Below are 51,387 nucleotides of genomic sequence, written 5' to 3'. Positions count from 1 at the left end.
CCGCCGGGGCCGCGTCCGCAGCCTGATCCTTTGTTTCACGGGCCATCCGTCGCCTCCGCCGCAATCGCCCGACAAGGGCCTTTCTTCAGGCCCAGAGTGATAGCTTCTTGGCGGAACCCTTGTCCAGCGCGGGCAGCCGATCGGTCAGGCCATCCGCAGCGCGGCGCGGTCCGAACCCTGCCCCTCGGCCACGGGATCGCGCAGGACATAGCCGCGCCCCCAGACCGTCTCGATATGGTTTGCGCCATTCATCGCCGCCGCCAGCTTCTTGCGCAGCTTGCAGACGAAAACGTCGATAATCTTCAATTCCGGCTCATCCAGCCCGCCGTAAAGGTGATTCAGGAACATCTCCTTGGTCAGGGTCGTACCCTTGCGCAGGCTGAGCAATTCGAGGATCTGGTATTCCTTGCCGGTCAGGTTGACCGGACGCCCGCCCACCTCGACCGAGCGCGCGTCCAGGTTCACGACCATCTCTCCGGTGCGGATCACCGACTGGCTATGCCCCTTGGAGCGGCGGATGATGGCCTGGATGCGGGCGACCAGCTCATCGCGGATAAAAGGCTTCGTCATGTAATCATCCGCCCCGAAGCCAAAGCCGCGCAGCTTGATCTCGGTATCGTCCGATCCGGTCAGGATCAGGATCGGCGTGTCGATGCGGGACATGCGGATCTGGCGCAGGACCTCCATCCCGTTCATGTCCGGCAGATCAAGGTCCAGAAGGATCAGATCGTAGTCATACAACCGCGCCAGGTCGATGCCCTCTTCGCCCATATCGGTGCGATAGACGTTGTAATTCGCCTGCGTCAGCATCAGTTCGATACTGCGGGCGATGGTCTGATCATCTTCCACCAGAAGAATTCGCATGTCGTTGCCTTTCGTCGATCCGAGGTGATCGCCTGCATTTCACGAAAGCGTTAATATCACGTTAGCGGTGAATATAGCAAAACCAATGCAACCTATAGTTGCTTAAATTTTTGCAGCCGCGTGATCTTCAATGCCTCGCTGCCGTGGCGGTCGACGGCAAGGCACCAGGCGTCGAACTCTTCTCCGGTCAGGTCATAGCGTTTCAACGCCGCGTCGCGGGTCAGCAATCCGTATTTGACCGCAGCCACGACGACGGCCTTGCGGCTGGCGACCCAACGGATATTCGCGGGGGGAAGATCGGCAAGGGTCAGGATACTGCCATCGGGCAGCACGGCAGTCCGTCGGCCATGTGCTTTCTTCACGAACATCTACAAAATCCCGTCCAGATCACCAAGCTTCTGGCAGAAATTCCTTAAGTGACGGTGAAGCGCAGTGACCTTCTGGCCGGACCCGGCCTTGAGAATTCCGGGGATTTTCCCTAAATATGCCCAAACCGGCGCCCATGCTTCCCCGAAGCGCCGCCAAAGGACGATCCATGACAAGCCGCAGCCAAGCCCTTCGCGCCGACGCGCCAGATACTCCATTGAACTCGCTGGGTTTCGCGAAGCCTCCGGCGGAAACGCGCGTGGTCGTGGCCATGTCGGGCGGCGTCGACAGTTCAGTCGTGGCCGCCATGCTTGCCGCCGAGGGTTATGACGTCATCGGCGTGACGCTGCAGCTTTACGACCACGGCGCGGCGCTGGCCAAGAAAGGCGCCTGCTGCGCCGGACAGGACATCCATGATGCCCGCCGCGTGGCCGAGCGTATCGGGTTCCCGCATTACGTCCTGGACTACGAAAACAAGTTCCGCGAATCCGTGATCGAGGAATTCGCCGACGCCTATCTGGCTGGCGCGACCCCGGTGCCCTGCATCCGCTGCAACGAGCGGGTGAAGTTCCGCGACCTGCTGCAAACGGCACGGGAACTGGATGCCGATTGCATGGCGACCGGGCATTATATCCGCCGCTTTGACGGGGCCAACGGGGCCGAGTTGCACATGGCGGCGGATCCCGCGCGCGACCAAAGCTATTTCCTGTTCTCGACCACTGGTGAACAGCTTGATTTCCTGCGCTTTCCCCTGGGCAGCCTGAAAAGCAAGGCCGAAACCAGGGCGCTGGCCGCGGAATACGGGCTTTCTGTTGCCGACAAGCCGGACAGCCAGGACATCTGCTTCGTGCCGAACGGTAACTATGCCAGCGTGATTGAAAAGCTGCGCCCCGGATCGGCCGATCCTGGCGAGATCGTCGACATGGACGGCAACGTCCTGGGCGAGCATCGCGGCGTCATCCACTATACCATCGGCCAGCGCCGCGGCCTTGGCATCGGCGGGCTGGGCGATCCGCTTTATGTCGTGCGGCTTGAACCAGCTACGCGGCGCGTCGTCGTCGGCCCGAAGCAGGCACTGGCGACGAAAATCGTTCCGGTGACAGAAGTGAACTGGCTGGGCGACGAGCCTTTCGAGGGCGAGATCGCGATCACTGCGCGCATCCGTTCGACCCGCCCACCCCGGCCCGCCATTCTGCGCCCGACCGGCAAGAACCGCGCCGAGATCGAACTGCTGGACCCTGAAGAAGGCGTAAGCCCCGGACAGGCCTGTGTCTTTTATGCGAATGAGGGCACTCGCGTCCTGGGCGGCGGCTGGATCTCGCACCGCCGCGGCGGCTGATCTCAGGCGGTCGCGGCCAGCAGACGGATGCGTTCGACCATCGCGCGCAATCCGTTCGAGCGTTGGGCCGAAAGATGCTCCTGCAGTCCCAGCCGACCCAGTTCGGCGGGCGCATCCACTGCGCCGACCTCGGCCAGGGGCACGCCCGAATACAGCGCATGCAGGATCGCGACCAGCCCCCGCACGATCAGCGCATCACTGTCGCCCTGGAAATCGAAGCGCCCGCCTTCGATCAGTGGCATGATCCAGACCTGACTGGCGCAGCCGTCTACCTTCGTCGCCGGGACCTGCAGCGCCGGGTCCATGGCGGGCATCGCCTTGCCCAGTTCGATGACATGCCGATAACGCTCTTCCCAATCCTCGAGAAAGTCGAAGGTCTCGGCGATTTCTTCAAAGGCAGGCGTGGCCATCAGGCGTCCTTTCGCAGTCGGGCAGGTTCGGGGGCGGCTCTGGCATAGCGCGACCCGCTCCCAAGGTCAAAGAGGCTTTCGCGCACCGGCACTTTGCCCTATCACTTCGCGGAAACCGGGACAGGACGAGGGGCGATCGGACATGCGGATCAGGACATTGGGCCATATCGGCTGTGCGATGCTGGTGCTGGCGGGATGTGGGCGTTTCGGCGACAGCGGCGGCAGCGGCTGGAACCCTTTCGGCTGGTTCGGCGGCGGCTCCTCGAATCAACCGACCTCGCTTGAGCCCGAAGGTGGCTATCCGACCGGCGTCTCTGACGGACGGGTGGGGATCGCGCAGATCACCGGCGCGCGTTGGGAGCCGCTTTACGAAGGCCGCCTGTTGGTCGTCACCGCCGTTCCCGCGACAAAAGGCTGGTGGAACGTCGAGCTTGTGACCGAAGTGCCGATGCCGCGCGGCCGCACCCGCGCCGATGACACCGGCACCCTCCGCCTGCGCCTTGTCGGGAACCCGCCCGCCCCGGACAGCGTCGCCGGTCGCAGCACCCCTAACCCGGCAAGCGACACTGTGACGGCGGCACTAACCATTTCGAACGAAGCGCTGGTCGGCCTGCAAGAGGTCGTGATTACCGGCGCGAACAATACCGTGACCCTGCGGAAGTAAGCGGGCATGGAAAAGGGCGCCACCGGGCGCCCTTTCGTTTTCTGACCGAGAATGGTCTCAGGTCATCTTGCGCAGATAGGTCCAGGTGGGCACACGGGCGTCCCGCGCGACGGACCAGCTTTCAGCATCACCCAGATATTCAAAGCCGCAATTCGTCAGGACACGGGCCGAACCGGGATTGTCCTGAAACGCCTCGGCGAACAGAGTGCGCGAGCCATGCGGATTGGCGGCGACAAGAGCCGCGACCGCCTCGGTCGCAAAACCGGTATTCCAGAAACCCGCGCCGATCCAGAAGCCCAGTTCGGACTGGTCCGGTTCGATGCGCGTCAGCGAGACCACGCCCAGAAGCTCGGCCAGCTTGTTGGCAGAGCCGTCGATGGCCCAGACATCCTCATCCCGCTCGGCCGAGATGGCACGCGTGACATAGGCCTCGGTCGCACCCGGCGGAAGCGGATGGGGGATTGAGCGCGTGCCTTCGGCTACCCGACGGTCCTGGGTGTAATGCGCGATCAGCCCCGCATCGGAACGCCGCAGCGGCCGCAGGACAAATCGTTCGGTCGCGATCTCGGGCTGCCTGTGCAGGTCCGGCGCGAACTGGTCGTTCATCAAAGTCTCCTCCCTCGTCCTCACGGAATATATGGGCGCGATCTCTGGAAAACCGAAGGGGACCGGCTTGCGCCGATCCCCCTTTTTAAGCACCTAGGTGTTAAAATCGGCTTATTCGGCAGCCTCGAGATTGGCCGGCAGCACGGAAATGTAGGTGCGGCCCTTGAGACCCTTGCGGAAGGTCACCTTGCCGTCGGTCAGCGCGAACAGGGTGTGGTCGCGGCCCATGCCGACGTTCGCACCGGCCCACCAGGTGGTGCCGCGCTGACGCACGATGATGTTGCCTGCGACGGCGGCCTGACCACCGAACAGTTTCACGCCAAGACGGCGACCAGCCGAATCGCGACCGTTGCGGGACGAACCGCCTGCTTTTTTATGTGCCATGGGTCAGTCTCCTCAGTTGGCGGTTTCGGCGTCGTGGCGGCGTGCAAGACGCGCACCGACAGCAGCTTTGACGTCGGACTTGTCCGCGCCTTTTTCCAGCAGCTCGGTGACGCGAACCAGGGTCAGTTGCTGACGGTGGCCACGGGTGCGCTGCGACGAGTGCTTCCGGCGGCGCTTGACATAGGTGATGACCTTGTCAGCTTTGATGTTGTCGATGACTTCCGCCTGAACGGCGGCACCGGCAACCAGCGGCGCACCGACGGTCGAGCCGATCATCAGCACTTCGTTGAACTGTATCTTGTCGCCAGCTTCGGCGTTCAGTTTTTCAACGCGCAGCACATCACCGGCCTGAACCCGGTACTGCTTGCCGCCCGTCTTGAGAACTGCGAACATTCCGTCTTTCCTTGCTTCCATCGCGTCCTTCGGCCCCTGCGTGGCAGGTGTTCGTCGGGTCCCGGACCCGCCTTCGGACAGCGCACCCGCATATCGGGTGAGATTAAAATAACGCACCGGCAACGGGCAGACACCCGGCCGGTCGCGGGTATATGGCGGATTCGAGGGTGAAAGTCAACATGAATGCAGGCATTCACGCCCCGAAAGCCCAGCTTCAGGCGATCAGTTCTCCGCCCAGAGAATTCGCTGCGCTGTGGGTGATTCGCACCCGCACAAGATCGCCGACGCTGGCGCCCGGCGCCTCGACGAAGACCGCGTGCAGATAATCCGACTTGCCGACCATCTGGCCCGCAAGGCGTCCCGGCTTTTCGAACAGCACGCTAAGCTCGCGTCCGACCATGCCCTCCTGCGCAGCCTTCTGCTGACTGGACAGCAGGGACTGAAGCTCCTGCAGGCGGGCGTCGGCGATGGCGCTGTCGACCTCGGGGCGGTCATAGGCGGGCGTGCCCGGACGTGGCGAATACTTGAAGCTGAAGGCGGTGCCGAAATTCACGCGGCGGACCAGGTCCAGCGTGTCGGCATGGTCCTGGTCGGTTTCGCCGGGGAAGCCCACGATGAAATCGCTGGTCAGCATGATGTCGGGCCGCGCGTCGCGGATACGGTCAATCAGACGAAGATACTGATCGACCGTATGCTTGCGGTTCATCGCCTTCAGGATGCGGTTCGAGCCGGATTGCACCGGCAGGTGCAGATAGGGCATCAGCTTCGCCTCGGCCCCATGCGCCTCGATCAGGTCGTCGGCCATGTCGTTCGGATGGCTGGTGGTATAGCGGATGCGGTCCAGCCCGTCGATTTCGGCGACGGCGCGGATCAGGCGGCCAAAGCCCCATTCCCCGCCTTCGGGGCCAGCGCCGTGCCAGCCGTTGACGTTCTGGCCAAGCAGGGTGATTTCACGCACGCCGCGCGATACCAGGTCACGCGCCTCGCGCAGGATGCGGTCCACGGGGCGGCTGACCTCGGCCCCGCGGGTATAGGGCACGACACAGAAGGCACAGAACTTGTCGCAGCCCTCCTGCACGGTCAGGAAGGCGGCGGGGGCGCGGCGGGTGGCGGCGGGCTTCGGCAGATGCTCGAACTTGTCCTCGGCCGGGAACTCGGTATCGACGCCCCTGCCCGCGCGGGCCATGGCGGGCAGGCGGTGATAGGCCTGCGGACCGACCACCAGATCGACGATCGGCATCCGACGCTGGATCTCTTCGCCCTCGGCCTGCGCGACACAGCCGGCGACGCCGATCTTCAGGTCGGGACGCTCGGCCTTCAGCGGCTTCAGGCGACCCAGATCGGAATACAGCTTCTCGGCCGCCTTCTCGCGGATATGGCAGGTGTTCAGCAGCACCATGTCGGCTTCAGACTGGTCCTCGGTCAGGACATAGCCTTCGGCGCCCATGGCCTCAGCCATGCGCTGGCTGTCATAGACGTTCATCTGGCAGCCATAGGTCTTGATGAAGAGCTTCTTGGCCGCCGATTTCTCAATCTGGCCGGTTGTGCTGGCTTGGTCGGTCATGCCGTGCTGTCCTTGGAGTTCGCGCGCTGATACAGGAAAGCACGCGCCTTGGAAAGTCTGGGGAAGAATGTCCGACCTGACCGACATCCCGAATATCGGCCCCGCCACCGCCCGCGCCCTGATCGCAGCGGGCGTTCCAGACGCCGCCACGCTGCGCGGGATGGGCGCTCATGAAGCTTATCGCGCACTGCTGGCCGGGGGCGAGCGCCCGCATTTCATCGGATATTACGTCCTGCATATGGGCTTGCAGGGTCGCCCGTGGAACGATTGTCGGGGCGAGGAAAAGGACGTGCTGCGGCGCGAATTCGACAAGCTGGTCGCGCAGGTGCGTGGCGCGGAATCCACCGGGATCGAGGCCGCGTTGCGCGAAATCGGCCTGATCGCACCTCAACCCGCCTCTCGCAGCTGACGTGCCAGAAAACGACCCGCCCGCCGCCACGCCTCATCATTGTCGCCGCGGAAATTCAGTTCCCGGTGCGTGACAAGGCGCCCCTGCCCGACATCGACCTCGTTCGCAAAGATCTGCAGGATCAACGTGCTGGATTTCTGCACCACGATGAAAACACCGCGCTCCGCCCCCCGCGACTTCAGAAGATCGATCAGGCAATCCGTCGTCTCGCGCACGCAGGCGGCCTGAACCTCCTCCCTGCCAAGGACGGTGCCCGGCAATTCCTCGGCCAAGACCGAGGCCATCAGGTCCAGTCGCCTCTGGTGGTCCTGCACCTGATCCTTGGCCTCGTTCGAGGTGTCGAGCAACTTGATCGGAAGGATCACAAGCGGCTCTGCCCGCGCGACCACCGGCAGAAGCATCAAAAGAAGCATGAACAGCTTGCGCATGGCACCACAGCCCGCGTTGCAATCGCCGAAAGTGTGCCTGCCCCGCCATGCCCGGGCAAGCCGGAAAAACGTCGCAACATCCGTGCGTGACCCTGCGTGGCGTCCACTTGCCTGCCCATTGAATGCGCTTGAATGCCCGGATAGCCTGACCCCAACCATGAGGACGGAGGCTGACGCCATGAACCAACCGCAAAGCTGGGAAGCCCGCGCCAAGGAGTATTCGCTTTACGGCTTTACCGACATGCCCTCGGTCCACCAGCGCGGCACGGTGGTCGTGACGCATGGCGAGGGCCCCTATATCATCGACACCAACGGGCGGCGTTACCTTGACGCGAATTCCGGGCTTTGGAACATGGTTGCGGGCTTTGATCACAGGGGCCTTATTGAGGCCGCGAAGGCCCAATATGACCGCTTTCCCGGCTATCATTCCTTCTTCGGCCGCATGTCCGACCAGACCGTGATGCTGTCCGAAAAGCTGATCGAGGTATCGCCCTTTGACACCGGGCGGGTCTTCTATACCAATTCCGGGTCCGAAGCGAATGACACCATGGTCAAGATCCTGTGGTTCCTGCATGCCGCCGAAGGCAAGCCCCAGCGCCGCAAGATCCTGACGCGCTGGAACGGCTATCACGGGGTGACGGCGGTTTCCGCCAGCATGACCGGCAAGCCCTACAACTCGGTCTTCGGCTTGCCGCTGCCGGGCTTCATCCACCTGACCTGTCCGCATTACTGGCGATTTGGCGAGACGGGCGAGACCGAGGAACAGTTCGTCCAGCGGCTTGCGAAGGAACTGGACGAAACGATCCAGCGCGAGGGCGCCGACACCATCGCCGGCTTTTTCGCCGAGCCGGTGATGGGCGCCGGGGGCGTCATCCCTCCGGCAAAGGGGTATTTCCAGGCAATCATGCCGATCCTGAAAAAGCACGACATCCCGATGATCTCGGACGAGGTGATCTGCGGTTTCGGTCGGACCGGGAACACCTGGGGTTGCGAGACCTATGACTATGTCCCCGACGCGATCATCTCGTCGAAGAACCTGACCGCGGGCTTTTTCCCGATGGGTGCGGTGATCCTGTCCGGCCCCCTGTCCGAGCGCGTGCAGAACGCCATCGAGGCGATCGAGGAATTTCCCCACGGCTTCACCGCCTCGGGGCATCCGGTCGGATGCGCCATCGCGCTGAAAGCGATCGACGTGGTCATGAACGAGGGGCTGGCCGACAATGTGCGCCGCCTTGCCCCCCGGTTCGAGGCAGGGTTGCAGCGCCTGGCGCAGAAACCGAACATCGGCGAGTATCGCGGCATCGGCTTCATGTGGGCGCTTGAGGCGGTCAAGGACAAGCCGACCAAGACCCCCTTCGACAGCTCGCTTTCGGTCAGCGAACGGATTGCGAATACCTGCACCGATCTTGGCCTGATCTGCCGTCCCTTGGGTCAGTCGGTGGTGCTTTGCCCGCCCTTCATCCTGACCGAGGGCCAGATGGACGAAATGTTCGAAAAACTGGAAAAGGCGCTCGACACGGTTTTCGCCGAAGTCGCCTGACGCGTGCGGGCGGTCCCTACCAGGAGTGCGAATTTTGCATCAAATCAAGGCGGTGTGGCTGTATCAATCGGCCACACCCATCACCGCAAATCAATAGGTTAGCGGTGAAAGTGTATCACCTGATTTGCCCCGGCAAGCGCTCCAGCGGCTCCCGCGTCTTCAACACCCGCGCGCCATGCTGGAAGCTCAACTCGTCCCAGCGATAGTCACCCTGGATCACCTCCCACGCGGCCTGCATTGCTTTGAACCCGCCAGCCGCAACGGGATATTGCTTCGCGTCAGGGGGCACCGCCCAGATGATGAACAGGGCGAAGTCGTCGGGAAAATGTGGCTCGTGGATTCGCATGGCTCAGCAAGAACACAACGTGAACATGTTCGCAAGACCGCGATCCGGTAACATGACCAGCCAGACGTGTTAAACCGGACCGCCAAACCTCGTGGAGATGAACCGGCGCAGTTCAGCGTTCGCCTCGTCGCCAAGCTGGATGTTTTCGCAGAGCGAGATCAGCGAGGCTATCGCCTCGGCGCGGGACCACCCTGTTCCTTCGGCCTTGTCCAGCAGCGCCATGAGATGGGCTTCCATCGCTTCCTCGCAATCAAGGAGGCGGTCAGGATAGGGCGTTGGATGGCGCGGCGGCTTCATGTGCGGTCAACTCGCACCGGGCATGGCGGTTCCGGCTAGACTGGCTCCCCCGGCACGACGACCGTAGCGCCCTGCCCCGCGTCCACAACGCACGACAGCCCGTCAGGCCGGGTCAGCAGCGCGGTCCACGAGCCTTCCGGGCCGGTCCATATCTCCAGGATCGCGCCGGACTGCGACAGACCCACCAGCGCGCGGTCTCTGTGGAGCTTTTCGGATAGCTGCTCATAGGCGTCCGGCGTGGCGACACAGGTCGCGGCTGCGAGGATGATGGGGAGCATTACTTGGCCCCCGCCTGCTTAAGAGCCTCGGCCAGCGCATCGCCAGCCGGGACTTTCGTCGCCTGCTCCAGCTTCGCCTTGGCAAGGTTGGTCAGCACGTCAGCAGCGGGTTTGAGGTTCTTCAGCGCGTCGGGGACGGATCGCCGGGCGTGCTCGATAGCATCGGCCACCGCTGCATCGCCAGTGAAGCCGCGACCAAGCGCCGCTTCGATCCCGGACATCAGCGCGGAATGAAGGGCGTTCCGGTGCTTTTCCTGAATCTCGATGCCCCATTTGCGCATGGCATACCCCGAGGCAGCGGTGATCGCCACGGTCGCCACGGTTGCCGTCACCTCAAGGATGACCGGCGTCAGTGCTTGCAGGAGAATGCTCATGTTCCGTTTCCTTTTGCCGTTGGTTGATGATTGCCCGCGCCCGCGCCAGATCCGCCTCAGACGGCGTGAATGGGCGTAGGGCGGGGCTTAGACGCCGAGGGCGGTCCACACCTGCGCCCCGGCCTTGCCGTCGATGGTCAGGCCTTCGATGGCTTGGAAATACCGAACCGTCGCGTCGGTGCGCTGGCCGAAGTCGCCGTCCACGGTCCAGCGATACAGCCCGCGCGCCGCCAGCAGCATTTGCAGGTCGCGCACGTCGTCGCCCTTGTCGCCGATCTTGAGCAGGGGGCGGGATGGGGAAAGCGCCGCCTCATACTCGCGCGCGATGGCCGCGATCTCGCTGGCCTTGTCCGTGCCGTTCACGATCCGGCGGGCGTTCACGTAGTCGGTCTTGCTGGCGTTGATGTAGTCGGTCAGCTTCTTGCCGGTGAAGCGGCCGGTCTTCATGCCGTCCACAATGATGTTGGCGGAGGTGTCAGGATCCAGCGCGGCCTCTGGCGAGCCTTCGATGCCATAGGTCCGGTAGTTATCCCGGCCCGTGATCTGCACGAACCCCCTGCCCCGATACCGCCACCCATCACCGGACGCCTCGTTGCCGTTGCCCATGCGATTGGCATAGGCGCGGTTGGCGATGGCCTCGGGCTTGCGGGCATATCGATCCGCCTCCGCCACTGTGAAGTATTTCGGGAAGGTGGCGCGCAGGCCGCTGGCCGAGTAGTTCAGGTTCTCGGTCACAGGGCGCATCGTGTGCGCAGTCTCGTGATAAGCCGTGGCCAGCACATATGCTGTCTGCTGCGTGGTCAGGCCCGCCTTTTGCGCAGCCGCGATTATTCGCTGGGTGTGGCCCAGCGTCAGGTTGACGGTCATGCTGTCCTCGGGGGTTAGAGGTATCTCAGCGTCAGCCAGTGAAGGTGGACGCGGAGGCAATGGTGCGGCTCGTCAAAGAGCCAATCGGTGGCGCGCAGATAGAGCGTGCGCCATGCGCTGTTGGGTTGGACGAACACGCGCGAGCATAGCGGCCGGGTCGGGTCGCCAAGCAGTAGCCGGTTCGCCAGACAGGAGGCCTGCCAATGGGTCATTGGTGGTTCCGTCCGATCAGCAGCTTGATGTCCCGCTGCACCTCTCGCAGTATATCGTTCGTCTCGGCACGCGATGCCCTCGCATCCGCCCGGTCGCTGTCGATCTGCTTTTCCAGCCGGTCGATATCCTCGATTGTCTGATTGACGCGGGCTTCAAGACGCGCGAACCAAAAGATCGCACCCACGCCGGTTGCAATGAGCGCCCAGACGAGCGCCCCGTATTCCTTAATGGCTTCCATGCTAAATCCTGATCCGGGGACGTTTATCTATCGCGGGTCAGCCAGCCAGCCAGCATCACGGCCATGGATGCGCACCAGCATGCAAAGGCGACGTAATACATGCCGTGCCGCATGCAGGCGGCGGCGTGACAGCCAAGAGCTATGGCGGAAGTGTCGGCCAGCGCGTCCCAGATCAGGACGAGCCGAATCCGGCGCACGAGGAATAGCTGCAAGCCCTCCCACAGCGTCAGGTAAAGCACCGGTGTGACCCATGCCGCGGTCCACACATCCCAGCCGATGGCAAGCGCCCCGAAAGGCCCGCAGGCCAGCCAACAATGGGCCGAGTAGACCGCGCACCACGCATATGGGTCTTTCTGCGCTTCGGGGGTGAGAAGGCGGCGGATCATGACGGGGTGTAGACCACGGTGCCGGCGCCATCGCGCCACGTTGAGTTCGTGGCAGACCCAGAGGCGTAGAGGACGCGGTTGTTGGTCGTGTCGAGGCATGGCAGGCCTTGGAACTTGCCGACCGTGTTGATCTGGCTGGCGATGGCCTGCATCTGCGCGGCGGTGGCGCTGGCCATGGCCACGTTGCCGCGGATGGTCCGCGAGATGCCAACCTCGGCTACCTCAATGGTGCCGCTGAACGACGCCCAGCCAGTCCAAGGCACGCTCGCCGTGTAGGGCACGCGGATACGGGCATTGTTCAGCGTCGTGACGCCGATGCCTCCGAAGATCCCCGATGATGGCGTCCCGGTGTAGCCGTGAACCGTCAGGTCGAAGTTGTCGATCCGCAGCGTCCCGCCGGTGCTGGTCCGGACGAAGGACGAAACGGCCTCCTGGTTCGCGGACGGCAGGTTGATCCGGCACCCCTGAATGATCGCCGCGGTCGCGCCGATATTGAACTGGATGGCCGTCTCGGGATGGGCTTCCTGCTGGAAGTCAAACGACAGGTCGCTGCTGGTCCCACGAGAGCAGTCCACCAGCACCGATGGCGCGCCGTAGGTCAGCATATAGCCGGCGCTCATCCGAAGGCTGCGAAGGTTGCCGAAGATCGCCGCCGGGCCGGTGCTGCACCACATGCGCCCGCCGCTGCCATAAGCGGTATATCCGGTGGAGTTGACGTTTCCGCCGCCCGTTTCACCCAAGGTCACGGACCCGGCGCCATTGTTCACCGCGAGCGCGATCAGGCGGCGATACTTGATCTCGGGCATGCCGGTGTGGTCGTGGAAGAACACGGCGTCACCGGGAGAAATCCCCGCGGCGGTCAGGTCTGCGGGGTTGAACGTCGCAACTGCCGGGTTGGCCCGACTGATCCCCAACAGCGGAATGGCGAAGTCCGCGGCGCGCTTGCAGATCAACTGCCCGTAGTCGTGCAGGATGTTCGACATCGCGCCATCCGCCGCGGTCGGCAGGGTGACATATTCCGAGGTCAGGCCGCCCAGAAGCTCGTCCATCGTGCCCATGTGCCCGATGTGAGCCAGGCAAACGGCGGTCAGGGAGCGCGCGCGGTTGGTCAGGTGCAGCCGCATCCGGCTCACCTCCGAGGCGATATTCACGAAAGCCGCCTTCGAGAAATAGCCGTCGATCCGCACGTTCCCGGCCCAATCCGGGGCAATCGGGGTCGGAGATCCGCCGAACGCTGCCCGACCGATGCACATGCCGACGCGCGGCGCGCGGGACCGGTCCGGGGCCTCAATGGACAATTCGCCAGTGATCCTGACGTGGTTCGATCCGGCGGCGTCCAGAACCGTCCGACCGGTGCCGAAGCTGACCAGGTTCCCGCTGCCGATGGTGATTGCCGGCTGCCGAATGTTGGTCATGTTCCAGCTATCGACGCGCCACGTCGCCCCGCACGGGTCGATGTGATATCGGAAGCACCCGGCCCCTGTGTCGTATTGCGTCCGCAGCCAGTCCGACATGGCGTTGAAGGCAGCGGATTGGTCGTTGTCCATGTCGTTGGGCACTGCCCCGAAATGGAACGGCGTCAGCACGCCAGCCGGGGTCCACGTCGCACCGTCGGTCGTGGTCAGTGCGGTTCCGCTCGGGTCTTTGCGGAAGAACTGCCCCGCCACGTTGATATAGGCCATGTCGCCCGGCACCTCTGCGGCCTCGGCCAGCGAGCGTGCAGCGAAGGGCTGATAGGGCGGGATGCGGACGCCCTCGGTGACTGACGCGGCGTCCTCTGCGGCCTGAACTGCCTCGTCTCGGGCCTGCTCGATGGTCCCGATGGATTCCATCGCCTCGTCAAATTCATCGAGCATCGCCACAACCTGCTGGGTCAGGTAGCGGCTGTCGGCTTCAACGACGATCATTCGATTGATGTAGGTCATTGCGCTACCTCGGTGACGACGACAGGGCCGGACCAGATCAGCGAAAGCTCTGGCACGGGCGCGGTGATGGTGATCTGGAAGCTGGCATCGATCCGGCGGCAGGTTTTCAGCACCTTGCTGTCCGCGGCCGGGATGGTGACGCTGATGTAGCCGTCGGCGTCCAGCGTCAGGGCATAGCGGTATTTTGTCTGGCCGCAGACCAGCAGCAGGATCTCACCGGCATAGCCCACGCCATTCAGCGTCTGGGTGAAATCGACCGGTGTCTGGGCCTCCAGATAGCGCCACGATTGCTGGGTGTCGTCGTGGGTCCAGAGATTGAGCGGGGGGAGCGTATCGACCGGACGCATCAGCGCAGCTCCGCCCAGAAAATGATCGTTCCTGCGGTCAGCCGGTAATAGTGGTTGTGGGGGATGATGACCTGCGTCGTGCTGTCGCTGCGGGAAATGGTCAGCCAGGTAGAGGCGTTGGTGGAAATCTGGAACTGGTTTTCATCCCCACCGCCCCACTGCGCGGAAACCATGATCGGGCGCCCGGTGGTGTTGCGGTAGGTGTTGCCCGGCACGCGCGGCGATGGCACCTGCCACGTCTGCCCGACGCCGATAGCCTTTGCGTCGACCGCCGCCATCACCCCGGCTGGGGTTGCTGCCGCTGGCGTCGTGGATGAGCCGGTTTCCCAGACCGAATTGGCGACCGTATCTGCGCTGCTGACGAGCCACGACCACGGCTGCCACGTTGTCGCCAGTCGCCGGACATAGACCCGGCTGGAGTTGGATTGCTGCAAGAACATCAGCGCACTGGTCGATGTTCTTCGATACAGCATGACGATCCCGCCATTCGCTGCCGTGACCCCAGCGGGGAATGCGCCAAGCGTGGTGCCGTCGAAGCGGTAGAAGCCGGAGGCTGTTCCAGTGGCATCCAGGTTGCCAAGCAGCGTGGCGTTCCCCGTCACCCCAAGGCCGAACTCGGCCAGCGGCTCGACAAGGTTTGCCTGCACCCGCTCGATGGCGTCCTGCACGTTCGTTTCGGGGATTTCCTCAGTGGGGTTGAACGCGATCCCCGAGGCCCCTGCCGCCGTGGTGCTTACCACCGCGATTGGGTCCATCGGATAGCCCGCCAGCATGACGCCGGCAGGGGTGGTGACGGCCACTTTCACATCGCCGCCGCCCACGTCATAGACCGGGGGGAACACCCCTGCTCCGTCAGCCTCAAGCGGGCTGGGATGCGGGATGGTGCAATCGGGGTCCGCATAGACCGTGCGCACCGCCGTTGTCCCGGAATTGTAGAACGTGACAAGCGCGCCCGGCACGGCGAACGAATTGATGTCCACCGCTCGCACGGCGTCGAATTGCAGGATGGTTGCCATGTGGCCCCTCATGAAAAAACCCGCTCGAAAGCGGGCTGGTCGTGATATGGCGGAAGGTGTTGATTCCGGGGGAGGAACCAGGATGAAGGCGATTGCTTTAGGAGCGCTGTTGATCTTGGCTGGCTGCGCATCCAGCATTATGCAGTCCTATGTCGGCAAGGATGTCACCGAGGCGGCTATGGATTATGGGCCGCCAGCCGGTGTGATGGACCTCCCAGACGGAAAGCGGGCGTTCATGTGGAACATGAGCCAGAGCGTGACGACGCCTCAGACGACGAATTACAGCGCCAACGCCTATGGCAATTGGGTGACGGGAACCGCCACAACTTATGGCGGCGGGACGCAATCTTGGCAGTGCACCTACACGCTGATTGGTCAACGCAACTCGAAGGGCAGCTATACGGTCGTGGATTTCCGCAAGCCAAGCCTCGCTTGCGAGTGACCCACTTCCAGACGCGGTGATCTGCGCTATATTGCAGGGATGTTTGCAGCAGCTTTCGCGGCCGTTCTGTGCGGCAATATGCTCACCGCAGCTTTTATCTATGCGTTGTGGCGGTTGAGGAAAAAAGAGAACGACGGCCTCGGGATTGGCATCGTTCTCTTTTGCGCTTTCTTCACTATTGCAGCCGGTTTCGCACTTCGGGAACAGTTGCAGGAAGCGACCGTAGCCCAAGAACATTCAGCACGTTAGATATGCCCTGCCCAGCGGCCGGAAGGATTGGGTTCGCGGAACGGGCCGCTTCCAGCGCGTTCAACGTCGCCAGCGCATTTGGACGAGTCAGCACATCGGCCAGTTCATTGCGAATGCTGGCCCCGGCGCGCTGGACCGCTTGTGGCGTCGATCCTGTGATGTTTTGCAGAATCCCGCGAGGGGTTGCTAACGGCCCAAGGATTTCGCCCGACGCAATGCGTCCCGGCTGGATGCTGTCATCGATCATCTGCCCGAACTGTTGACGCCCGAATGTGCGGCTATTCGTCGCCACGCGAGCGCGCAGCCCGAGTGCCTGCGCTGCATCGTCCAGCGCTGACTTGACCGGCCCCCAATCCTCGCCAAGCAGCATTTTCATCTTGTCTTGAGCCGCTTCCGACGACAGATCACCCAACGCCTTAGCCGCCTGCCGGGCGTCTATGTTCGGATCGGACGCGACGGCACGCACGTTCGCCAAGGTGTCATCGATCTGTTGACGCAGCCCGCGCTTGACCGCGGCCAGTTCGCCCCCCGACATACCATCAAGCGATGCCTCGAACTCAGCGCGCGTGACTTGCGGGCGCAGAGCATCAGCACCCGTCTTGATCGCTTGCACCTCGTCAATGGCACTCGCTGCAACCCGCGTGGCGTCATCATAGGCCGGGGACGCTTCGCCCAGAGCCTGTCGAATGGTGCGAGACAAACCCTTGTAGGCATTGCCCAGCGGGGTCTGGCCGCCCAGTGCACCCTGCCCTTCTCCGGTGGATGCAGACTGATCCAGCGCGCGTTTGATGTAATCCCACTGCCGAACATCTGGCATCCGATCAAGTGTGACCGACCCATCATCCGCGATACGAGCGATGATCTGCTGTGACGGATTGTCGTCCAGTTTCATCAGCAGGTTTGCGTCATTGATGGCTTTTGCGGGAACGCGCTTAAGCAACCCCTCCAGCCGCATCCCGGCTTCGCTGGCATAGTCAATCGGCTGGTCATACGCAGCATCGTATACCGACTTGCGGGCGCCAGCCGTGGCCTTCCGCACATCGCCTTGCAGGCGCGCAGTGTCGCTGAACTGCCGGCCCCCTTGCGCTCCGACATTGCTGCCAGTCATGGCATTATCGAGCGTGCCGCGCAGCCTGCCACCAGCAGCTTCCGCCCGGTCATCGATCCGACGCAGCGCGGTGCGCGCGCCCTCGCCCGGCGACTGGATGACGGTATCAAGCGCCCCTTGCGCCGACGGCCCTGCATCGGCCAGCATCGCATCTGTGTTTTGCAGCGCCGAACGCATCCGTGCCGCGTCATCCATGCCCAGCGTGTCGGTCAGAAGACGCGAGCCGCGGCGGCTGATGCCAAGATCACTCGACACTGAACCGATGAACCGTCGATCCGCCAGCGCGTTGCGCACTCCGCGATAGGCCGCGCCCGCGCCAGATGCGAGAGCCGGAACAGCCGCGCCCACCCCAGCACCGGCAAGAGTGCCCCATCCCGCGCTTGCTAGACGATTGGAAAGGCCCCCCTCACCTTCCAAGAAACCTTGTGCCGCCCCCAGGCCAGCGCCCGTTGCTCCACCTACCGCTATCTTGCCGGGTAGGGTCGCGGCGGCTGGTGCAGCGCCGGCGACGGCCTGCGCAACAGGAGATGTCACGGCCCCGGCCAGCCCTGCGGCGGTGGTCATGATGGGATACTGCTGCGTCTGCTGGTCAGAGCGTGCCCGCGAAGCCGCGCGAGCCTCGCTGAACGACTGGTCCGTCATCGCCGCATCAGCCGCGCCCTCGATCTCGTCCAGCGAGCCGAGGGTATAGATATTGCTGAAAGCGCGGTTGACGGCGTTGATCGGGTTGCGCACGGCGCGCATCGCGCGGCCAAGTCCGGTGTTCGGCTCGGGGAGGCCATCTTCCCCGATTTCTGGCTGTTTCGCTTGCCGCGCTGCCATCTCTCGCTTGGCGCGCTCAAGCAACGCCGCTTTAAGAAGATCATCCGCCATTTTTGGCAATCCAGTCTGCAAGATCTTCATCACTCATGGCCGAGAAGTCAGGGACCGCGCCCTGCGCTGGCGAGGCAGCAGGCGCTGCCTCAGGCACAGTCAGGCCCGGCTCCGTTGGCTTGCCTTGGGCCGCTCCAATTGACCGGGCATACATGTCCCGCATCTGCTGCTTGAAGGCTACCGTTTGCGGAGTGTCGCCGGGAACAGCGAAATAGGTTCTGACAACCCTCTGAATTTCAGGGTCGGTTGCCGCCGCTCCGGTCTGGATGCGAAGCGCACCTTCCGCCCAAGCTTCCGCGGCGGTTTTGTAAAGCTGCCCCTCTTGGGATGTCCAATAGTTGCCAGCGATGGGCACGCGAGCCGCCGCGGCATCGCTCATGTTCGCAGGGTTCCATTGCGTTTCGAGGTTGTTGATGACCGGCGAAGTCTCGTCTTGCATATTCTGGAATAGCGCCAGCTTCGACTGCGCCTCCGTGAGCGGTTTTGCCCCCGGCTGATTGCCATACGCTACCGTCGTTCCATCTGGGGTCGTAACGCTGAACCCCTGCCCCTTCTTGGCCTGCGAATACTCGATCCTGCCCAGCGGTTGACGGCCCGCAGCCTGCTCCTCTTGCACATACCTCTGGTATTCGTCGGCAGGCTCTTGGGGCTGCATCCCCTTCAACTGCTCCGCAATGCTCATATACCCGCGCGCGATGCTCTCGCGCTGGTCGAACTTGCCGACAAGATCCGGCTGGCCGTTCTGCGTCATGAATGCGTCCCACGTCGCCGCATCGGGAATGGAAAGCCCCTGCTGGACGGCCTGCTCGATAGCAGCTGCCTCTGCCTCGCGCTCTGCCTGCGATTTGGTCGCGGCGTATTGCTCAAGCTCCATCCGCCACCGTTCGTCCGCACGGTCGTCTGCGCGGCTCTGGCGGGCGTCCATGCGGGCATCGCGACCCCGCTGGTAGTTGCGCTCGTCCAGACGGTCAGCACGCATCTCAGCGCGATCTGCGGCCCGCTGCTGGTCATCCTGGATCTGCCGCTGCATTCCGAACGCCGCCTGCGGATCATACTGCGCCAGACCGGCCAGCGCATTCTGGTCGCCAGCCAAGAGGCCCTGCGCATTGTCGCGGTAGTAGCCTGCCAGCGCGTTCTGTTGCCGAACGTCGTTCACCTGTGCGGCTGCCTGATTGGCCCGCGCGAGGGTGTTCACGAAATCGGGGATGACGATCTCAACCATTCAGCCAGTCTCCGTAGAAGCCCGCGACCGGGGCAAGGGCATTGGTCGGCCCGCTGACGTTCTGCAACTGCGTGCTGTATTGCGGGCGCATCTGCTCAAGGAGGGCCATGCGTGCGAGCGGGTTTTGCTGAAATGCGTTGCTGCGTTGGCCCTGATAGTCCATGCCCTCGGACGCCGGGGCGTAGCTTCGCCCCGGCTGGTAGTTGGGGTCGAATGTGGCATCGCCGAGATATTCCGCCTCGCGCCGCGACCGGTGACTTTCAGCAGGACGCAAGAAGCTGTTGACGATGGCCGCCCCGGCCTCGCCAGCCGAGCCAGCCTTCTGGATCTGCGACCATGCCCGCGATTCCGGCCCGTTCAATTCCGTCAGCAGAAAGTCGAGTTGCAGGCCGGGGTCAGAAACCGGAACCCCCTTCTGCGCGGCATAGGCTTCCAGCGAGCGGCGGCGCGGGCCAGTCCACTGGAATAGCCCATAGCCACCACGAGAACCGGCGACGGTCGGGTTCTGCTCATTGATGCCGGGGTTGAGGCCGCTTTCGTCCAGAGCGTTCATCACAAAGCCCTGCGCGATTTCGGGTGACAGCCCTCGATCAATCAAGCTGCTATAGACAAAATCGGGGGAAAGGGCGTTTGCCATCTCACGCCCCCAGCTTGCCCAGCATCTGCTGGTATTGCCACGCCCCCAGTGCGTTGTTGATCCCGCCGCTTATCGCGTTCGCGCCATTGATAGCCCCGTTGGCCTGTGCCTGTCCGCCTGCCATCAGCGCATTTCCGGCATTGCTGGCGTAGTTCTGGCCCGCGCTGGCTTGGTTCGCCGCGGCCCCGGTGCCCATGTTGGTCAATCCGGAAAGCCGGTTCAGGTAGTTCCCATACTCCTGGTTCGCGATGCCCTGCCCGAAGGTGTTCAGTTCCTGCATCGTGCGACCGCTGCGCAACCCGCCCCGCGCCCCGGCAAGGGCGTTCACAGCATCTGTGCCTTGGTCAAACTGGAACTGGTAGCCGGGCGTTTCCTGAAAGCCGCGATAGGCCGTCCCACCGGTCGGATTGGCCCGCGCCCATGCCTGCGCTTCTTCCAGCGTGTTGAAGGTCTGGCCGCCGACACGATAGGACGTGCTACCCGGCGTCGTGGTGGTGTTGCCGCGGTAGAAGTCGCGCGAGTCCTGATTGCCCGTGACCATGGACCGCATGGCATCGGCGCCGGTGGTGCTGGTAGATCCGGGCGTGGTGATGGTCTGGATCTGCGGCGCGCGTCCACCGACGGTCGGAGCGTTGCCCAGCCCCATCTCGTAGAGGAAGGCTTGCAGGCCCAGATTGCCCGCTTGCAGGTAGGGGGCGAAGTTCTGCGTCGTCTGGTTGAAGATGTCGCGCTGTAGCCCAACGCTCTGTTCCGCGGCCTTGGTTTGCGCATCCGCCGCCTTGTCGGACGCGGATTTGCCCATAAGCCCGCTGGCGATGCCGCCAATGGCTGCTCCGATGCCCATATCAGACCCTCATTTCTGTGCAGATGACGGCCCCGCCGTCCAAGGTGCCGGTGACGGCGAAGCCCAGCCGCTTGGCGAAGGCGATGGCGGCCCGGTTGCTTGCCGGGGTCCAGCCGATGAAAAGCGTTGCGTCAGCTTCGTGCGCGAAGTCGGTCAGGACGGCGCGGGCAGGCTCGATCAGCCGCCCCCACGCCTCGGGCTTGACCCCGTAATGGGCGAACCATGCGCCGGGCCAAGGCGCGCGGTGGAAAGCCCCACAGACCGGCCCGCAGGCGCGGTATTCCACGCCCTCCGGCAGATCGTCGGCACATGCGAGCATGGCCCCCCGAAGCTGCGTCGGATGTTCGAAGAAGGGCCGCGCTTCCGCGACCGAAAGGCGCTGCATCAAGGGATGCCAGCCGCCGCCAGCCGTGCCGTCAGGCTGTCAATCGTGGCCTGCTGTGCGTTGATCAGAGCCGACATGGTTTGCAGCACTTGCAGAAGCTCGTAGGACGGCTTTTGCCCCGCCGTGGTCACGGGCTGTTCGGCCAGAAGCGGTTTCGCTCTCATATGACGACCCTGCCTTGCGTGGATAAAGCGATGTCGGCGATGTCAGACCAGCGAATCTTGGCCGTGACCTGCCGCGCTTGGCCGAGGTTGCGCCACTGGCACCGCTGCCCGAACACACCGGTCTGGCCGATCTTCCGCGGCTTGGGCGGCGTCCAGTTGGCCCCGCCATCCCGCGAAATGTGCAGGTCCATGGTCCCGGCGGAATGCCCGCGCTGGGGGAATAGCTCGAACTCGCGCAGGATCGTGCGATTGCCGTCCATGCGCAGCGTTCGGGTGGTGATCTCACGAACCAGAGGCGTTTCGCCGTCCGTGTTCTGGCGGCGCAGAACCGAGATTTCGCCATTATTCCGCCCGACGAGCCAGTCATCGCCCATCTTGCACGAGTTGGCGACGTTCCACGGCCCGAGGTTCACGCCCTCTGCCCGCTCATGCCATTCGCCCATCGCGAGGTCGTAGCACCATGCCGCAGTATCGCGGAAGATGATGCAGAGAAGCGTGTGGCCCTCGTCTTCATAGGCCAGGCACGCCAGCGGCTCCTTGAGCTTGATTGCGGTTTCGACCGGCGGCGTGCTGACGGGCTGATAATTGCCCCCTGCGATCAGGGTCGCGCGGTTATCCGAACCGACCATGAAAGCCCCGCCCGGAAAGCGGCAAATCAGGTCGCGCGCCTTGAGGCCGGTATCCCTGACGCCCCCAGCCACACGCTCAAAGGCAGCAGCCCCGGCTTCGCCCGTCACCCACCACGTTTCGGTTGACCGCTCCTTGAACAGCAGCAAGCGCCCATCCAGCGCAAAGGCCCGCAGGATCTTGTCATCATGCGAGTCCGCGTCCGAGAAATTCAGCGCCGGAAGCGTTTCAGGATCGGCAAGCTCGGACCAGCGGAACAGCCGCCCGCCAGCTTCGGTCAAAACCGTGTAATTTCCGACGAACTCGACCGATCCGAAGGCCGTGAACTCGCCAGCCGGGTTTGGCTCCGTGATCGTGGAACCGTCATAGACGAAATACCGCGTGCCAGCCTGGATCGTGACCTTGCCGTCATTCCCTGCGATGCTGGCCCGGCCCGTATCGACCGCGCCCAGATCATCGGCAGAGCCATCAGCGTTCACGCGCCACAGCCGGCCACCGCAGACAGCATAGGTCACGCCGTCCACCTGCCCCATCGCCCGGATGAACACGCCGTCAAGCTGCGTCAGCCGGTCCATGCCCAGCACGGATTTCAGGATGCGTTCGCCGTCCGTCGTCTTCTCGGCATAGACATTCACCAGCCGCGAGGGGTTGGCCGTCACGTTGTCTGCGTCCTGACCCGATTGGCCGACGATCTCGATCATCATGCGGCGTTCCCCATGAAAAATCCCGCCGGAGCGGGTGAGTGGTATGCTAGCTTGTCAGTGCCGGTCCGGGCTTGGCAGAGTGTGGGCCGGTGCTGCTTCTTGCTGAAGACGATCAGGGGCTGCTTGACCACGACGGAAATATGACGCTCATTCGTTGGCGACTTTTTGCCGAGTGGGGATTCGTTGTGCAGGAAGATGACGACGAGGATGCCATCCTCAACGAGGTCAGTGAGCACGAGCGCCGACGCCGAAAGGAGGCGCAGAAGCGGAAAGCCATCAGATCTGACATCGCTGCGGCTCTATTTGAAGACCACAACGACGACGAACCAGACCCCAAGAAGTCGCCCGATTAACCGGCCGCGAACCGCTGCCAGCGGGCGCCATTGACGGAGGTGGACGCAGTACCGTTGCGGATGCCCGCCCAGCCTGCGCCAGCAATTGCGCTGTTCGTGATCGGGCCGATAACGATGGCGCCATTCACGCGGCAGGTCAGGCTGGTTCCAGTCACTTCAAGGCGCATGACATAGGTCGTATCGACCGCCGGGGAGGCTGCGGCGGTCCCAAGCGTGGTTGAAGTTCCGCCCACGAGGCTAAGAAGCTGCCACTGCGCGTTGGGCTGCGAATACTGGAAGATGTACATCGTGTTGAGCGATTCAGACGCCCTGAACACAATCCCTGCCCGCGAGGCCAAAGGCGTGCCCGTGATGATCAGATCACCCTCGACATATCCATCCGTCAGCATCGCCGCGCCCTTGCAGATGTAGCAGCACGAAAGGACCGTTGGATAAGCTATGCCGCCCGTGACCAGATGGCTGTCGCCGGTATAGTTCACATTCTCGACCCACAGCCCGCCGCTTGTCGGTGCATGGACGGTCAGACGTTCGGAGAATGTGCTGTCGAAGTTGTCGAGCAAGGCGGTCGAGGTGCTGGCCCCATTCGGTGCCACAGCCCACGGCCCTTTCTGCGATCCGAACACCGCCCGCACCCGCGCGGCATAGACGCCAGACCCCGGCGCAGCAACGCTGTAGGTGGTGCCGGCGTTTGAGACTTCCGCGCCAAAGGCAAAGGTGCCCATCAGGCCCGTCGCAACCTCATAGCCAGTCGCCCCGGCAATCGCGCCATAGGTCAGCACGAGGTTGCCAGCCGAGGCCGCCCAACTGGTGATCTTGGGGGCGTCGAAGGTGTTGACGAAATCAGCGGTGGTGTCGATGCCCTCGAAAATCACCCGATGCCCCTCGTCGGTGGGGTGAATGAAGTCGTCCGAGATCAGCGCCGCGCCGCCATTGGCCGCCATGTAGGCGTAGGCGTCGAAATACAGCACGCCATAGTCAGACGCGACCACGCGCGCCGCCGTGACATATGCCTCAAAGCCGGAACGGGTCTGACCGGCGAAGCCGTCGCTGCCAGTAATCAGGCCTGTGTCCGAGATATAGTAGGGTCCGACGATCAGGATCTTGTCGCGGGCATAACCGTGCAGCATCAGGCCGGTGATAACCTCGCCCAGATCGGACTGGTAAAGCGCCGCGGTGAATGTTCCGGGCGAAGCGACATAGCGGGCATCGTTGAAGCCATAGGCCACGATGGCAAGCTCGGTCTTGTCCGAGCCGCAGAACACATCGATGCAGCGGTTGCGCCCGTTGTTGTTCAGGGGCGTGCCGCCGACGCCGGGGCTGCTCTGCAAAACCGTGCCGCCGATCCCGCTATTGGTCAGCGTGGCACTCAGTGCGGCCGCCAGACGGTTCAGCCAGCGGTTTGGCGCGGAGGTGGCGTTGGCTCCAACGGTAATGCTGTCGCCCATGCCGTTCTGGCTCACGACCGATACGGGCAGCGCCGAGGATTCCAACAGCGCGAGGATCGATTGCCGCAGCCGCGAACGCTCAAGGCCGGTGGAGTCATCCATCACCTGGATCACGTCCTCGGCGTATTCGACCCCCTCTTTGCCGCGCCGATAAGTCAGCGACATGGGTTGCGTCGTGGCAGCGGACGCCCGGATGAAACCGACGCCCTCGGGAATGACAAAGCGCCCGGTCTGAACCTTGATGACGCCGCCGCCGCTGGTCGCAAGGCCGGTCATGTCGCGAAGGTAGACCCCCGCAGGATCGTAAAGCGCTACCGCCGCGCCGACGGTCGTATTGGCCGAGCCGATGTAATCCAGCACCTGACCCGGCATGACAGGCAGCATGTCGGTATAGGCCCATGAGTTCGAAGCCGCGACGATTGCCCCTGTGCCAATGCCCAGATAGCCGCCCAGATGAGCCGCAGCGAGCGGGTTGACCGTGATCGTGGCGCGCAGGGCATCGGTCGCCGTCGGGGTGCGGTCAGCAGCCGCAGAGACGATGCGAAGCTGATAGGTGGACACATCCGCCGCCGCGATGGTCACGCGGACATAGCGGGCGGCTGCGCTTTCGGTCGCCCAGATATCCAGCAAGGCTTCACCCACCGAGTTCGCGCGCTCGACAACCGCGAAATTGGCATCGAAGAACACGAAGGTCGCGAAGGTATCCGATCCAGCCGGGGCCGTGCCAATGAAGCTGATGAGCGGGCTGGCAGGCAGGGGGATGAAGCCGGTATAGCGCCAATCTGGGTTGGTCAGCACCGCGCCGGTCGTCTTGCTGATTGCCCCGACCCCGAGCGGCGTGCCGCGCAGGTTCAGACCACCCGTGCCGCGCGCATAGCTGGCCTCGGAGTTGACCCCCGCCGACTGACTGGCCGCCGCGTCTGCCTGCGCTGCGGAGGCGGAGGCGGAGGCTTCGGCAGCCTGGGCATCGCCCGCCGCTGTCTGCGCGTCGTCCAGCATCGCCTGCATCTCGGGCGATGGATCGACCGACATGTCCGCGAGGTATTCTTCCTTCGTCCCGCCGGGGTGCGTTTCCAGCCAGACCTCGTAGGTGCTTTCGCCCGTCATGTTCATCTGCCAGACGGCGGCGCTCTCGTCATTGCCGAGACAGACCCACTCCATGTTGTCGTAGAGCCAGCGCGACCCGACTTCCCAGCCATAGCGCAAATCATCGGTGTTGATCGGCGGGCGCTGGTTGACGAACCCGTTCTGGCGAAGGCCGGTCAGGTTCAGCAGTTGCCGCACCTGCGAAAGCGGCGTGTCGTCGGGGAATGTCGGCATGTCAGTCCTCGGACCAGTTCGCGTTGTCGTCCCAGACGCCATGCGTCACGGGGGTTGGCTGCGGGCCATCGAGGCACATGCCGTAGTCTTCGTGGGCGCAGCAGGCTCCTTGCTGCGTGCGCCGGATCACAGCCATCAGCCGCAGCTTGGCCCGCGCCCGCGACATCGGGGATTGCACGGCATATTCACCGGCCAGTTCCGCCCCGAGCATCTGCGCAAGCGGAACGAACCCATCCGACGGAATGCCCGTGGCAATGTCCCAATCGGCGCGGGCTTCATCCATCGCCTCGGCCCAGATGCTGTCCAGCACCACCAAAGCGGCCGCCATCTCGTCGGCAGTCGGCGGTTCGTCAGCCGCAACCACGCCGATCAGACGCAAAGCACGCTGCGCGGTTTCCTCGCGTGTGTATTCCATGCATCACCTCTGGCGCTTGGGATGGGGGCGGCGAACCGCCCCACACCAAAGCGTCAGGCGTCCAGCGGAGCGGCCATGAAGCCGGTCACGACGCCATGATCTTTCAGCGCGCCAGCCGAGCCAGTGCCGAAGCGCAGCTTGTCCACGCCCCGAACTTCCTCGGTGCCGATGCCCTTGCGGCGGCCATAGTCGAAGTCGTCCTTGATGGTCTTCGGCTCTTGGCCCCAGACGAGGCCGACAGCCTGCGCACCGCACAGATAGACCGGCTCGATGCGCACGACCGTGCCAGCGGTGTTGTTGAAGCCAGCGATTTCGGGGATTTCCCGGATGATCACGCCGTCATAGATCAGGTCGCCGTCCTGGAAGATCGGGTTGGCTTCCACGTCGCGCGGGCGGGCTTCGCGGTTGGCGTTCTGCATCACCGTGTCGTTTTTCAGATCCCGGAAGGTCATCGACCCGCAGAACATCTGGAAATATTCACGGTTCATCTGGTTGTTCACCCGCGTCGGGCGGATGTGCGGGTCTGCGGTCTTGGCGATGCGCTTCATCAGCGACACGACCGAGGCCGTCATCTTCATGGTGCCCAGCACGTTGTTCAGCGCCGTCGCGTGGGTGGCGTTGTAGTTGCCCACCGCATTGCCGAACAGCACGCGATCCACGTTGTTCGTGGTCCATGCGTTCTTCTGGGTGGCGTTCGCGGTGCCGTAAACGACGCCATCGATGGAACCGAGCGCCGCAATGATCGCGTCACGCAGCTTGTCGGCGGCCCAGGTGGTCAGCGCATCCTTGGCGGCGCCCAGCAGGTCGATTTCCGTCCACTGCTCGTCAACCTTGTCGATGACGACGGCATGGCGCAGGAAATCCACGGCGATGTTCTGGTTGAAGTTGCCGAGGGCTTCTTCGTTGCCGGCCAGCTGGTTCTTCCCGACGACGCCCGCGCCTTTCAGGCGGGTGATCAGCGGAATGTTCACCGATTTGCCCGCATCGGTCAGGTCGCGCTTGACCTGAATGATCGAGTTGGTGCCGGTGCCCATCGAGCCAAGGAAGCCCGACGAGCGGACATATTCGGCGTAGTAGTTCTTGAGCCACTTTTGCACCTGGAGTGCAGTGGCGAGTGCGGTATCAGCCATTGGATTGCCCTTTCAGGCTCTTGGCTCAGGTCGGAAAAAGCTCATCGAATCCCGAGCCGGGGTTTGCTTGACGATCCCCACCCGCCGCCGGTCCTGACGACAGGCTGCGCGGGGGTGCTTTCGGTTTCGTGGGGGTGAGTTCGGCCATAAGCTCGGCCTTGATCTGCTCGCGCAGTCGCGTCTCGTAGGCTTTCGGATCCGGGCCGATTTCGCGCAGCGTCTTTGCCGCGTTGTAATATTCGACCGCCGCCCCGAATGGGTCCTTCGTCCGCATGAACTGATGGCTCATCGGCGCGTGCTGCGGGTCGTTAAAGAACTCCACGACCTCGCTCACGAATTCTGCGCCGTGTTGCCGTTCAGCCGCCTCTCTGGACATGTCCAGTCGCGTCTGAATGATTGCCTGTGCCGCTTCCTGCTGGACGGCGTGCAGCCGCTCGTCAGGATCGGTGATGGACTCCAGCCGCGCCTGACGCTGCTGCGCCTGTTGCTGCTGCTGCCACTGCCGAAGCTCGGCAATCTCGCGTTCAAGCGTCTGCCGCTTGGTCCGCTCATCCCGCAACGCCTCATAAGGGACGTGGCGCTGTTCTTCCTTGGCTTCGGATGCAGGCGGCGCATCCTGTTCTTCGCCCTTGGCCTCGGCCTCCGGTTGTGCGGCTTCCGGCGCGGGGGCTTCCACCACCGGCTTTTCGCCTACCTCCGGTTGAACCGGCTCCTTTTCGTCAAAGATATTCAGCACGTCGTCCGACATGTTGCGTCCTCATTGTCGCTGATGGTCACGAAACCGCCCGTATCCCCGGCGTCGGAGACAGCGTTGCGCCCGCTGTCATGGCGTGATCGCCCGTTACAACCCGGCGGCGGTTTGCGGCATGACACCCATTGCAGCGGCTATGGCCGTGCTGGTTTGTGCCTGCCGTATCTCGAATTGCGTCTTGGCGGCGTCGGCGTCGTATTTCCGCGCCTGCGCCCCGCGAACGGCTGCTTGCGACTGCGTGTCGAGCGTGTCGTTCTGGTATTTCTGCTGTTCGGCCTGCTGCTGCGCCTGCACCTGCCCGGCCTGCGCCTGCATGGCCTCCTGCTTGGCTTGCTCCATGAGGTCGATCAGCCGCTTCTTGTCGCGCAGGCTGCTCGCCTCGATCAGCACTTCCGGCGGAATCGGGACACCGGAGCTTGCCATCTTCGCCAGTTGGTCGAATTGCTCCTGTTGCAGCGTCACCATGTCCGGCGCGTCATCGATGATGATGTCCACGTCGATAGTGCCCACATTGTTCTCGATCTGCGGCATGAGTTGCAGCGTGTTTGGATCCAGCCCCCAGCCGCGATTGACGTTCAGCCCGACGAACTGCGGGGCCTCAAGCTCATCCGTGACCCGGACATAGCGTTCCTCGGTCCAGAACTGCTTGATCCGCGCCCACATCGCCCGGTAGCAACGCAGCGTCCAGTCGCGCAGGCTGTCGTAGATCGGCGCAAGCTCGGCCATGCCCGCATTCTGCTGCGCCATGATGGCCCGGCCCGATTGCTGGCCCCCAAGCTGGCCCAGAAGCGCAGCGTTCGGCCCGAGCTTATCGATGCTTTCCTTGCTCTCTTGCAGCAGTTGAAACTGCGCCTGCACCTGGTCCATCTGCGGGATGATTTCGAACGGCTTGGCACCCACTTGGGCGGCGCCCTCGATCATGTCCGGATCAATCTCGATCACCGCATCAGGGTCAGCCAGTTGCCGCTTGAGAATGCTGGCGTCCGTCGCACCCTTCACGACCGTCGCCTGCCGGGTAAGGGCCAGTTGCAGCAGCCGCTGACGACGTGCGTTCACCTCGTCCTGCATCGGGATAAGGCTTTCCACGATGCCAAAGCGGCGGTTCTCGCGGTCCACATATGCCGTCATCAAGATGATTGGGCATTCGGGCTTGCCGTCCTCGTCCAGATACGGGCTTTCGCCTTCGTAGAGGATGCCCCCGCCGGTGAAGATCGACAGATACCAGACGCCCTTCTGCTGGTAATACATCTGCGCCACTCGGACGCGCTTCTGCTTGGGGTCAGCCCATGAGAAGCCCGCCTTGTCGTCGGGCCGGTCGTTGTAGCTTTGCGGCACGCTGTCCATCGTGGCTTGCAGCACGTCATCCAGCGTGCCTTCGCCTTCATAGGTCGGACCGTAAAGCTCTTCGGCCTGGTCGAGCGTCTGCCAGCGCATCACGCCGAGGAATGTGGCGTCCGAGAAGTCCTTCTCCCGCGAATACGGGTCATAGAAGATGTCTTCCCAGCGCAGCCGGTTGACGACCACATCGAACTGCCCGCGCTTTTCCTCCACGACGACCTCAACGCCGCCGTATCCCTCCACCAGCAGGTTCTCGAATGCGCCCGACCGCTTGGCGTCAAACCTGGTCGTGTCATCGACATAGACCAGCGATTTGGTTGCCACATCCGCGGATTGTTCGTCCATCGGCGTGCGGGGGAACGCGCGCGGATCGGTGCGGCGCTGCTGCTCAATGCCGACCATCGCGTCAACCTTGCGCACGATAAGGTTGTTGACGATGGGGGGCATCTTCCGCTTTTTCATCTCAGCCATGCGAGCGGGGCTGATTTGGTCGCCGCTGTAATAGTCCCGCGCCTTCTCGGACTTCTGGCGGTCCTGCTCCGTCATGTCGGTTGCGCGCGTGACCATGTTTTTCAGCGTGGCGAGGTCATACATCACAGCATCCAATCATCATCGGCCTGCACGCGCTGCGGCCTGTAGTCTGGTGGGCGGGAAGGCTGCTGGACGGTATCGGGACGGCGCATCGGCTTGCGCACCGGCATTTCCTTGACGACGGCGTAGCCTATGGCGTCGTTCGGGTGGTCAAAACCGCCCTCTTTGTCTGGTTCGCCGTTGGTCGCATAAGCCTGCTGTTCCAGCGCGGCGGCCAGCGTCGGGCAGGCCCGCGAGTTCACCCAAAGCCGCCCTTGCGAAAAGCCATTGTTGACGCTGACGATGCGGTCACGCACCGCGGGGTTGCTGGCATCCACCACGACCTTGAAGCCTGCATCCTTGAGCAAGATCAGATCCGACCGGCTCGCATCGACGGTCTTGCGGCTCTTGCCCGAGGCGTCAGGGTAAATCCGTATGGCATGGCCGCTGTAGCGGTTGTGCAGAGCGTCGATCAGCGCCGGAGTATCCAGCACGCCCATCAGTTCCTCAACGGCGTGGTAGCCGTCCACGCGGCGCACCATGATGACGCTCGCCATCTGCCCGACGTTGAAGTCCTGACCGATGTAAAGCTGCTCGCCCTCGCGGATCGTCTCGTTGGATTCGCACCGGATGCGGTCGTAGCTGCTGTAGACCGAGCCGCTTGTGAGGTTGACGAACTGCCCATCGATATAGGCGTCGATCAGTTGCGCCGGGTAGCTGTCCCGAAGCTGGCGCACATAATCGGGGTTGTCGCGCATCAGCACCGTGTTGCTGTAGGTGCTGGCGCGGATGATTTCGTAGTCCGGCGTCTTGTTTGCCACCCATCGATCATAGGTGAACCGGAATCCCTCTGGCGTCGTGTAGACCGAGGCTCTGTTGATGCGGGCGAATGGCGCCTTGATGCGCTGACGATTCCGGCCAAGCACCTTGTTCCACGCTTCCCGCGCGTGTTCGGTCTTGAGCGTGTCCAATTCGTCCAGATGCGCCGAGAAGGTCTCAAACCCGACGATGCGGGCCGGCTCGTCCAGCGTGCGGAATATGAAATCGCCAATGCCTGGATGGCTGGTGTAGATCGCCTTGTCCTGCCCGTGCCACTTCCCGCGAATGCCAAGCTCGGACAGCTTCAACTCGATCCGCATTGCCGCGACCATGCGCACAAGGTCATAGGTCGGTGCGTAGACCCCGATCAGCGCGTCCGAGCCGTGGCACGCGTCCATGATGGCCTGAATGGCAAGCGTCTCGGTCTTTCCTGCGCCAAAGCCAGCAACGAATGCCCGGAAGATCGCGGGGCTAGTTAGGAAGTCCCGCTGCGGTTTCGTCACCCGGAATGTCGGCTTCATCCATCACCTCAAGCACGAAGCCAGTAAGCGGCGTCATCGTGCCGTCTGTGCTGCTGTGGTCGATTTCCTGGCGCGGCTTGCCGTATCCGCGGTCAAGCAGCACGTTGACTGCCGCGACCCGTGCGTTCGGCGGGGCTGCATCGTCCTTCATGATTTCCGCCAGCGTCCTGATGGCGTCCTCGGTGTGCTCCTGCGCCATCTCCGATAGGGTGCGCTTGTGCTCAATAGTCGCGCGGGCTTTTGCGCCAGCAGGACGACCGGCACCTGCGCGCTTGCCGCCATGCTTTGCGGTCATCTTGATTAATCCTTGATTATTTCGCCCTAGCGTGTGCAGCAGCCTGTGTTTCAGGGGTGCTGATGATGGTGGTGCTGCTGCACGCGGCAGGGCATGAAGAAACCCCGGTCCATTTCTGGCCGGGGCTGTCTGCGGAGCATGTCGCAGACCAATCTGGATGCTTGCGGCGATCAACCCGCACAGAGCCAGAGACAAGGTGAGCGCGGGATAGCTAAACGGTCCACATGGACGGTGGGCGCTTTGCCCAATCATTATCCGTCTACCCGCTTGCCCTTCGCACGTTTAGGCCACGGGTTCTTCCTTACGGGCTGCGATACCCGCCGAGCTCAGGTGGATTGCCGTGTAAAGGACGCACCGCATCGCTGTCGCCGGAATGGCCTCGTTCAGCGGCCTGTTAGTTCCTGCGGCAACCCACCAAAGCCCGGAATCGAAATGCCCAGCATCTGCCGGGCACACCATCTCGCGATCTTACATATGTGTAAATTGGAAATCACCCAACGTCAATGCCTTCTGCAATAACCGTCCCCTCATAGGACAGCCATGCGCGCTCTAACTTCTCGTCCCACCCTGGCTCTTTGTGAATGCTCCATCCCGTGTTTCGGATGATCCTTCTGTATTCCTCAATCCCGCAAACTCTCAAGTTTCTTTGCTTAGCCAGCTTTTGAATGACGGCATTGGCATCTCGACCGCTCACATGAAACCATTCTCCTTGGTGATGCAGGTCGAGATCCGTCATCGTCTTGTGAGCTTCCCATTCCAGTGAGACGACCGCCGCTGGCTTACCGAAGAACGCTCCAAAAACCCTGATCGGATGCGGATTGCCACATTGCATGTAATTGACCCGGCTCCATATCTCCTTCGCGCGTCCGACCTTCAGAATCGGGACCTCCAAAGAGCCAACCACATAGACACAATGCCAAGTGTAAGGGTCCGGGTTTCCTTCGTCTGCCTGAGCCTTAGAAAAATATGTTTCGACGCTTTTGTATCGCTGGTAGTGCTTTTCGCACAGGCCTAGCGCTCTCAGGCTATCGCCACACCGAGGATAACGGCACGCCCCTTCCATCATGCGTCACGCCCGCGATAGACCATACGCCTGCCCTTGATCCCGTCCGAGATGCAGCGCAGCGCGAGCAGCAGGCCCTCGGGATCAACACATCCCTCATCCCGCAGGATAACGCGCTTGGCCTCGCCCATTGCCCGCTTGTCGGTGTATCCAAGCCAGCCTTCCATCGTCATCAGCTCGGCTGTCGCCTTGCGCTGTTTTTCCTCGTCTGTGCGATAGTCCGGGGCCGGGGCGTCTGCGTTGGTGGTCATCTCGTCCACAGGGGCCAGGAGCCGCAGACAGACCGCGTGGCGGCGCGGCAGGCCCAATGCGGCGTCATGGGCAGTAACCACCCGGCGCATGTGGTTGATGGCCGTCCAGAGGTCTCTGCGCTCGTCGTCAGACATGATCTCGGAGCCGATGACGCGACCGGCATAGCATCCCCACCACGGGGCGCGCATCTCGCGAAGGTTGGCGGGGTTGATGCTCTTGCCCATCTGGATACACCTTGCCTTGAGGGTTTCGATATCGGGGGTTCTGGCTTGGCCCTTGCGTGTCGGCCTGCCGGACTTCTCGCGCTTGGGGGTAGGAGCGAGGTCGATGCTTTGGCGGGCGCGCTTGATACGCAGCCATTCGCCCTTGGTCTTGGCCGTTCCCATCAGGTGTCCCTCGCCAGTTGCTTCATCTTCTGTTTCGCGTCCCGCCGTTCATGACGCCGGGCGCGTTTGGCTTGCTCGCGTTCAGCGTCCCGTTTTTGCTTCGTGGGGCCGCTCTTGGCCTCTCGGCTACCTCGGGTTGGAAAATCAGCCAATGCCGCCTCCTTGGCTCGCTGCGGGGCTGGTTGGTGCCTTCCCCTCCCTCACGCATCGAGCAGCAGTGCATCCGCCTTCGCTGAGCCAAGGGCAGTCTTGGCAGAGAGGTGGTGGGGAGAGGTTCATGCGGACCTCCCCTGCCTTGTCGGCCTGCCGTCCATGCGGCGAATGCGCTTGTCCACGGCGGTCTTGGACAGTCCCAACGCGGCCGCGACAGCGGAGATGGACAGCCCGGCCTCACGCATCGCCGTAATGCGCTGATCAATCGACTTGCTGTCATCGGTCTTGCGCTTGGCTGATGCCATCAGGACGCGGGTTTTCCGAGCGCGCATGTAGCGGTTGCTCGTCTCGGCAGAGACGATGGGCTGCATCTCCCATTCAGGCTTGGCATGGGTGCGCGGCGGGCAAATCGTCGGCTGGTTGCTGGCGAGCCATGCGGATATGGCCGCGCGCTCTTGCGGGGTGATAGCGTCGTGGCGGGAGTCGTCGGGGTCGTAGAGGGTCATGCTGCGGCCTCCAGTGCTGCGACCATGGCGATCCGTTCACCGATCCACTCAGCGCAGTTGACCGCCCAGCTATTCCCCAGCGACTTGTAGCGCGGGCCGTCGGGGGCAGTCGGTTTGTTGCGCCAAGGGATGTTGGTGAAGTCGTCGGGAAAGCCTTGCAGTCGTTCACATTCAATTGGCGTCAGTCGGCGAACTGCCCACGGTGTGAAAGCGTGCAGGTTGCTGGCCTTTGCCATCGTCGGGCTAACTGGTTGCGGGATGCTGCGGTTTACGGCGCTGGTAATCTGGGCCAGATCAAACGCCACAGCCGCATGACCCCCGCCGTTCTGATGGCTGTTGTTGTGGCCCATGCTGCGCAACGTCGGGTGCGATCCGTCATCGGCGAATTGGACCTGCGTGCCCTTGCAATCGAACGCCACCGCCTGCGGAACCGCCTGCGCTTCCAACGTGTAGCTTGACCCATCCTGCTTGAACCCGGCGCCGCCCGGGCCTGCGTTGGGGTTTTCGCGGCTGGCCGATTCTTGGATCGCCACCGGAACGATTGGCGTCCCGCGCCCCGTTCCATCCTCGCTGGCATCGAAACCGTCGCCGCGCAGAGTATGGGCAACGAAAAGTCCGCAGCCGCCGTTGATGTGCTGGTTCTCCAAGCCCATCTTGTCGCCAAAATGGCTGTCCAGCGTCGGCGCGACTGTGGCGGGCCAGGCGGAAATCAGCCCGCCGTCACAGTCGAAATCGGTTCCGAGGCCGCCGCCTCCAAGGCTGCGCGCAGGGATAGTGGGAGCGATTTTCCCCGCTTCTCGGCGCGGCGCAGGATGCCCTGACAGGCTCTCGCGGTCAAAAAAAACCGCGGCGGCACGTCTCCAGTCTCCAAGATATCCGACAACCCACACACGACGGCGCCGTTGTGGGACAGCGAACGGGAAGCGGCGTGTTCTGGTGTGCTGAGCGTCAAGCACCCGGTAGGCGATCCCGTAGGCGTCACCGATCCCAGCGATGATCCCGCTGTTCGACCATCCGCCGGCAGGGACTTCGATGACCGTTCCCGAGAGGTCGCCCAGAAAGCGCGCAAAGTCTCGTCCGCCGTTGCTGGACAGGACGCCGGGGACGTTCTCCCAAACCAGCCAGTCGGGCCGATAGCGTGCAGCGATTTCAACAAATGTGAGGGTGAGTTGCCCTCTTGCACCAGCCATTCCGAGGCGCTGTCCGGCGACGGAGTAATCCTGGCAGGGGGTTCCGCCGCAGAGAACATCGATAGCTGCATCTGGCCATTCCTCGAATTTGGTCATGTCGCCCCAGTTCGGGACTTGCGGGTAATGGTGCTGGAGAACGGCGCAGGGGAACGGCTCGATCTCGCTGAACGCGACCGGTGTCCATCCGAGCGGATGCCAAGCCTGCGTTGCCGCTTCGATCCCCGAGCAGACGCTGAGGTATCTCATACTGCCCCCTTGCGGATGGCGTGGGTGGTGGGGCGGGTCAGAACGGAACCTCCTCAAATTCGGGAAATTCAACCGGAGGAGCCTTCTTGATCCCGACGAGATTGGAATCGGGGAACTGGTCCTTCACGGCGGCGAACAAGTTCTTGTCGAGATGGTTCAGCGCGATTGCGACCTCGCGCATGGTGTAGATGCGCCGGCCCTTGAAATGATCGCCAAGGGTCTTGTGATCCTTGCCTTCACGCATCACGGCAAAGACCCGTCCTTCATATTCGTATTCCCAGACCTCTGCCGGTTTCGGCTTATGCCCGTGCGCGATGGCTTCGGCTTCCATAGCGGCCAGTCCGCGAATGCAGACGCCGACGCGGGCTTTGATCTCTTCGGGGTTTCCCTCCGAGATTGCCGCGTTCAGCTTCGCCATGGCGCTGCCCCATTTCTCGGCCATGTCGACCGACACCAACTCGGGGAGCCGATTGACCCCCCACTTCTCCTCGGAGGCGTTCATCGCGTGATCGAAGGGGGCCAGCATCATGTCGCACCTGATTTCGAGGGCCGAAGCATCGGGACAAAGCAAGCGGTCGGATTTGTTCTGACGGCGGGGGCGTGGGCGTGGATCAGAGGCCATGAAAAGACCCCCGAAGCTCTGTCCCGTCCCGCCCTGTCCCGGTGGGGACAGATCTAAAGATCTGTCCCACCTTCCGAGGTGTCAGGTTTGTCCCGGTGATTGTCCCGGCTTTGTCCCGGTTTTTATTTAATGATTTCCATCCATTACAGATTTTTGTCCCAAGCGGGACAAGCGCGGGACAAGCGGGACAAAAAGCGGGACAAGGGACAGCGTTTGTCCCGCTTTTTGTCCCGCTTTTTTGAGGGTGATTTGAGGCGTTCAGCACGGCTTCATTCCTCGGTTTCTACGGGCTGGGGCTTGCCGCCGCCGATCTCTTCGACGGCGCGTTCACCCTTCTTGGTGAGTTCCCAGCGGTTGCGGAATTTCTTGATCAGGCCCTGCTCTGCCAGCCGGTCGATCAGGCGTGACATGGCGCCCATGGAGGGCACGCCGATCACATCGCTATGCGCGCGGACCGTGTAGTCAGGGTTCGCCTCCAGACTAAGCAGGAAGGCATCTTCGCGGCTAAGCTGGTCACGCGCGATCTGAATGGCGCGCATTTCCATGAGCGGCTTGGCAAGGACGGTGGGCATTCTGCGACCCTTCGCGTCCTTCAGCTTATCGCTCTCACGCTTCTCCAGTTCGAAGCGTAGGGCCTCGAACTCTGCGCCGCGGAACTTCCCCTGCCAGTGAAGTTTGATGACCCCTGCATCGTTCCAGAGCGTCAGGTTGCCGTCGACCTCGTTCAGCAGTGAAGATCCGCCCTTAGGCGTGAGGTTATCTCGCGCCGCGTTCTTGACAGGGTGCGCAGGCATCACGACGGCCGGCTTTCCGGGGAACTGCGTGACTTTTCGGACCACGCGGGCGAAGTCGAGAGCTTGGGCGTTGCTGTTCTCGTCGTCCCCATCGAAGTAGGCGGCGAATGTGTCGATCACGACCATGACGAGATTGTTCAGCTTCGCGGCTTCCTCGCGCAGACGCTCCATATCGGCGCGAATAGAAAATGTTCCGGGGATGAAATGCAGGCGGCACTTGTCCGGCTGGATTCCGTAAAACTCCAGCGTAGCAATGACGCGGGCGCGAACATCGTCAGGGTTCTCCCCTGCCAGGAATATCACGTCTCCATGTTCGACCTCGGCATCGCCGAAGTTCATGCCCATCGAGATAGCGGCAGATGCGTAGAGCATCACCGCAGTCTTGCCGCTGCCGGTCGGAGCGGTGAGGGTGTAGAGGCAACCGCGTCGGATGATGCCGTCGATGATATATTCCGGCGACACAAAGTCAGCCGTGAAGGATGCGGCCGACTGAATGCGCCAGGGGTCGACGTGGGGCGCTGGGGCATCAATTGACGGCGCAGGGGCATGATCGAAGTTCGGAACGAAATCGCGCTGCCCTGCCCCCTCGAACTTGGGATTAACCCGTGTCCTGTCGATCATGCCCTGCACTTCGCGGTGGGTCTGGTCGACGGTGAATCCCGGCAGGGTCAGGCGTTCCGTGAGAGCGAGGATTTCGCCATCCTGCAAGCCGGCGCGAACGTAGCTGCCGACGAGACGGAATACTTCAATATTCCACAGATCCCCGGACAGCGCTCGAATGCGCGCCGCTTCACGGTCCATGGCCTGAGGGCCTGTGTCGATGTGCAGGCCGGACGCTTGTTGCGCCAGCTGGGAAAGCGAGGGGCCGGGGCCAAAGGCACGCAGCATCTGTTCGAAGCTAACTGGATCTCGGTCGTCTTCGTATTCCGTGCGCATCGTAGCCAATTCGGGCACGCGCCCTTTGGCTGCCTTCTTATCGGTTGGCCAGTTGATCGTGCCGGGCAGGCGCATGATGCGCGAGGGGTTGACCACTGTCGGGTCGGTCGACAGGCGCGCAGCGATGGCTTTCTGGATGCCGGTCCATGCAGCCAAATTCATGACCCAATCTTCAGTTCGCCAGTAGATGTGAGGTCGCGGCGACGGGACGCGACCTGTCATAACCGCCATGGTGTATTTCGGGCCGGCGAAGTTGCGGATCGAATTGGCGGCTTCTTCGTCGTCGCCGTCAGCCCAGAAGTAATGAGAGGCAACGATATCTTCGTCTTTGGCGGACCGGTTTTCCGCCCCCGCGCGAACTGGGTTCACGACGATGTAGCAGTTCAGCCCATATTTGTTCATCTCGGCGGCGTGCTCCGCGAGATCGGCCATTCCGCTCGACGTCGGGTTGAAACGCGCGATCTGCGGCGTTTTTTCGGGGAACAGGCATCGAAGCTCAAGAACGGCCGGCTCGGGGAGTTCGTCCCAGCCGCTCGTGATCTCCGACAGGAAGGCCGTGATGGTTTGCTTATCTGCCTGTAGATTTACTTCGGGCACCATCACGGCTCCTGGGATTAGTCTTCAATCAGGGAAAGGTCTTCTGTCGGCTTCGGAATCCAGCCGAGGTGGCGGCTGCAACTGGCACAGCGGACACCGTTGTTGTGCGGCCCCTTGGGCGGGGTCAGGACGCCCATGTCACCTCCGCACCTGCGGCAAGGGCGCAGGGCGGGGGTCGACCCGTCCAAGCGGATCAGGTCGACCTCCATGTCAGAACTCGGCATCCGAGGGCGCCGACGCCGACGCAGCAGCTTGAACCGACTGCTGCTGTTCCTGCGCCGTTTCGACAGCGATGCCAGCGGCAGCGCCTTCTTTCAGGCAGTCGGGGCGGTCGACCCATTTGACGACTTCAAGAACAGGCTCCACGGTGCTGCCGCGCTGGAACTTGACGCTCTTGGTCCCGGTCATGCGGACCAAGGGCAGTTTCCCGGCGGGCTGCTGTTGCAGCGCCGGGACCAGAGCGACGAAAGCATTCCATGCCCCTGCCCCGGACTGATCCCACGACGCCGTGGCGCCGCCGCCGACTGCGCAGCGGATCTTGAAGCCCTTCTTGTATTCTTCACCTGGCTTCGCCACGAATTGCGAGAGGCTGGGGTTCATCACCCACTGCGCCGCCTGCCCCGGCAGGCCGGAGATGAAGCACCACCCGGTCTGCATGTTGTCGATATCCATGACCACGCCATTATCGGCGAAACCTTTGAAGTCGACGGTCCCCGCACTGTCGCGGATCGTGAATTTCTCTTTTTGGGCGCCCCAGTTGATCCACGGACCTTGGGAGGTTGCGCCAGCGTCGAATGAGGAAAATGCGTTCATCTTGTTGCCTTGTCGTTATGCCCTTCCGGGCCTTGGAATGCCGGGAACCGCCCGGCACGGATCACGGCTCAGAGGCCGTAGATTTCCGACAGCAGCGGCTCTGCGCCGCGCCAGTAGAAAGACGCCCCATTCACGGGGATGATCTGCCGCGCCGTTTCGGCGTCTGGGCAGGTGCGAAGGAATGCTTCGAGCCGCGCGATGTGGGTTTTTGCGCGCGCCAGCACGTCGACCGGATCTCCGTCCTCCAGCCACGTCGCCTTCTTGCTGGAGACGTAGAGGAAGCGGACGGCGTGATTGCCCTTCGCGCGGTGATAGATCGCGCGCTGCAACTGATGGTCGACGGACATTGACGAGGGGATGCGCGAGGTGGTCTTGAGGTCGACCACCAGCCCGTGCTGGGGATAGACCAGATCGAGGAATCCCCAAATCGGGATAGACCAATCGCCAAAGTTCGCGTTGATGCTGATCTTCTCTTGGTCGATCCCGGCCTCGAATTCCGGCTTCCCGAACTGTTGAAGCTCTCCGATCGCAATCTCAGTCATGGGGCGGATCAGCGCCCGCTCCTTTGTGCTTTCCTCGGTGCCGATTAGCCAGCGCCGGTCGAACTGCCGTTCGGCGTTCTTAACCGAGGCGTCGACGGTTTCACCAAGCAGGACCGAGACTACCGCGGTCTCGACGGCCTGACCTCTCGCCGGTGCCGGACCCATGGGCGTCGACTTCTTCAGCAGATACTTGGCGACCCAGACATCCGGCGCATTGATCCACAGGTTGATGGACGACGCGGAAAGGTGATCGATTTCGAACCGTTCAAAGCCGTTCATGCCGCCGCCCTCTTGGCGAAGCTCAGGCCATACCAGGCGAGCATTGCGGCTTCGGCCCGGCCGTCGAACTTGGCCAGCTTCCACTGGTCCGCGCAGTCGGGAAAAAACTCGGAGGCGCGACGGCGCGCGGCGTTCTTGTCAGCCGGCACGTTCAGCGCGGCTTTCCAGATATTTGGCCGCACGGTCTGCACCGGGATCGATCGCCATGTCAGCGCGCCTTTCAGCACACCGAAGCTCTCGAACATCGCACCGACCGAGGTGCGCGACATCTGCGGCCCGGCGTAGATCTGTTCGAGAATGCAGACGCGAACCTCTGGGAGCGCCGCGATCAGGTCGTGCAGTTCCGGGGTGCTGGCTGGCATGTCGTGGGTGACGACTTGCAGCGTGTCGCTGTCCAGAATGGCCAGAGCGCCCTTGCGGCCGGGATCGATGCCAAGGAGGTTCATGCCGCGTCCCTCTGGCGGCGCTCGATCTCGTCATTCAAAAACTTTTGGAGCGAGGTCAGGCGCGTAGCGGTGAAGTGGGGCAGGAATGCCAGCCCCACGCAGAACATGATCACCCCGGTTACGAGGGTCTTGATCATCGAGAGGGCCAGGATCATCCCCTGCCCTCCATGAAATCCATGAAGCGGCGGCCCGCGAGTGCGACCACATCGCCAGATGGGCGGTTGGCTCCGTTCCACCAGTTCAGCGCGGTCTGGAATGTCACGCCGAACGCAACCGAGACTTCCTCGGGATTGCGATAGTTGGCGCGGATGAAGTCCGACCAGAAGGTGGCGAACCGGGCACGAAAGGTGCGCGGTTCAAAAACTTTGGGCAAAGACATTTGAGTTGATCCTGTGTTGGTGTGTCCTTGTGCGAAGGAACGACCAACAGTTTGGCGAGGGGGCGCGGCGTGAATGTTCATGCTGCGCCCTCTGCCGCCTTCGGCGACCGACGAGCGGCCGCCAGTTCCTCAAGAGTCAGCATCTTGCCGCGACGTTCCGCGGCAGCGATCAGGTCGAAATCATAGTCGGACGGGATGCGTCCGCGGTGCTTCCACGCGGCCACGGTCGGATACGGTTTGCCGAGATCTTCGGCCAGTTCCGCAAGGGTCGGCCAGATGTGCGAGATATGCTCCATGCATATATTTATGCGTTATGCATTTTCGCACGTCAATGCCCAATGCATAATTTTATTCGCTAAGAAGAAGGCATGCAGACGCCACACAGCAGACTCAAGGAAGCCCGCCTCCGCGCTGGCTATAAGACGGCGACAGCCGGAGCGACCCGCGCGGCCGTTCCCTATGGCACTTATTCAGCCCACGAGAACGGCCATCGAGGTTTCGGACCGGAAGAGGCAGCCCACTATGGCAAAGTCTTCAATGTTCGTCGGGAATGGCTGTTGTATGGGGATCTGGGCCCGGAACCGATTGTCGAGACCGACGATCCGCAGCCTCCGCTACCTCCAGTAGTGAAGGCCATAACGGAGAACCTGGACGGGCTAAACGAAGCAGAGCAGCGGACGATAGCAGACATTGTAAGGCGGCAGCGCGATCTTTTCCGCCCGGAAGACAAGTGATGCGCGATAACAGCCGCGCCACCTCCTGCAAGTCCTCATCCCATGGGTCTTCCCCGTTGTTCGCATCCATCTCACTCCCCCCGGTGTGTTTTCCCACGCTAGGCAAATATCTGCCCAAGTGTCCAGCACCACATGTTCACGACTCGTTCTCGTTAACCACGATGGGGTGACGCAACGTCAAGATGTTGTTGCAGGGCATTTTACACGGTTTGCGGGAACATGGCTGAAAGGATAGGCAGTGGATCGGAGTACCGAGGACGCCGAGCAAATCGCCATCGCGGCGCGGATTGTGCTGGGCCTGCTGAGGCTCCAGACGCAGACGCAGGGCACGGTTCCGATGGAGGATTTGCCGGGCTTCCTGCTGATGGCAGCGGACGAGCGGGACCGTCAAGGGGACTTCGGCGCGGGGCGAATGCTGAATGATTGGGCGGATATGTTGAGGGATTGGGAGTGAGTAAGGGGTGAAACCGCCGTTGGACAGACAGAAGATCAAGAAATGTTTTCTCAAGGTCGCTGGCGTTTCCGGTGGCGTGTTCCTAAGTTTACTATCAGCAGCAGAAGTGATCGAAAAGAAGTTGACCTTTCTGCCGCTAGGCGCATGGCTTATAGGTGGCCCGATCATCGCCGGATGGTGGGCTTACGAGATGTTCTGCGCAGGAGGTGAAGATGAATAGCACTGAAAAGGCTGTGTGCGCCCTCTGCTTTCTGATTGGAGTGGTGCTGCCGATGGGACTTCTCGCGTTGGGGGTCATCCTGGCTTGGCTTGCTGAGACCCCGTTCGCTGAGATGCTATCCGCAGCAATGATCGTGCTGTCGATGATTGTGTTCTTGCTGACAGCCGCTGCCGCTCGTCTGATGAACAGGCATTCTGGCGCGCACTAGATAACGACCAGACCAGCCCCGCCAAGCCCCGCTTCGGCGGGGCTTTTCATTAGCCCCCCTATCAGCCCTGATAGACGAGAACCGCCCCGCCCCGTGCGGGGCTTTTTCATGCCCCCAAAGCGAAGCGGCGGAGAACCTCCCCGCCGCTACTTTCAGTGCTTTCCGCCTAATCTGTCATAGCCCTTCATCCGGGCTTCTTCGGCGATGACACGAGCTTCTTCAGCATCCATTTCACTAACGGCCTTTTTGAAGGCAGCGTTCACACGCTTGTCGTCCAAGCCATTGACAGCGTTTAGAAGCATCTGGTGCTCGGTTTGCGGGAGCTTCCGTTCGTGGCCCATTGCAGGCCCTCCATGACACCGGGCAACGATTTTTGCCCAGATGAAGCCTTCTAACACATGCGCGCGGAAATAGCCCGGTAATTCTCGACCAATTCAGGCGAGTTTTCTGGAGAGGCACGCTTCCCGCACCGACCGACTCGGCGGGGCGCTGGCACCGGCAGGGTAGCACGGGCGAATCGGCTATGCATAGCGATGCATATTTTTATGCGTTACGCATTGACAGAAGTTATGCGAATCGCATAATCTTACCTCACAGGGCGAGACACACGATCCGCCCTCCCGAGATGGAGCAACCCATGTCATATCGCGTCGAAACCGCCATCTGCGCCGCTTGCTGGCTCGGCATGGCCTGCCTGATCGTTTGGACTTGGATCAACAACGCCGAAGCGATGATCGAAGCCCTGACCGGCCGTCCCTTCGAATGCCTCCAGCTGACCCCCGACGAGTGTGTCGCCCGCATGGAGGCATGGTGATGGACTATCACACCGCCACGCTCACCCTGGACGTCGCCGAGGGCTACAGCGAATGCGAAGCGACCTTTGAGGTCGATGCCCTCTGGTCGCGTCATCGCGACCGCCACGGCATGCGCCGCGTCGATCACGTCAACGGCGTCTCCCTCGAAAGCTGGACCTTCGACGGGCGCCAGCAGAACCGAGCCACCGCGGTTGCCCTGATCGGCGAAGCCGAGGTTGAGCGCCAGGAAGATCTGGCGCGCACGGCTTGGCTCGAAACTGCCGAGCAAGACGATGCGGACGGCTACGCCGATTACCAGCGCGATCAGCGCGTGGCCTACGCGGCGGAATGAAATACCCGGCCGGTGCTCCTCCCCATGTCCTGCGCGCCGGCCCACCTCGCCCCTGCGGTCTGTTCCCTTGGCCGCGGGGGCCTTTTCCAGAAATTCGCTGGTTCTAACCGGCCCACAAGGAGGCTGACAGCATGATCAAGACGCATCATCACCGCGAGCCGCCGACCTGCCGCGAGATCGGGCGCAGCACCATCGCGAGATACCCCGGCGACCCGCTGCCCGCGTGGCTGGGCGGCGATACCCGCGTGCCGATCCGCTTCATCCGCAGCGCGCAACACGTCCCCGTGCACGTCTTCGGCGAAACCCCCACCCTTCCAGATTACGAGGAACGGACATGAGCGAGAAAGACCCAGCCGAGATTTTCGGCGATGCCCTGTGTGATGGGCTGGCGGCGGTGGTCGACACCGACCGTTACAAGAAAGCCAAGCAGGCGTTCCTGGATTCGATGTGGGATGACCTGCAATACAGCATCATCGACAATATGCCAGAAGCACTGGAAATGCTGGTGCGTGACATGGCCGATCGCGCGGTCAACGCGATGCTGCAAGGTCAGCCCGACGAGGTGCGCCGCTATCTGAAACTGGATGGATGGACGGGGCGAGACCGTGACCATCCAGTAATTCACGGCACTCTGCTTGTCCCCCAGACGATGGAACTGCGAGCAAAAGTGGCGAAAGCAAACGAGGCGTTGCTGCGTGACGAACGCATTCTGGACTTGGAGGATCAGGTTGCCGCGCTGGTCAAATCCGTCGCCAGCAAAGACCTCGAAATCGAGAGGCTTCGCGACCGAGTTTCAGGGAGCGCGTTCTGAAATGACCAACACGACGAAACACGGCGGGGCGGCGTTCCGTGCGCCTGTGGAAACCGACCGCCTCAAGGCTTTGCTGTTGCAGACCATCTGCGGGGATTATCGCGCCGAAGCTGAGGCATCTGAAACGCTCCGCGCGCTGTTCCCCGACTTGATCCGGGAAGTCCTTGCCGCCCGAGGTGCCGCATGAAAACGATGACCATTCCTGAGTTTCACGCGGCACTCAAGGCGCAGAACGTCGAGCGCGCTGACCTTGCGCTTGTCTGCCCTGTTTGTGGCACGGTCCAAAGCGCCCGCGATCTGATCGCGGCTGGCGCGGGGCTCAACTTTGAGGACGTTGAACGCTATCTCGGCTTTTCGTGCGTCGGTCGCTGGACCGATGCTGGACCGGCACGGAAGAATCCGGACGGTAAGCCATGCAACTGGACACTCGGCGGCCTTTTCCAGTTGCACCGACTGGAAGTGGTGGACGATGACGGATCGCGGCATCCGCGCTTTGAAGTCGCCACCCCGGAACAGGCCCAGCAACACGCACTGGAGTTCGCAAAACTGGTGGGTGCCGCATGACCGCGATCAGCACCGAGGAACTGGCGGGGCTGCGCGCAATTCGTGACCGCCTCGGCCGGCACGGCGACCTGTTCATGCGCCTGAGCGGTTTTTACCGGATAGGCCCTGATGGCCCGGTCGAGCCGGAGTTTGGATACCGTGATGTTCGCGACAGCGGGTTTCGCCAGCCGATCCAGGTAGAAGCCGCACAGGCATTGGCCGATGTGTCCGCCCGTGTGCTGGAGCTTGAGGCGGCGAACGCGAAGCTGCGGAACGCGTTAGTCTCGGTTCTGGACGACATGAAAGGATACAATCTCGTCGGCGGTCATGCCTATGCGTCCGCCCGCGCCGCCCTGAACCAGACAGGGGGTGCGACGTGAGCGAGCCAGATCTCAAGAGCTGCCCCGCCTGCAATGGCCGCGGCTATCACCGTTGCGACTGCTGGCCCGGCGACTGCATCTGCGGTTTCGGCGACGAGACGTGCGACGAATGCAATGGCGAGGGCGTGATCGATCCGTCCTACGACGATTTCGAGGATTTCCCCCATGACCACTAACCCGCCCCGCGACGATGCGCCGAACCCGCTCAAAATGGGCGGGTGGGGGCCGATGGAATCCGACCCGAAGTCGGTGTGCAACTGGTGGCTCCCGCCGCAGCATCCCCTCGCTGTCATCTGCAAGGCAGAGACCGAGGAAGCAGCACAAGCCATTGCTGATGCCCTCAATGGCCGCGCCGACACCCCCGCCCGCGCAGGTATGGGGGCGTTTGACGAACGCAAGCTGCATGACCTCTGGACGATGGGAAACGCCCGCATGTCGTTCGAAAAGTTCAAGGAGCGCATCCTCGCCGCGCTGCTGCCGACCGAGGCAGGGGCTGTGCAGCGCATTGATGGCTGCGATGAGTTGATCGCCCGCCTCAAAGGTAACGTCCACTCGCCCGCCGCGCCCACGGACACGGCGCTGGTGGAGGCGGCGAAAATCGTCAAACGTGCTGCGGAAGACATGCTGAGTGAGAAAGTCCAATGGCGTCTGGACCCAGCATATCTGATTGCACTTGCAGACGCCGCCCTTGCCAGCCGTGCAGCCCCGACCGAGGGGCAGCACCCTGACGACATTGCCGTGAACCGCTTTGCCTACGCAATGAAGATCAAACTCTCGCGGAAGCGTGCTGAGGGTCGCGGCGGATGGGAAGGGCCGACCTGTTCTGCTGAACTGCTGTCTCAGCTTCTGCGCGAGCATGTCGAAAAAGGCGACCCAGTGGACGTGGGCAACCTTGCCATGATGCTGCATCAGCGCGGGGAGAGGATCATTACTGGCACCAACCCGCCCGAGGCGCAGGTGACGGTCGCGGAGGATAAAGCTGCGGCGGCTTTGATCCCCGTATTCGAGAAGCTGCATCGGGATTGGGCGGTATCGAAAGGCCGCGATCCAGAGGAATATTCAAGCAACTATTCCATGACGGTCGCCGCCCTGCGCGCTCTGGCTGGGGGTGCGGGATGAAAAAACTGGACCCCACTGGCAAAGAGGTCAACGCCTTCATGGAAGCAATGGGGCATCCGTCTCGTTTCCAGACCGGCGACGACATACGGAATATCTTGGGCCTCGTGATACAAGCCGCGCTCGCCCGCGTGGATGCGCTGACCAAGGAGAGGGATTTTGAGCAGTCCTCGCGCTTGACGTCAGAAAGTCAGATGGGCGTGGAGATTGACCGCCTGATCCGCGAACGTGACGCTGCCATCAAGGAGCGGAACCAGTGGTGCATCGACTATAACGCCCTGACCACCCGCTTCGATGATTTGACTGACAAGCTTGCCGCGTCCGGTGCCGTGGCAGAGGCGATGCGGGTGAAAATCGAGGCACTGCGCACCGACCCGTCATCCAGCATCATGCAGGACGCTTATTGGGCTAAGACGTGGGATGCATGCATTGATCGTGTCCTTGAACTGATCCCCACCGACGCAGCCGCCGCGCTGGCCGAGCATGATAAGCGAGTTCGGGAAAAAGAGCGGGCGGAAATCGTGGCGATACTTGACCATTGCTGTGGCGATGAAGGTCTGCAACCGGCAACTGGCTGGACGGATACGTTTATTGCCGCGTGGAACACTGGCGGGCTGGATCACCTGTTCGCCGCCAAAGCCGCCATCCTCGTGCGGAAGGAGGGGTAATGGGAACCATCGAGAAGCGTCTCAAGCCGATGTATTTTGCCCCCACCAAGCGGCAGCATTACGCCAGCATGAGCGCAGCAGCGAGAGCAGAAGCCAACACGCTGATGTTCGAAAAGTATCCGAGCTACGGGAATGAGCCTTTTTGGGCTGAGAATGAGCGGCTGTGCCGGGTCAGGGATAGGCTGATGCAGCGGATCATTCGCCGAAGCCGTCTGGCTATCGCGCGGAAGGAGGACACCGACCATGACCACCGCTGACCCAACCGACTACATCTCCGAGGCTATCACCGAGCATTGGGGCGAGCGGTGCAGAACCAAGGACACCGACGACTTTCCCGATATTGTTGATAATCCTGGTCGTTGCGGATGCTGTGCTGCGTGGGAGCAGTATGACGCCCTCGAAGCCGCCAAGCGCGAGAATGCACGGCTCAAGGCGCACATCGTCGCCAGCTGCCGCTGGTGTCGAGGCACGGGCATCTCCGGCGGTAGCGGAGGAACCGGAAATGCGAAGGTGACGCTGTGGAAATGCTATCACGGACTGCCGGAAGTTTTCGGAGCCGCCCTCGCCACCGACCAGAAGGGAGGGGAGACGGATGTCTAAGTTCTGGCCGCTTCTGCTGCTGACGCCAGCAGTGATAATTGTCAGCCTAATTTTGCTGCTGAATTGGCAACTCAACCGGCTTGACCGGGTGTATCTGCCAGAACCACCAGCCCAGCAGGCAAAGGAGGAGTGATGGGGAAGCACGAACTGACCTTCGCGCCCTACATGCTTTCGACCCATGACGCCGCCGCCTATCTTGGCGTCTCGGAGACGACGCTACGTGGCCTGCCGATTCCGCGCAAGATGCACGGGGCGCGGCGGCTTTACCTGCGGGCCGACCTGGAGGCATATGCGAAGGATCTGCCCTATGAGGGCGACCAGATCGACGCAGAGGAGCGCGAGCGTTGCGACAATCTGTTCCGGGGCCAATGCTGAGGGGCATCAGGCGCCAGAAGCGCGGCGAACGGATCGTGCGCTATCACCGCGCCACCGGCGTTCGCCTGCCGGACGATATCCCTGAGACGCACCCTGATTTTGTCACTGCATGGGCGATGGCAGAAGCTTCTGCCAAGACGATGCCAAAACCCGCGAAGACAATGGGCGCAAAAGGGACGATTGCCTATGCTGTCATGCGCATGAAGGCGGCACCGTCTTGGGGGGAAGTCTCTGCCAACTACCGCAAGCGCCTGACGCGCCACGGCGATCAGATCGCGCAATCCTATGGCACCGTCCGCATCAAGATCGTGACGCGCCGGAACATCGAGGATGACATAGCGCGCCTGACCCCGGACGTGGGGAATGAGCGTCTCAAAGCATGGCGCTGGCTGTTCAAGCAGGCCATGGATGATGGGGAGACAGTCGCAGACCCGTCGCAGGGCATCAGGAAGCGCACCACCAAATCCGAGGGATTCCTTGTCTGGACCGACGAGGATGTGGCCGCGTTCCGTGCCCGCTGGAAGATCGGCACCGTTGCGCGGGCCTGCTTCGAACTGGTCTGCTGGACCGGCGCGCGGACAAATGACGCAGTAACGCTGTCCCGTTCGCACATTGGCTCCGACGGCGTGCTGACGTTTCGCCAATCCAAGACGGGCGGCCTGGCTCATGTGCCGTGGACATGCGCGCTGCCGGAATGGGCAGAGGCATGGTCAGCCGAGCGCGATCAGGTCATGCAAGCGTTGCAATGTCTGTCCGGGGGCTTCACCTTCTTGGAGGTGAATGGCCGGGTCCGAGGGTTCAAAGGTCTGGGGAAGATCATAGCAAGCGGCGCGCGGTCCTGTGGCCTTGCCGAGAAAACGGCCCACGGTCTGCGCAAATACCGCCTGACCGCCATCGCCGAAGCTGGCGGATCCACTCACGCGCTTATGGCGTGGGGCGGGCATAAGACGCTGGAAGAAGTCGCCCATTACACCCGCGCAGCCGAAATGAAGCGGCTGATCAGCGGAACGGAACAAAAACGGACCGGAGTATCAACCCGATCCTAGCCTGTATCATATCGTGCAACCAATTGTATTTACGCGCATAAACTCGATTGGGTAATCCCTACCAGGGATCGCCCCCGCCCAGAACCGCACGGGCCATCAGCACCCGCTGCGGCTGGATCCCGGCATCCGCCGCAAAATCCAGCACGCGCTGATCCTGCTCCAGCAGAAAATCCAGTACGAATTGCGCGAATTCCGGACGCCCCGCCATGCGGCGCAGCCCGGCCACGTCCGTTCCCGACTGCGCCAGCAGGGCCGAGACAAGCTCGGCATCCCCGGCGATATGGCTGAACCCAGCATCGGCGATGTCGCGGGCCTCGGATGGTGTCATGCGCGTGTCGTCTTTCTCGGCTTTTCCGGAGGACCGGAAACGATTCCTTAATCTTTGCGGCGGCAAGATGCGCGCAAGGGCAAGAGGTGTAAAGCAGGCAGATGAACGTAGCTGGACGCATTCTGGTCGCAGACGGCGCACCGAAGACGCGGATCAAGATGAAGGCGCGGCTCAGTTCCGCCTGCTACGACGTCACCGCCGCCGGTTCGGGGGTCGAGGCGCTTCGCATGGCCGCATTGGTCCAGCCGCAACTGGTGCTGATCGGCACCAGCCTGCCCGACATGACCGGCGCCCAGCTCTGCGCCCAGTTCCGCACCCAGTTGGACGGAGCCGAGATTCCGGTCCTGGTCCAGGTTCAGGGTCCGCAGCGCATCGCCGCGCTGCAGGCCGGGGCCTCGGCACTGATCGACGGCATGGACGACGACCTGACGCCTTTCGCCCGTATCCGCGGCCTGATGCGGGGTGACGGCCAGTCGGACCGCGGCGGCATCGGCACGCATCCCGATTTTGGAATGGCCGAACCGGTGGCCGAGTTCCGCCATGATACGCGGCCCAGGGCGGTCTTCGTGGCCGGGCAGCCGGCCATCGCGCTTGGCTGGCAATTCTCGCTGCGGGACAGGCTGGATTTTTCGATCTCGATCAGCGACCCGGACCGTGCCCTGTCGCAAGCGGCGCGGGGCCACGTGCCCGACCTTTACCTGATCGCGGGGGACATCCAGCAGCCGGGCGACGGGCTGCGCTTGTTGTCCGAACTACGCTCTCGGCCGATGTCGCGGGATGCGGGCTTCGTCGTCGCGCTTCGTCCCGATCGGGCTGACCTGACCGCGATGGCGCTCGACCTGGGGGCGGGCGATGTCCTGACCTCGGACCTGACGCAGCCCACCGCAGCGATCGAGGCAGCGATCCGGATCGAAGGGCAACTGGGCCGCAAGCTGGCCTGTGACCGCAAGCGCGAGGAAACGCGACGCAACATGCGGTGGGCGATGACGGATCCGCTGACCGGGCTTCACAACCGTCGCCACGCATTGCCCCGCCTGGCCGAGCTTTTCGCCAACTCGCTTCGCCACGGAGGCGGGCTTGCCGTCATGTTGCTGGATCTTGACCGGTTCAAGCTGGTGAACGACCTGCACGGCCACGCGGCAGGCGATGCCGTCCTGCAGGCCGTCGCCCATCGCATGACCGCCAGCCTGCCCCCCGATGCCCTGATCGCCCGGATGGGAGGAGAGGAGTTTTTGGTCGTTCTGCCCGATTGCGACGCCCAGACCGCTCATTTGCTGGCCGAGGATGTGCGTCGTGCCATTGCGGCGCCTGCCATTCCCCTCCCCCCGGAATCCGGCACGGGCGCATTGTCGATCACGATCTCGGCCGGGATCGCTGCATTCGATCGCGGCCCTGCGTCGGCGAACGACCTTGACAGCGCGCTGCTGCTGGCGCGGGCGGATCGCGCACTTCTCAGCGCGAAATCGTCGGGCCGGAACCGGATCGTGGTCGCGCCCGCTGCCCTTGCCGCCTGAGGCCCTGCGACATTCGGACCGCTTTCATTTCGGGCCATGGCACCCTAAATAGGGCGGGAACGGAAAAGGAATGTGCGAATGTCCGGACACACTGCATATCCCACCACCGACAGGCCGCTGAAGCCTGCCCTGCTGCGCGGGGCGATGCGGCGTTGCCCGGCCTGCGGCCAGGGCCCCCTGTTTCACGGTTATCTGACCGTCCGCGACCATTGCGATCAATGCGGCGAAGATCTGTCCCATCAGCGTGCCGATGACGGGCCGGCTTACCTGACGATCCTGCTGGTCTCGCATCTGGGCGCGCCGCTGTTGCTGGCGATCTATATCGCCTTCCGCCCCTCGGCGATGGCGATGCTGATCGGCTTCGGACTGGGGGCGATCATCCTGTCTCTGGCTTTGCTGCCGGTGATCAAGGGGGGCTTTGTCGGCTTCCAATGGGCGCGCCGGATGCATGGCTTTGGCGACGCCCCCCCGTCGCGGGCCGAACCGGTCCATCGCGAAAAGGTTCCCGCCGCGTGACGGACGCCCCCGCCGACACACCGATCCGGGACGCCGCGACGGTGATCGTCCTTGACCG

The 51,387-nt window shown here is 62.7% G+C and carries 75 protein-coding genes (2 of these 75 cut by a window edge); 28 read left to right on the top strand and 47 right to left on the bottom strand.

What is annotated here, in order from left to right:
• The 3 genes from ligA to sciP all read right to left on the bottom strand — a co-directional run.
• Window positions 1-46: the 5' portion of an NAD-dependent DNA ligase LigA gene (gene ligA / locus RM190_RS05090; protein WP_311758326.1), read on the bottom strand. It extends 2,387 nt beyond the left edge of the window; 46 of the gene's 2,433 nt are visible here — the first part of the coding sequence; it begins with the start codon at window positions 44-46; the stop codon falls past the left edge of the window.
• A gap of 98 nt (window positions 47-144) precedes the next feature.
• Entirely contained in the window at window positions 145-864 is a 720-nt protein-coding gene (gene ctrA, locus RM190_RS05085) for a response regulator transcription factor CtrA (RefSeq protein ID WP_311758325.1), read from the bottom strand.
• A 92-nt stretch (window positions 865-956) separates the two neighbouring features.
• The gene (gene sciP / locus RM190_RS05080) at window positions 957-1,232 is read right to left on the bottom strand and encodes a CtrA inhibitor SciP (protein WP_311758324.1); all 276 of its coding nucleotides are present in this window, start codon (window positions 1,230-1,232) and stop codon (window positions 957-959) included.
• Window positions 1,233-1,399: 167 nt separating this feature from the next.
• Here sciP and mnmA point away from each other — a divergent pair, with 167 nt between their 5' ends.
• Entirely contained in the window at window positions 1,400-2,569 is a 1,170-nt protein-coding gene (mnmA, locus tag RM190_RS05075) for a tRNA 2-thiouridine(34) synthase MnmA (RefSeq protein ID WP_311758323.1), read from the top strand.
• A 2-nt stretch (window positions 2,570-2,571) separates the two neighbouring features.
• On the opposite strand, the gene RM190_RS05070 is transcribed toward mnmA, so the two are convergent.
• Complete coding sequence (locus tag RM190_RS05070) at window positions 2,572-2,979, bottom strand: SufE family protein (protein WP_311758322.1); 408 nt, start codon at window positions 2,977-2,979, stop codon at window positions 2,572-2,574.
• A gap of 142 nt (window positions 2,980-3,121) precedes the next feature.
• Between RM190_RS05070 and RM190_RS05065 the strand changes: the two genes are divergently transcribed.
• Entirely contained in the window at window positions 3,122-3,643 is a 522-nt protein-coding gene (locus RM190_RS05065) for a hypothetical protein (protein WP_311758321.1), read from the top strand.
• A 57-nt stretch (window positions 3,644-3,700) separates the two neighbouring features.
• Here RM190_RS05065 and RM190_RS05060 read toward each other — a convergent pair whose 3' ends face one another.
• The 4 genes from RM190_RS05060 to miaB all read right to left on the bottom strand — a co-directional run bounded on the left by RM190_RS05060 (window position 3,701) and on the right by miaB (window position 6,590).
• Entirely contained in the window at window positions 3,701-4,249 is a 549-nt protein-coding gene (locus tag RM190_RS05060) for a GNAT family N-acetyltransferase (protein WP_311758320.1), read from the bottom strand.
• Between the two features lie 111 nt (window positions 4,250-4,360).
• The gene (gene rpmA, locus RM190_RS05055; RefSeq protein ID WP_134679265.1) at window positions 4,361-4,633 is read right to left on the bottom strand and encodes a 50S ribosomal protein L27; all 273 of its coding nucleotides are present in this window, start codon (window positions 4,631-4,633) and stop codon (window positions 4,361-4,363) included.
• Window positions 4,634-4,645: 12 nt separating this feature from the next.
• Window positions 4,646-5,026 carry a 50S ribosomal protein L21 gene (gene rplU, locus RM190_RS05050; RefSeq protein WP_311758319.1) on the bottom strand — a complete coding sequence of 127 codons (381 nt, stop codon included), beginning with the start codon at window positions 5,024-5,026 and terminating at the stop codon, window positions 4,646-4,648.
• 214 nt (window positions 5,027-5,240) lie between these two features.
• Window positions 5,241-6,590 (bottom strand): tRNA (N6-isopentenyl adenosine(37)-C2)-methylthiotransferase MiaB, encoded by a 1,350-nt coding sequence (miaB, locus tag RM190_RS05045; protein WP_311758318.1) that lies wholly within the window; start codon window positions 6,588-6,590, stop codon window positions 5,241-5,243.
• A 67-nt stretch (window positions 6,591-6,657) separates the two neighbouring features.
• Here miaB and RM190_RS05040 point away from each other — a divergent pair, with 67 nt between their 5' ends.
• Window positions 6,658-6,999: a TfoX/Sxy family protein gene (locus RM190_RS05040; protein WP_311758317.1), complete on the top strand. Its 342-nt coding sequence runs from the start codon at window positions 6,658-6,660 to the stop codon at window positions 6,997-6,999.
• Here the strand turns inward: RM190_RS05040 and RM190_RS05035 are convergent.
• A complete protein-coding gene (locus RM190_RS05035) occupies window positions 6,978-7,427 on the bottom strand; it encodes a DUF2380 domain-containing protein (protein ID WP_311758316.1) in 450 nt (149 codons plus the stop codon). The genes RM190_RS05040 and RM190_RS05035 overlap by 22 nt on opposite strands.
• A 178-nt stretch (window positions 7,428-7,605) precedes the next feature.
• Between RM190_RS05035 and RM190_RS05030 the strand changes: the two genes are divergently transcribed.
• The gene (locus tag RM190_RS05030) at window positions 7,606-8,967 is read left to right on the top strand and encodes an aminotransferase (protein WP_390907961.1); all 1,362 of its coding nucleotides are present in this window, start codon (window positions 7,606-7,608) and stop codon (window positions 8,965-8,967) included.
• A gap of 115 nt (window positions 8,968-9,082) precedes the next feature.
• Here RM190_RS05030 and RM190_RS05025 read toward each other — a convergent pair whose 3' ends face one another.
• From RM190_RS05025 to RM190_RS04980, 10 genes are all read right to left on the bottom strand, one after another.
• Entirely contained in the window at window positions 9,083-9,313 is a 231-nt protein-coding gene (locus RM190_RS05025) for a hypothetical protein (RefSeq protein ID WP_311758314.1), read from the bottom strand.
• Between the two features lie 69 nt (window positions 9,314-9,382).
• Window positions 9,383-9,610: a hypothetical protein gene (locus tag RM190_RS05020; RefSeq protein ID WP_311758313.1), complete on the bottom strand. Its 228-nt coding sequence runs from the start codon at window positions 9,608-9,610 to the stop codon at window positions 9,383-9,385.
• Between the two features lie 35 nt (window positions 9,611-9,645).
• Window positions 9,646-9,888: a hypothetical protein gene (locus RM190_RS05015; protein WP_311758312.1), complete on the bottom strand. Its 243-nt coding sequence runs from the start codon at window positions 9,886-9,888 to the stop codon at window positions 9,646-9,648.
• Window positions 9,888-10,262, bottom strand: a complete 375-nt coding sequence (locus tag RM190_RS05010; RefSeq protein ID WP_311758311.1) for a hypothetical protein — start codon at window positions 10,260-10,262, stop codon at window positions 9,888-9,890. Before RM190_RS05010 ends, RM190_RS05015 begins: the two co-directional genes overlap by 1 nt.
• An 87-nt stretch (window positions 10,263-10,349) precedes the next feature.
• Window positions 10,350-11,129, bottom strand: coding sequence for a peptidoglycan-binding protein (locus RM190_RS05005; RefSeq protein WP_311758310.1), 780 nt, complete (start codon window positions 11,127-11,129; stop codon window positions 10,350-10,352).
• Window positions 11,130-11,337: 208 nt separating this feature from the next.
• The gene (locus tag RM190_RS05000) at window positions 11,338-11,580 is read right to left on the bottom strand and encodes a hypothetical protein (RefSeq protein WP_311758309.1); all 243 of its coding nucleotides are present in this window, start codon (window positions 11,578-11,580) and stop codon (window positions 11,338-11,340) included.
• A gap of 23 nt (window positions 11,581-11,603) precedes the next feature.
• Window positions 11,604-11,966, bottom strand: a complete 363-nt coding sequence (locus tag RM190_RS04995; protein ID WP_311758308.1) for a hypothetical protein — start codon at window positions 11,964-11,966, stop codon at window positions 11,604-11,606.
• Window positions 11,963-13,873 carry a hypothetical protein gene (locus tag RM190_RS04990; protein ID WP_311758307.1) on the bottom strand — a complete coding sequence of 637 codons (1,911 nt, stop codon included), beginning with the start codon at window positions 13,871-13,873 and terminating at the stop codon, window positions 11,963-11,965. The genes RM190_RS04995 and RM190_RS04990 overlap by 4 nt, the downstream gene beginning before the upstream one ends.
• 14 nt (window positions 13,874-13,887) lie before the next feature.
• Window positions 13,888-14,238 (bottom strand): hypothetical protein, encoded by a 351-nt coding sequence (locus RM190_RS04985; protein ID WP_311758306.1) that lies wholly within the window; start codon window positions 14,236-14,238, stop codon window positions 13,888-13,890.
• Complete coding sequence (locus RM190_RS04980) at window positions 14,238-15,254, bottom strand: hypothetical protein (protein WP_311758305.1); 1,017 nt, start codon at window positions 15,252-15,254, stop codon at window positions 14,238-14,240. Before RM190_RS04980 ends, RM190_RS04985 begins: the two co-directional genes overlap by 1 nt.
• A gap of 82 nt (window positions 15,255-15,336) precedes the next feature.
• Between RM190_RS04980 and RM190_RS04975 the strand changes: the two genes are divergently transcribed.
• Window positions 15,337-15,696: a hypothetical protein gene (locus tag RM190_RS04975; RefSeq protein ID WP_311758304.1), complete on the top strand. Its 360-nt coding sequence runs from the start codon at window positions 15,337-15,339 to the stop codon at window positions 15,694-15,696.
• 175 nt (window positions 15,697-15,871) lie between these two features.
• Here RM190_RS04975 and RM190_RS04970 read toward each other — a convergent pair whose 3' ends face one another.
• From RM190_RS04970 to RM190_RS04940, 7 genes are read right to left on the bottom strand one after another with little or no spacing between them, the layout of a single operon-like run.
• Window positions 15,872-17,956 (bottom strand): hypothetical protein, encoded by a 2,085-nt coding sequence (locus tag RM190_RS04970; RefSeq protein ID WP_311758303.1) that lies wholly within the window; start codon window positions 17,954-17,956, stop codon window positions 15,872-15,874.
• On the bottom strand, window positions 17,916-19,148 hold the full coding sequence (locus RM190_RS04965; RefSeq protein ID WP_311758302.1) for a hypothetical protein: 1,233 nt from the start codon (window positions 19,146-19,148) through the stop codon (window positions 17,916-17,918). Before RM190_RS04965 ends, RM190_RS04970 begins: the two co-directional genes overlap by 41 nt.
• Window positions 19,141-19,785 carry a phage tail tip lysozyme gene (locus RM190_RS04960; RefSeq protein ID WP_311758301.1) on the bottom strand — a complete coding sequence of 215 codons (645 nt, stop codon included), beginning with the start codon at window positions 19,783-19,785 and terminating at the stop codon, window positions 19,141-19,143. The genes RM190_RS04965 and RM190_RS04960 overlap by 8 nt, the downstream gene beginning before the upstream one ends.
• 1 nt (window position 19,786) lies before the next feature.
• Complete coding sequence (locus RM190_RS04955; protein ID WP_311758300.1) at window positions 19,787-20,629, bottom strand: hypothetical protein; 843 nt, start codon at window positions 20,627-20,629, stop codon at window positions 19,787-19,789.
• 1 nt (window position 20,630) lies between these two features.
• A complete protein-coding gene (locus tag RM190_RS04950) occupies window positions 20,631-21,014 on the bottom strand; it encodes a hypothetical protein (RefSeq protein WP_311758299.1) in 384 nt (127 codons plus the stop codon).
• Window positions 21,014-21,178, bottom strand: a complete 165-nt coding sequence (locus RM190_RS04945; RefSeq protein WP_311758298.1) for a hypothetical protein — start codon at window positions 21,176-21,178, stop codon at window positions 21,014-21,016. Before RM190_RS04945 ends, RM190_RS04950 begins: the two co-directional genes overlap by 1 nt.
• Window positions 21,175-22,509: a hypothetical protein gene (locus RM190_RS04940; protein WP_311758297.1), complete on the bottom strand. Its 1,335-nt coding sequence runs from the start codon at window positions 22,507-22,509 to the stop codon at window positions 21,175-21,177. The genes RM190_RS04945 and RM190_RS04940 overlap by 4 nt, the downstream gene beginning before the upstream one ends.
• 89 nt (window positions 22,510-22,598) lie before the next feature.
• On the opposite strand from RM190_RS04940, the gene RM190_RS04935 reads away from it, so the two are divergent.
• Window positions 22,599-22,862 carry a hypothetical protein gene (locus RM190_RS04935; protein ID WP_311758296.1) on the top strand — a complete coding sequence of 88 codons (264 nt, stop codon included), beginning with the start codon at window positions 22,599-22,601 and terminating at the stop codon, window positions 22,860-22,862.
• Here RM190_RS04935 and RM190_RS04930 read toward each other — a convergent pair.
• The 19 genes from RM190_RS04930 to RM190_RS04840 all read right to left on the bottom strand — a co-directional run bounded on the left by RM190_RS04930 (window position 22,859) and on the right by RM190_RS04840 (window position 40,966).
• Window positions 22,859-25,627: an SGNH/GDSL hydrolase family protein gene (locus RM190_RS04930; protein ID WP_311758295.1), complete on the bottom strand. Its 2,769-nt coding sequence runs from the start codon at window positions 25,625-25,627 to the stop codon at window positions 22,859-22,861. The genes RM190_RS04935 and RM190_RS04930 overlap by 4 nt on opposite strands.
• A gap of 1 nt (window position 25,628) precedes the next feature.
• Entirely contained in the window at window positions 25,629-26,042 is a 414-nt protein-coding gene (locus RM190_RS04925) for a hypothetical protein (protein WP_311758294.1), read from the bottom strand.
• 53 nt (window positions 26,043-26,095) lie between these two features.
• Complete coding sequence (locus RM190_RS04920) at window positions 26,096-27,172, bottom strand: phage capsid family protein (protein WP_311758293.1); 1,077 nt, start codon at window positions 27,170-27,172, stop codon at window positions 26,096-26,098.
• A gap of 25 nt (window positions 27,173-27,197) precedes the next feature.
• Complete coding sequence (locus RM190_RS04915; RefSeq protein ID WP_311758292.1) at window positions 27,198-27,920, bottom strand: hypothetical protein; 723 nt, start codon at window positions 27,918-27,920, stop codon at window positions 27,198-27,200.
• A 93-nt stretch (window positions 27,921-28,013) separates the two neighbouring features.
• A complete protein-coding gene (locus tag RM190_RS04910; RefSeq protein WP_311758291.1) occupies window positions 28,014-29,855 on the bottom strand; it encodes a portal protein in 1,842 nt (613 codons plus the stop codon).
• Window positions 29,855-31,153 (bottom strand): phage terminase large subunit family protein, encoded by a 1,299-nt coding sequence (locus tag RM190_RS04905; RefSeq protein WP_311758290.1) that lies wholly within the window; start codon window positions 31,151-31,153, stop codon window positions 29,855-29,857. The genes RM190_RS04910 and RM190_RS04905 overlap by 1 nt, the downstream gene beginning before the upstream one ends.
• The gene (locus RM190_RS04900) at window positions 31,122-31,466 is read right to left on the bottom strand and encodes a hypothetical protein (RefSeq protein WP_311758289.1); all 345 of its coding nucleotides are present in this window, start codon (window positions 31,464-31,466) and stop codon (window positions 31,122-31,124) included. The genes RM190_RS04905 and RM190_RS04900 overlap by 32 nt, the downstream gene beginning before the upstream one ends.
• Window positions 31,467-31,956: 490 nt before the next feature.
• The gene (locus tag RM190_RS04895; protein WP_311758288.1) at window positions 31,957-32,532 is read right to left on the bottom strand and encodes a GIY-YIG nuclease family protein; all 576 of its coding nucleotides are present in this window, start codon (window positions 32,530-32,532) and stop codon (window positions 31,957-31,959) included.
• The gene (locus RM190_RS04890) at window positions 32,529-33,167 is read right to left on the bottom strand and encodes a hypothetical protein (RefSeq protein WP_311758287.1); all 639 of its coding nucleotides are present in this window, start codon (window positions 33,165-33,167) and stop codon (window positions 32,529-32,531) included. The genes RM190_RS04895 and RM190_RS04890 overlap by 4 nt, the downstream gene beginning before the upstream one ends.
• 275 nt (window positions 33,168-33,442) lie before the next feature.
• Window positions 33,443-33,826 (bottom strand): hypothetical protein, encoded by a 384-nt coding sequence (locus tag RM190_RS04885; protein WP_311758286.1) that lies wholly within the window; start codon window positions 33,824-33,826, stop codon window positions 33,443-33,445.
• Complete coding sequence (locus RM190_RS04880; protein ID WP_311758285.1) at window positions 33,823-35,262, bottom strand: DNA cytosine methyltransferase; 1,440 nt, start codon at window positions 35,260-35,262, stop codon at window positions 33,823-33,825. Before RM190_RS04880 ends, RM190_RS04885 begins: the two co-directional genes overlap by 4 nt.
• Window positions 35,263-35,299: 37 nt before the next feature.
• Window positions 35,300-35,791: a hypothetical protein gene (locus RM190_RS04875; protein ID WP_311758284.1), complete on the bottom strand. Its 492-nt coding sequence runs from the start codon at window positions 35,789-35,791 to the stop codon at window positions 35,300-35,302.
• 362 nt (window positions 35,792-36,153) lie between these two features.
• On the bottom strand, window positions 36,154-38,214 hold the full coding sequence (locus RM190_RS04870; protein ID WP_311758283.1) for an AAA family ATPase: 2,061 nt from the start codon (window positions 38,212-38,214) through the stop codon (window positions 36,154-36,156).
• A 207-nt stretch (window positions 38,215-38,421) separates the two neighbouring features.
• Window positions 38,422-39,024: a hypothetical protein gene (locus tag RM190_RS04865; protein ID WP_311758282.1), complete on the bottom strand. Its 603-nt coding sequence runs from the start codon at window positions 39,022-39,024 to the stop codon at window positions 38,422-38,424.
• Between the two features lie 68 nt (window positions 39,025-39,092).
• On the bottom strand, window positions 39,093-39,845 hold the full coding sequence (locus RM190_RS04860; RefSeq protein ID WP_311758281.1) for a PD-(D/E)XK nuclease family protein: 753 nt from the start codon (window positions 39,843-39,845) through the stop codon (window positions 39,093-39,095).
• A complete protein-coding gene (locus RM190_RS04855; RefSeq protein ID WP_311758280.1) occupies window positions 39,842-40,291 on the bottom strand; it encodes a hypothetical protein in 450 nt (149 codons plus the stop codon). Before RM190_RS04855 ends, RM190_RS04860 begins: the two co-directional genes overlap by 4 nt.
• Window positions 40,288-40,446 carry a hypothetical protein gene (locus RM190_RS04850; protein ID WP_311758279.1) on the bottom strand — a complete coding sequence of 53 codons (159 nt, stop codon included), beginning with the start codon at window positions 40,444-40,446 and terminating at the stop codon, window positions 40,288-40,290. Before RM190_RS04850 ends, RM190_RS04855 begins: the two co-directional genes overlap by 4 nt.
• Window positions 40,443-40,670 carry a hypothetical protein gene (locus RM190_RS04845; protein ID WP_311758278.1) on the bottom strand — a complete coding sequence of 76 codons (228 nt, stop codon included), beginning with the start codon at window positions 40,668-40,670 and terminating at the stop codon, window positions 40,443-40,445. The genes RM190_RS04850 and RM190_RS04845 overlap by 4 nt, the downstream gene beginning before the upstream one ends.
• A 77-nt stretch (window positions 40,671-40,747) precedes the next feature.
• Window positions 40,748-40,966: a hypothetical protein gene (locus RM190_RS04840; protein WP_311758277.1), complete on the bottom strand. Its 219-nt coding sequence runs from the start codon at window positions 40,964-40,966 to the stop codon at window positions 40,748-40,750.
• Between the two features lie 72 nt (window positions 40,967-41,038).
• Between RM190_RS04840 and RM190_RS04835 the strand changes: the two genes are divergently transcribed.
• From RM190_RS04835 to RM190_RS04820, 4 genes are all read left to right on the top strand, one after another.
• On the top strand, window positions 41,039-41,404 hold the full coding sequence (locus RM190_RS04835; RefSeq protein WP_311758276.1) for a hypothetical protein: 366 nt from the start codon (window positions 41,039-41,041) through the stop codon (window positions 41,402-41,404).
• 238 nt (window positions 41,405-41,642) lie between these two features.
• Window positions 41,643-41,858, top strand: coding sequence for a hypothetical protein (locus RM190_RS04830; protein ID WP_311758275.1), 216 nt, complete (start codon window positions 41,643-41,645; stop codon window positions 41,856-41,858).
• A 19-nt stretch (window positions 41,859-41,877) separates the two neighbouring features.
• Complete coding sequence (locus RM190_RS04825; protein ID WP_311758274.1) at window positions 41,878-42,078, top strand: hypothetical protein; 201 nt, start codon at window positions 41,878-41,880, stop codon at window positions 42,076-42,078.
• Window positions 42,071-42,286, top strand: a complete 216-nt coding sequence (locus RM190_RS04820) for a hypothetical protein (RefSeq protein ID WP_311758273.1) — start codon at window positions 42,071-42,073, stop codon at window positions 42,284-42,286. Before RM190_RS04825 ends, RM190_RS04820 begins: the two co-directional genes overlap by 8 nt.
• Before the next feature lie 152 nt (window positions 42,287-42,438).
• Here the strand turns inward: RM190_RS04820 and RM190_RS04815 are convergent, their stop codons facing one another.
• Window positions 42,439-42,627, bottom strand: a complete 189-nt coding sequence (locus tag RM190_RS04815) for a hypothetical protein (protein ID WP_311758272.1) — start codon at window positions 42,625-42,627, stop codon at window positions 42,439-42,441.
• A gap of 296 nt (window positions 42,628-42,923) precedes the next feature.
• On the opposite strand from RM190_RS04815, the gene RM190_RS04810 reads away from it, so the two are divergent.
• The 15 genes from RM190_RS04810 (at window position 42,924) to RM190_RS04740 (ending at window position 48,971) form a co-directional block, all read left to right on the top strand.
• Window positions 42,924-43,100, top strand: coding sequence for a hypothetical protein (locus RM190_RS04810; RefSeq protein WP_311758271.1), 177 nt, complete (start codon window positions 42,924-42,926; stop codon window positions 43,098-43,100).
• Window positions 43,100-43,432: a hypothetical protein gene (locus tag RM190_RS04805; RefSeq protein ID WP_311758270.1), complete on the top strand. Its 333-nt coding sequence runs from the start codon at window positions 43,100-43,102 to the stop codon at window positions 43,430-43,432. The genes RM190_RS04810 and RM190_RS04805 overlap by 1 nt, the downstream gene beginning before the upstream one ends.
• A gap of 131 nt (window positions 43,433-43,563) precedes the next feature.
• Entirely contained in the window at window positions 43,564-43,770 is a 207-nt protein-coding gene (locus RM190_RS04800) for a hypothetical protein (protein WP_311758269.1), read from the top strand.
• Window positions 43,767-44,243 carry a hypothetical protein gene (locus RM190_RS04795; protein WP_311758268.1) on the top strand — a complete coding sequence of 159 codons (477 nt, stop codon included), beginning with the start codon at window positions 43,767-43,769 and terminating at the stop codon, window positions 44,241-44,243. Before RM190_RS04800 ends, RM190_RS04795 begins: the two co-directional genes overlap by 4 nt.
• Before the next feature lies 1 nt (window position 44,244).
• Window positions 44,245-44,430, top strand: a complete 186-nt coding sequence (locus RM190_RS04790) for a hypothetical protein (protein ID WP_311758267.1) — start codon at window positions 44,245-44,247, stop codon at window positions 44,428-44,430.
• Entirely contained in the window at window positions 44,427-44,807 is a 381-nt protein-coding gene (locus RM190_RS04785; RefSeq protein ID WP_311758266.1) for a VVA0879 family protein, read from the top strand. The genes RM190_RS04790 and RM190_RS04785 overlap by 4 nt, the downstream gene beginning before the upstream one ends.
• Window positions 44,804-45,166, top strand: coding sequence for a hypothetical protein (locus RM190_RS04780; protein WP_311758265.1), 363 nt, complete (start codon window positions 44,804-44,806; stop codon window positions 45,164-45,166). The genes RM190_RS04785 and RM190_RS04780 overlap by 4 nt, the downstream gene beginning before the upstream one ends.
• The gene (locus RM190_RS04775) at window positions 45,163-45,342 is read left to right on the top strand and encodes a hypothetical protein (RefSeq protein WP_311758264.1); all 180 of its coding nucleotides are present in this window, start codon (window positions 45,163-45,165) and stop codon (window positions 45,340-45,342) included. Before RM190_RS04780 ends, RM190_RS04775 begins: the two co-directional genes overlap by 4 nt.
• Window positions 45,332-46,285, top strand: coding sequence for a hypothetical protein (locus RM190_RS04770; RefSeq protein ID WP_311758263.1), 954 nt, complete (start codon window positions 45,332-45,334; stop codon window positions 46,283-46,285). Before RM190_RS04775 ends, RM190_RS04770 begins: the two co-directional genes overlap by 11 nt.
• A complete protein-coding gene (locus RM190_RS04765; protein ID WP_311758262.1) occupies window positions 46,282-46,950 on the top strand; it encodes a hypothetical protein in 669 nt (222 codons plus the stop codon). The genes RM190_RS04770 and RM190_RS04765 overlap by 4 nt, the downstream gene beginning before the upstream one ends.
• Window positions 46,950-47,207: a hypothetical protein gene (locus tag RM190_RS04760; protein ID WP_311758261.1), complete on the top strand. Its 258-nt coding sequence runs from the start codon at window positions 46,950-46,952 to the stop codon at window positions 47,205-47,207. Before RM190_RS04765 ends, RM190_RS04760 begins: the two co-directional genes overlap by 1 nt.
• Complete coding sequence (locus RM190_RS04755; RefSeq protein WP_311758260.1) at window positions 47,194-47,550, top strand: hypothetical protein; 357 nt, start codon at window positions 47,194-47,196, stop codon at window positions 47,548-47,550. The genes RM190_RS04760 and RM190_RS04755 overlap by 14 nt, the downstream gene beginning before the upstream one ends.
• Entirely contained in the window at window positions 47,543-47,683 is a 141-nt protein-coding gene (locus tag RM190_RS04750; protein WP_311758259.1) for a hypothetical protein, read from the top strand. The genes RM190_RS04755 and RM190_RS04750 overlap by 8 nt, the downstream gene beginning before the upstream one ends.
• On the top strand, window positions 47,683-47,925 hold the full coding sequence (locus tag RM190_RS04745) for a helix-turn-helix domain-containing protein (RefSeq protein ID WP_311758258.1): 243 nt from the start codon (window positions 47,683-47,685) through the stop codon (window positions 47,923-47,925). Before RM190_RS04750 ends, RM190_RS04745 begins: the two co-directional genes overlap by 1 nt.
• Window positions 47,919-48,971, top strand: coding sequence for a tyrosine-type recombinase/integrase (locus RM190_RS04740; protein WP_311758257.1), 1,053 nt, complete (start codon window positions 47,919-47,921; stop codon window positions 48,969-48,971). The genes RM190_RS04745 and RM190_RS04740 overlap by 7 nt, the downstream gene beginning before the upstream one ends.
• A 58-nt stretch (window positions 48,972-49,029) precedes the next feature.
• On the opposite strand, the gene RM190_RS04735 is transcribed toward RM190_RS04740, so the two are convergent.
• On the bottom strand, window positions 49,030-49,299 hold the full coding sequence (locus RM190_RS04735; protein WP_311758256.1) for a DUF3572 domain-containing protein: 270 nt from the start codon (window positions 49,297-49,299) through the stop codon (window positions 49,030-49,032).
• A gap of 101 nt (window positions 49,300-49,400) precedes the next feature.
• Here RM190_RS04735 and RM190_RS04730 point away from each other — a divergent pair, with 101 nt between their 5' ends.
• The 3 genes from RM190_RS04730 to RM190_RS04720 all read left to right on the top strand — a co-directional run.
• Window positions 49,401-50,813: a diguanylate cyclase domain-containing protein gene (locus tag RM190_RS04730; protein WP_311758255.1), complete on the top strand. Its 1,413-nt coding sequence runs from the start codon at window positions 49,401-49,403 to the stop codon at window positions 50,811-50,813.
• 78 nt (window positions 50,814-50,891) lie between these two features.
• Window positions 50,892-51,329: a DUF983 domain-containing protein gene (locus RM190_RS04725; RefSeq protein ID WP_311758254.1), complete on the top strand. Its 438-nt coding sequence runs from the start codon at window positions 50,892-50,894 to the stop codon at window positions 51,327-51,329.
• Window positions 51,326-51,387, top strand: the 5' portion of a protein-coding gene (locus RM190_RS04720; protein ID WP_311758253.1) for an NUDIX domain-containing protein. 631 nt of this gene lie beyond the right edge of the window; the window shows 62 of its 693 coding nt (coding positions 1-62); it begins with the start codon at window positions 51,326-51,328; its stop codon lies off the right edge, out of view. Before RM190_RS04725 ends, RM190_RS04720 begins: the two co-directional genes overlap by 4 nt.

The sequence above is a fragment of the Paracoccus broussonetiae genome, from assembly GCF_031854425.1.
Taxonomy (GTDB): Bacteria; Pseudomonadota; Alphaproteobacteria; order Rhodobacterales; family Rhodobacteraceae; genus Paracoccus; species Paracoccus broussonetiae.
Note: the sequence above shows the minus strand (reverse complement) of the source record. Positions and strands in the feature narration are given on the sequence as shown.

Bases quoted from the DNA above. Each gene is read 5' to 3' on its own strand.
- RM190_RS04965 (WP_311758302.1), bottom strand. From the start codon at position 19,148: ATGGTTGAGATCGTCATCCCCGATTTCGTGAACACCCTCGCGCGGGCC.
- RM190_RS04950 (WP_311758299.1), bottom strand. From the start codon at position 21,014: ATGCAGCGCCTTTCGGTCGCGGAAGCGCGGCCCTTCTTCGAACATCCG.
- mnmA (WP_311758323.1), top strand. From the start codon at position 1,400: ATGACAAGCCGCAGCCAAGCCCTTCGCGCCGACGCGCCAGATACTCCA.
- RM190_RS04995 (WP_311758308.1), bottom strand. From the start codon at position 11,966: ATGATCCGCCGCCTTCTCACCCCCGAAGCGCAGAAAGACCCATATGCG.
- RM190_RS04885 (WP_311758286.1), bottom strand. From the start codon at position 33,826: ATGACCCTCTACGACCCCGACGACTCCCGCCACGACGCTATCACCCCG.
- RM190_RS04800 (WP_311758269.1), top strand. From the start codon at position 43,564: ATGATCAAGACGCATCATCACCGCGAGCCGCCGACCTGCCGCGAGATC.
- RM190_RS04865 (WP_311758282.1), bottom strand. From the start codon at position 39,024: ATGAACGCATTTTCCTCATTCGACGCTGGCGCAACCTCCCAAGGTCCG.
- RM190_RS04735 (WP_311758256.1), bottom strand. From the start codon at position 49,299: ATGACACCATCCGAGGCCCGCGACATCGCCGATGCTGGGTTCAGCCAT.
- RM190_RS04960 (WP_311758301.1), bottom strand. From the start codon at position 19,785: ATGGCAAACGCCCTTTCCCCCGATTTTGTCTATAGCAGCTTGATTGAT.
- RM190_RS04860 (WP_311758281.1), bottom strand. From the start codon at position 39,845: ATGAACGGCTTTGAACGGTTCGAAATCGATCACCTTTCCGCGTCGTCC.
- RM190_RS04955 (WP_311758300.1), bottom strand. From the start codon at position 20,629: ATGGGCATCGGAGCAGCCATTGGCGGCATCGCCAGCGGGCTTATGGGC.
- RM190_RS04845 (WP_311758278.1), bottom strand. From the start codon at position 40,670: ATGTCTTTGCCCAAAGTTTTTGAACCGCGCACCTTTCGTGCCCGGTTC.
- RM190_RS04810 (WP_311758271.1), top strand. From the start codon at position 42,924: ATGTCATATCGCGTCGAAACCGCCATCTGCGCCGCTTGCTGGCTCGGC.
- RM190_RS04970 (WP_311758303.1), bottom strand. From the start codon at position 17,956: ATGAAGATCTTGCAGACTGGATTGCCAAAAATGGCGGATGATCTTCTT.
- RM190_RS05020 (WP_311758313.1), bottom strand. From the start codon at position 9,610: ATGAAGCCGCCGCGCCATCCAACGCCCTATCCTGACCGCCTCCTTGAT.
- RM190_RS04755 (WP_311758260.1), top strand. From the start codon at position 47,194: ATGACCACCGCTGACCCAACCGACTACATCTCCGAGGCTATCACCGAG.
- miaB (WP_311758318.1), bottom strand. From the start codon at position 6,590: ATGACCGACCAAGCCAGCACAACCGGCCAGATTGAGAAATCGGCGGCC.
- RM190_RS05040 (WP_311758317.1), top strand. From the start codon at position 6,658: ATGTCCGACCTGACCGACATCCCGAATATCGGCCCCGCCACCGCCCGC.
- RM190_RS04835 (WP_311758276.1), top strand. From the start codon at position 41,039: ATGCAGACGCCACACAGCAGACTCAAGGAAGCCCGCCTCCGCGCTGGC.
- RM190_RS04975 (WP_311758304.1), top strand. From the start codon at position 15,337: ATGAAGGCGATTGCTTTAGGAGCGCTGTTGATCTTGGCTGGCTGCGCA.
- RM190_RS05060 (WP_311758320.1), bottom strand. From the start codon at position 4,249: ATGAACGACCAGTTCGCGCCGGACCTGCACAGGCAGCCCGAGATCGCG.
- ctrA (WP_311758325.1), bottom strand. From the start codon at position 864: ATGCGAATTCTTCTGGTGGAAGATGATCAGACCATCGCCCGCAGTATC.
- sciP (WP_311758324.1), bottom strand. From the start codon at position 1,232: ATGTTCGTGAAGAAAGCACATGGCCGACGGACTGCCGTGCTGCCCGAT.
- RM190_RS05035 (WP_311758316.1), bottom strand. From the start codon at position 7,427: ATGCGCAAGCTGTTCATGCTTCTTTTGATGCTTCTGCCGGTGGTCGCG.
- RM190_RS04840 (WP_311758277.1), bottom strand. From the start codon at position 40,966: ATGGAGCATATCTCGCACATCTGGCCGACCCTTGCGGAACTGGCCGAA.
- RM190_RS04750 (WP_311758259.1), top strand. From the start codon at position 47,543: ATGTCTAAGTTCTGGCCGCTTCTGCTGCTGACGCCAGCAGTGATAATT.
- RM190_RS04850 (WP_311758279.1), bottom strand. From the start codon at position 40,446: ATGATCCTGGCCCTCTCGATGATCAAGACCCTCGTAACCGGGGTGATC.
- RM190_RS05000 (WP_311758309.1), bottom strand. From the start codon at position 11,580: ATGGAAGCCATTAAGGAATACGGGGCGCTCGTCTGGGCGCTCATTGCA.
- RM190_RS05065 (WP_311758321.1), top strand. From the start codon at position 3,122: ATGCGGATCAGGACATTGGGCCATATCGGCTGTGCGATGCTGGTGCTG.
- RM190_RS04945 (WP_311758298.1), bottom strand. From the start codon at position 21,178: ATGAGAGCGAAACCGCTTCTGGCCGAACAGCCCGTGACCACGGCGGGG.
- RM190_RS04780 (WP_311758265.1), top strand. From the start codon at position 44,804: ATGACCGCGATCAGCACCGAGGAACTGGCGGGGCTGCGCGCAATTCGT.
- RM190_RS04930 (WP_311758295.1), bottom strand. From the start codon at position 25,627: ATGCCGACATTCCCCGACGACACGCCGCTTTCGCAGGTGCGGCAACTG.
- RM190_RS04765 (WP_311758262.1), top strand. From the start codon at position 46,282: ATGAAAAAACTGGACCCCACTGGCAAAGAGGTCAACGCCTTCATGGAA.
- RM190_RS04815 (WP_311758272.1), bottom strand. From the start codon at position 42,627: ATGGGCCACGAACGGAAGCTCCCGCAAACCGAGCACCAGATGCTTCTA.
- RM190_RS04915 (WP_311758292.1), bottom strand. From the start codon at position 27,920: ATGTCGGACGACGTGCTGAATATCTTTGACGAAAAGGAGCCGGTTCAA.
- RM190_RS04880 (WP_311758285.1), bottom strand. From the start codon at position 35,262: ATGAGATACCTCAGCGTCTGCTCGGGGATCGAAGCGGCAACGCAGGCT.
- RM190_RS04785 (WP_311758266.1), top strand. From the start codon at position 44,427: ATGAAAACGATGACCATTCCTGAGTTTCACGCGGCACTCAAGGCGCAG.
- RM190_RS05070 (WP_311758322.1), bottom strand. From the start codon at position 2,979: ATGGCCACGCCTGCCTTTGAAGAAATCGCCGAGACCTTCGACTTTCTC.
- RM190_RS04770 (WP_311758263.1), top strand. From the start codon at position 45,332: ATGACCACTAACCCGCCCCGCGACGATGCGCCGAACCCGCTCAAAATG.
- RM190_RS04725 (WP_311758254.1), top strand. From the start codon at position 50,892: ATGTCCGGACACACTGCATATCCCACCACCGACAGGCCGCTGAAGCCT.
- RM190_RS04740 (WP_311758257.1), top strand. From the start codon at position 47,919: ATGCTGAGGGGCATCAGGCGCCAGAAGCGCGGCGAACGGATCGTGCGC.
- RM190_RS04895 (WP_311758288.1), bottom strand. From the start codon at position 32,532: ATGATGGAAGGGGCGTGCCGTTATCCTCGGTGTGGCGATAGCCTGAGA.
- RM190_RS05025 (WP_311758314.1), bottom strand. From the start codon at position 9,313: ATGCGAATCCACGAGCCACATTTTCCCGACGACTTCGCCCTGTTCATC.
- RM190_RS04890 (WP_311758287.1), bottom strand. From the start codon at position 33,167: ATGGGAACGGCCAAGACCAAGGGCGAATGGCTGCGTATCAAGCGCGCC.
- RM190_RS04900 (WP_311758289.1), bottom strand. From the start codon at position 31,466: ATGACCGCAAAGCATGGCGGCAAGCGCGCAGGTGCCGGTCGTCCTGCT.
- RM190_RS05030 (WP_390907961.1), top strand. From the start codon at position 7,606: ATGAACCAACCGCAAAGCTGGGAAGCCCGCGCCAAGGAGTATTCGCTT.
- rplU (WP_311758319.1), bottom strand. From the start codon at position 5,026: ATGTTCGCAGTTCTCAAGACGGGCGGCAAGCAGTACCGGGTTCAGGCC.
- RM190_RS04985 (WP_311758306.1), bottom strand. From the start codon at position 14,238: ATGCGTCCGGTCGATACGCTCCCCCCGCTCAATCTCTGGACCCACGAC.
- RM190_RS04855 (WP_311758280.1), bottom strand. From the start codon at position 40,291: ATGAACCTCCTTGGCATCGATCCCGGCCGCAAGGGCGCTCTGGCCATT.
- RM190_RS04870 (WP_311758283.1), bottom strand. From the start codon at position 38,214: ATGGTGCCCGAAGTAAATCTACAGGCAGATAAGCAAACCATCACGGCC.
- RM190_RS04745 (WP_311758258.1), top strand. From the start codon at position 47,683: ATGGGGAAGCACGAACTGACCTTCGCGCCCTACATGCTTTCGACCCAT.
- RM190_RS04805 (WP_311758270.1), top strand. From the start codon at position 43,100: ATGGACTATCACACCGCCACGCTCACCCTGGACGTCGCCGAGGGCTAC.
- RM190_RS04790 (WP_311758267.1), top strand. From the start codon at position 44,245: ATGACCAACACGACGAAACACGGCGGGGCGGCGTTCCGTGCGCCTGTG.
- RM190_RS04910 (WP_311758291.1), bottom strand. From the start codon at position 29,855: ATGTATGACCTCGCCACGCTGAAAAACATGGTCACGCGCGCAACCGAC.
- RM190_RS04820 (WP_311758273.1), top strand. From the start codon at position 42,071: ATGAATAGCACTGAAAAGGCTGTGTGCGCCCTCTGCTTTCTGATTGGA.
- RM190_RS04990 (WP_311758307.1), bottom strand. From the start codon at position 13,873: ATGATCGTCGTTGAAGCCGACAGCCGCTACCTGACCCAGCAGGTTGTG.
- RM190_RS04980 (WP_311758305.1), bottom strand. From the start codon at position 15,254: ATGGCAACCATCCTGCAATTCGACGCCGTGCGAGCGGTGGACATCAAT.
- RM190_RS04730 (WP_311758255.1), top strand. From the start codon at position 49,401: ATGAACGTAGCTGGACGCATTCTGGTCGCAGACGGCGCACCGAAGACG.
- RM190_RS04940 (WP_311758297.1), bottom strand. From the start codon at position 22,509: ATGATGATCGAGATCGTCGGCCAATCGGGTCAGGACGCAGACAACGTG.
- RM190_RS05015 (WP_311758312.1), bottom strand. From the start codon at position 9,888: ATGCTCCCCATCATCCTCGCAGCCGCGACCTGTGTCGCCACGCCGGAC.
- rpmA (WP_134679265.1), bottom strand. From the start codon at position 4,633: ATGGCACATAAAAAAGCAGGCGGTTCGTCCCGCAACGGTCGCGATTCG.
- RM190_RS04925 (WP_311758294.1), bottom strand. From the start codon at position 26,042: ATGGAATACACACGCGAGGAAACCGCGCAGCGTGCTTTGCGTCTGATC.
- RM190_RS04795 (WP_311758268.1), top strand. From the start codon at position 43,767: ATGAGCGAGAAAGACCCAGCCGAGATTTTCGGCGATGCCCTGTGTGAT.
- RM190_RS05005 (WP_311758310.1), bottom strand. From the start codon at position 11,129: ATGACCGTCAACCTGACGCTGGGCCACACCCAGCGAATAATCGCGGCT.
- RM190_RS04920 (WP_311758293.1), bottom strand. From the start codon at position 27,172: ATGGCTGATACCGCACTCGCCACTGCACTCCAGGTGCAAAAGTGGCTC.
- RM190_RS04875 (WP_311758284.1), bottom strand. From the start codon at position 35,791: ATGATGCTGGCCCCCTTCGATCACGCGATGAACGCCTCCGAGGAGAAG.
- RM190_RS05010 (WP_311758311.1), bottom strand. From the start codon at position 10,262: ATGAGCATTCTCCTGCAAGCACTGACGCCGGTCATCCTTGAGGTGACG.
- RM190_RS04760 (WP_311758261.1), top strand. From the start codon at position 46,950: ATGGGAACCATCGAGAAGCGTCTCAAGCCGATGTATTTTGCCCCCACC.